At 52.2% G+C, this 57,671-nt stretch carries 63 protein-coding genes and 1 riboswitch (1 of these 64 running past the window's edge); of the genes, 2 read left to right on the top strand and 61 right to left on the bottom strand.

The genetic code is table 11. The annotated features are described in order from the left end of the window. The 46 genes from ACE5LO_RS22450 to ACE5LO_RS22225 form a co-directional block, all read right to left on the bottom strand. Positions 1-93 carry the beginning of a gamma carbonic anhydrase family protein gene (locus ACE5LO_RS22450; protein WP_375522197.1) on the bottom strand. 411 nt of this gene lie to the left of the window's left edge, so the window shows 93 of its 504 coding nt (coding positions 1-93); its start codon is at positions 91-93; its stop codon lies off the left edge, out of view. Positions 94-147: 54 nt separating this feature from the next. Next, a complete protein-coding gene (locus ACE5LO_RS22445) occupies positions 148-1,254 on the bottom strand; it encodes a hypothetical protein (RefSeq protein WP_375522196.1) in 1,107 nt (368 codons plus the stop codon). A gap of 287 nt (positions 1,255-1,541) precedes the next feature. Continuing rightward, the gene (locus ACE5LO_RS22440; protein WP_375522195.1) at positions 1,542-2,117 is read right to left on the bottom strand and encodes a histidine phosphatase family protein; all 576 of its coding nucleotides are present in this window, start codon (positions 2,115-2,117) and stop codon (positions 1,542-1,544) included. Between the two features lie 227 nt (positions 2,118-2,344). Then, positions 2,345-2,935, bottom strand: coding sequence for an anti-sigma factor (locus ACE5LO_RS22435; RefSeq protein WP_375522194.1), 591 nt, complete (start codon positions 2,933-2,935; stop codon positions 2,345-2,347). A gap of 20 nt (positions 2,936-2,955) precedes the next feature. After that, positions 2,956-3,549: an RNA polymerase sigma factor gene (locus ACE5LO_RS22430; RefSeq protein WP_511055479.1), complete on the bottom strand. Its 594-nt coding sequence runs from the start codon at positions 3,547-3,549 to the stop codon at positions 2,956-2,958. A 433-nt stretch (positions 3,550-3,982) separates the two neighbouring features. Next, on the bottom strand, positions 3,983-5,071 hold the full coding sequence (locus ACE5LO_RS22425; RefSeq protein WP_375522193.1) for a prephenate dehydrogenase: 1,089 nt from the start codon (positions 5,069-5,071) through the stop codon (positions 3,983-3,985). Positions 5,072-5,094: 23 nt separating this feature from the next. Further along, on the bottom strand, positions 5,095-6,198 hold the full coding sequence (gene hisC, locus ACE5LO_RS22420; protein ID WP_375522192.1) for a histidinol-phosphate transaminase: 1,104 nt from the start codon (positions 6,196-6,198) through the stop codon (positions 5,095-5,097). Between the two features lie 29 nt (positions 6,199-6,227). Continuing rightward, positions 6,228-7,034 (bottom strand): tryptophan synthase subunit alpha, encoded by an 807-nt coding sequence (gene trpA / locus ACE5LO_RS22415; protein ID WP_375522191.1) that lies wholly within the window; start codon positions 7,032-7,034, stop codon positions 6,228-6,230. Continuing rightward, positions 7,031-8,227 (bottom strand): tryptophan synthase subunit beta, encoded by a 1,197-nt coding sequence (gene trpB, locus ACE5LO_RS22410; RefSeq protein ID WP_375522190.1) that lies wholly within the window; start codon positions 8,225-8,227, stop codon positions 7,031-7,033. Before trpB ends, trpA begins: the two co-directional genes overlap by 4 nt. Continuing rightward, positions 8,211-8,924 (bottom strand): phosphoribosylanthranilate isomerase, encoded by a 714-nt coding sequence (locus ACE5LO_RS22405; RefSeq protein ID WP_375522189.1) that lies wholly within the window; start codon positions 8,922-8,924, stop codon positions 8,211-8,213. Before ACE5LO_RS22405 ends, trpB begins: the two co-directional genes overlap by 17 nt. Positions 8,925-8,945: 21 nt before the next feature. Next, the gene (trpC, locus tag ACE5LO_RS22400; RefSeq protein WP_375522188.1) at positions 8,946-9,728 is read right to left on the bottom strand and encodes an indole-3-glycerol phosphate synthase TrpC; all 783 of its coding nucleotides are present in this window, start codon (positions 9,726-9,728) and stop codon (positions 8,946-8,948) included. Continuing rightward, positions 9,718-10,761: an anthranilate phosphoribosyltransferase gene (gene trpD, locus ACE5LO_RS22395; protein WP_375522187.1), complete on the bottom strand. Its 1,044-nt coding sequence runs from the start codon at positions 10,759-10,761 to the stop codon at positions 9,718-9,720. Before trpD ends, trpC begins: the two co-directional genes overlap by 11 nt. Positions 10,762-10,813: 52 nt before the next feature. Beyond that, on the bottom strand, positions 10,814-12,364 hold the full coding sequence (trpE, locus tag ACE5LO_RS22390) for an anthranilate synthase component I (protein ID WP_375522186.1): 1,551 nt from the start codon (positions 12,362-12,364) through the stop codon (positions 10,814-10,816). Positions 12,365-12,748: 384 nt separating this feature from the next. Then, positions 12,749-13,132: a chorismate mutase gene (aroH, locus tag ACE5LO_RS22385; RefSeq protein ID WP_375522185.1), complete on the bottom strand. Its 384-nt coding sequence runs from the start codon at positions 13,130-13,132 to the stop codon at positions 12,749-12,751. Between the two features lie 3 nt (positions 13,133-13,135). Then, on the bottom strand, positions 13,136-14,227 hold the full coding sequence (gene aroB / locus ACE5LO_RS22380) for a 3-dehydroquinate synthase (protein WP_375522184.1): 1,092 nt from the start codon (positions 14,225-14,227) through the stop codon (positions 13,136-13,138). Between the two features lies 1 nt (position 14,228). Then, complete coding sequence (gene aroC / locus ACE5LO_RS22375; protein ID WP_375522183.1) at positions 14,229-15,398, bottom strand: chorismate synthase; 1,170 nt, start codon at positions 15,396-15,398, stop codon at positions 14,229-14,231. A 169-nt stretch (positions 15,399-15,567) separates the two neighbouring features. Continuing rightward, the gene (locus ACE5LO_RS22370; protein WP_375522182.1) at positions 15,568-16,368 is read right to left on the bottom strand and encodes a CheR family methyltransferase; all 801 of its coding nucleotides are present in this window, start codon (positions 16,366-16,368) and stop codon (positions 15,568-15,570) included. Between the two features lie 30 nt (positions 16,369-16,398). Further along, complete coding sequence (gene ndk, locus ACE5LO_RS22365; protein ID WP_375522181.1) at positions 16,399-16,842, bottom strand: nucleoside-diphosphate kinase; 444 nt, start codon at positions 16,840-16,842, stop codon at positions 16,399-16,401. A gap of 119 nt (positions 16,843-16,961) precedes the next feature. After that, the gene (locus tag ACE5LO_RS22360) at positions 16,962-17,936 is read right to left on the bottom strand and encodes a polyprenyl synthetase family protein (protein ID WP_375522180.1); all 975 of its coding nucleotides are present in this window, start codon (positions 17,934-17,936) and stop codon (positions 16,962-16,964) included. Continuing rightward, entirely contained in the window at positions 17,933-18,799 is an 867-nt protein-coding gene (locus tag ACE5LO_RS22355; protein ID WP_375522179.1) for a menaquinone biosynthesis protein, read from the bottom strand. The genes ACE5LO_RS22360 and ACE5LO_RS22355 overlap by 4 nt, the downstream gene beginning before the upstream one ends. Further along, positions 18,756-19,403, bottom strand: a complete 648-nt coding sequence (locus tag ACE5LO_RS22350) for a UbiX family flavin prenyltransferase (RefSeq protein ID WP_375522178.1) — start codon at positions 19,401-19,403, stop codon at positions 18,756-18,758. Before ACE5LO_RS22350 ends, ACE5LO_RS22355 begins: the two co-directional genes overlap by 44 nt. Continuing rightward, positions 19,400-20,275 carry a UbiA-like polyprenyltransferase gene (locus ACE5LO_RS22345; RefSeq protein ID WP_375522177.1) on the bottom strand — a complete coding sequence of 292 codons (876 nt, stop codon included), beginning with the start codon at positions 20,273-20,275 and terminating at the stop codon, positions 19,400-19,402. The genes ACE5LO_RS22350 and ACE5LO_RS22345 overlap by 4 nt, the downstream gene beginning before the upstream one ends. Next, on the bottom strand, positions 20,268-20,996 hold the full coding sequence (locus tag ACE5LO_RS22340) for a demethylmenaquinone methyltransferase (protein ID WP_375522176.1): 729 nt from the start codon (positions 20,994-20,996) through the stop codon (positions 20,268-20,270). The genes ACE5LO_RS22345 and ACE5LO_RS22340 overlap by 8 nt, the downstream gene beginning before the upstream one ends. Before the next feature lie 9 nt (positions 20,997-21,005). Then, positions 21,006-21,872, bottom strand: coding sequence for a heptaprenyl diphosphate synthase component 1 (locus ACE5LO_RS22335; protein WP_375522175.1), 867 nt, complete (start codon positions 21,870-21,872; stop codon positions 21,006-21,008). Between the two features lie 85 nt (positions 21,873-21,957). Continuing rightward, on the bottom strand, positions 21,958-22,536 hold the full coding sequence (locus ACE5LO_RS22330) for a hypothetical protein (RefSeq protein WP_375522174.1): 579 nt from the start codon (positions 22,534-22,536) through the stop codon (positions 21,958-21,960). Between the two features lie 99 nt (positions 22,537-22,635). Next, positions 22,636-22,863, bottom strand: coding sequence for a trp RNA-binding attenuation protein MtrB (gene mtrB / locus ACE5LO_RS22325; protein ID WP_375353527.1), 228 nt, complete (start codon positions 22,861-22,863; stop codon positions 22,636-22,638). Positions 22,864-23,019: 156 nt separating this feature from the next. Then, positions 23,020-23,292 carry a non-specific DNA-binding protein Hbs gene (gene hbs, locus ACE5LO_RS22320; RefSeq protein WP_375353528.1) on the bottom strand — a complete coding sequence of 91 codons (273 nt, stop codon included), beginning with the start codon at positions 23,290-23,292 and terminating at the stop codon, positions 23,020-23,022. A 174-nt stretch (positions 23,293-23,466) separates the two neighbouring features. Further along, positions 23,467-24,453, bottom strand: coding sequence for an ABC transporter permease (locus ACE5LO_RS22315; protein ID WP_375522173.1), 987 nt, complete (start codon positions 24,451-24,453; stop codon positions 23,467-23,469). Beyond that, positions 24,443-25,966, bottom strand: a complete 1,524-nt coding sequence (locus ACE5LO_RS22310) for a sugar ABC transporter ATP-binding protein (RefSeq protein WP_375522172.1) — start codon at positions 25,964-25,966, stop codon at positions 24,443-24,445. The genes ACE5LO_RS22315 and ACE5LO_RS22310 overlap by 11 nt, the downstream gene beginning before the upstream one ends. A 72-nt stretch (positions 25,967-26,038) precedes the next feature. Then, positions 26,039-27,121 carry a sugar ABC transporter substrate-binding protein gene (locus ACE5LO_RS22305; RefSeq protein WP_375522171.1) on the bottom strand — a complete coding sequence of 361 codons (1,083 nt, stop codon included), beginning with the start codon at positions 27,119-27,121 and terminating at the stop codon, positions 26,039-26,041. 206 nt (positions 27,122-27,327) lie between these two features. Beyond that, entirely contained in the window at positions 27,328-28,806 is a 1,479-nt protein-coding gene (spoIVA, locus tag ACE5LO_RS22300) for a stage IV sporulation protein A (RefSeq protein ID WP_375353532.1), read from the bottom strand. 381 nt (positions 28,807-29,187) lie between these two features. Continuing rightward, on the bottom strand, positions 29,188-29,532 hold the full coding sequence (locus ACE5LO_RS22295; RefSeq protein ID WP_375353533.1) for a 2Fe-2S iron-sulfur cluster-binding protein: 345 nt from the start codon (positions 29,530-29,532) through the stop codon (positions 29,188-29,190). Further along, positions 29,522-30,187 carry a hypothetical protein gene (locus ACE5LO_RS22290; protein WP_375522170.1) on the bottom strand — a complete coding sequence of 222 codons (666 nt, stop codon included), beginning with the start codon at positions 30,185-30,187 and terminating at the stop codon, positions 29,522-29,524. Before ACE5LO_RS22290 ends, ACE5LO_RS22295 begins: the two co-directional genes overlap by 11 nt. 98 nt (positions 30,188-30,285) lie before the next feature. Further along, complete coding sequence (locus ACE5LO_RS22285; protein ID WP_375353535.1) at positions 30,286-30,561, bottom strand: stage VI sporulation protein F; 276 nt, start codon at positions 30,559-30,561, stop codon at positions 30,286-30,288. A gap of 64 nt (positions 30,562-30,625) precedes the next feature. Further along, the gene (locus ACE5LO_RS22280; RefSeq protein WP_375522169.1) at positions 30,626-31,666 is read right to left on the bottom strand and encodes an NAD(P)H-dependent glycerol-3-phosphate dehydrogenase; all 1,041 of its coding nucleotides are present in this window, start codon (positions 31,664-31,666) and stop codon (positions 30,626-30,628) included. A 1-nt stretch (position 31,667) separates the two neighbouring features. Then, positions 31,668-32,270, bottom strand: coding sequence for a glycerol-3-phosphate 1-O-acyltransferase PlsY (plsY, locus tag ACE5LO_RS22275; protein ID WP_375522168.1), 603 nt, complete (start codon positions 32,268-32,270; stop codon positions 31,668-31,670). Positions 32,271-32,281: 11 nt separating this feature from the next. Beyond that, complete coding sequence (gene der / locus ACE5LO_RS22270) at positions 32,282-33,604, bottom strand: ribosome biogenesis GTPase Der (RefSeq protein WP_375522167.1); 1,323 nt, start codon at positions 33,602-33,604, stop codon at positions 32,282-32,284. 129 nt (positions 33,605-33,733) lie between these two features. Then, positions 33,734-34,951, bottom strand: a complete 1,218-nt coding sequence (rpsA, locus tag ACE5LO_RS22265) for a 30S ribosomal protein S1 (RefSeq protein WP_375522166.1) — start codon at positions 34,949-34,951, stop codon at positions 33,734-33,736. An 89-nt stretch (positions 34,952-35,040) separates the two neighbouring features. Then, a complete protein-coding gene (locus ACE5LO_RS22260; protein WP_375522165.1) occupies positions 35,041-35,628 on the bottom strand; it encodes a lysophospholipid acyltransferase family protein in 588 nt (195 codons plus the stop codon). Between the two features lie 3 nt (positions 35,629-35,631). Next, a complete protein-coding gene (cmk, locus tag ACE5LO_RS22255) occupies positions 35,632-36,330 on the bottom strand; it encodes a (d)CMP kinase (RefSeq protein ID WP_375522164.1) in 699 nt (232 codons plus the stop codon). A gap of 145 nt (positions 36,331-36,475) precedes the next feature. After that, positions 36,476-37,129, bottom strand: a complete 654-nt coding sequence (locus ACE5LO_RS22250) for a flagellar brake protein (RefSeq protein WP_375522163.1) — start codon at positions 37,127-37,129, stop codon at positions 36,476-36,478. Between the two features lie 158 nt (positions 37,130-37,287). Next, entirely contained in the window at positions 37,288-38,667 is a 1,380-nt protein-coding gene (gene ypeB / locus ACE5LO_RS22245; protein WP_375522162.1) for a germination protein YpeB, read from the bottom strand. A 79-nt stretch (positions 38,668-38,746) separates the two neighbouring features. Continuing rightward, positions 38,747-38,896: a hypothetical protein gene (locus ACE5LO_RS22240; protein WP_375353544.1), complete on the bottom strand. Its 150-nt coding sequence runs from the start codon at positions 38,894-38,896 to the stop codon at positions 38,747-38,749. A gap of 62 nt (positions 38,897-38,958) precedes the next feature. Further along, complete coding sequence (gene prsW, locus ACE5LO_RS22235; RefSeq protein WP_375522161.1) at positions 38,959-39,654, bottom strand: glutamic-type intramembrane protease PrsW; 696 nt, start codon at positions 39,652-39,654, stop codon at positions 38,959-38,961. A 116-nt stretch (positions 39,655-39,770) separates the two neighbouring features. After that, positions 39,771-40,385 carry a genetic competence negative regulator gene (locus ACE5LO_RS22230; protein ID WP_375522160.1) on the bottom strand — a complete coding sequence of 205 codons (615 nt, stop codon included), beginning with the start codon at positions 40,383-40,385 and terminating at the stop codon, positions 39,771-39,773. A 194-nt stretch (positions 40,386-40,579) separates the two neighbouring features. Further along, positions 40,580-40,948, bottom strand: coding sequence for a hypothetical protein (locus tag ACE5LO_RS22225; RefSeq protein ID WP_375522159.1), 369 nt, complete (start codon positions 40,946-40,948; stop codon positions 40,580-40,582). Positions 40,949-41,041: 93 nt separating this feature from the next. Between ACE5LO_RS22225 and ACE5LO_RS22220 the strand changes: the two genes are divergently transcribed. After that, positions 41,042-41,956 carry a polysaccharide deacetylase family protein gene (locus ACE5LO_RS22220; RefSeq protein WP_375522158.1) on the top strand — a complete coding sequence of 305 codons (915 nt, stop codon included), beginning with the start codon at positions 41,042-41,044 and terminating at the stop codon, positions 41,954-41,956. A gap of 71 nt (positions 41,957-42,027) precedes the next feature. On the opposite strand, the gene ACE5LO_RS22215 is transcribed toward ACE5LO_RS22220, so the two are convergent. Then, complete coding sequence (locus ACE5LO_RS22215) at positions 42,028-42,366, bottom strand: hypothetical protein (protein WP_375522157.1); 339 nt, start codon at positions 42,364-42,366, stop codon at positions 42,028-42,030. Further along, positions 42,363-42,965, bottom strand: a complete 603-nt coding sequence (locus ACE5LO_RS22210) for a CPBP family glutamic-type intramembrane protease (RefSeq protein ID WP_375522156.1) — start codon at positions 42,963-42,965, stop codon at positions 42,363-42,365. The genes ACE5LO_RS22215 and ACE5LO_RS22210 overlap by 4 nt, the downstream gene beginning before the upstream one ends. 591 nt (positions 42,966-43,556) lie before the next feature. Here ACE5LO_RS22210 and serA point away from each other — a divergent pair. Then, positions 43,557-45,149 (top strand): phosphoglycerate dehydrogenase, encoded by a 1,593-nt coding sequence (gene serA, locus ACE5LO_RS22205; protein WP_375522155.1) that lies wholly within the window; start codon positions 43,557-43,559, stop codon positions 45,147-45,149. A 409-nt stretch (positions 45,150-45,558) separates the two neighbouring features. Here serA and ACE5LO_RS22200 read toward each other — a convergent pair whose 3' ends face one another. The 13 genes from ACE5LO_RS22200 to ribE form a co-directional block, all read right to left on the bottom strand. Beyond that, complete coding sequence (locus ACE5LO_RS22200; RefSeq protein ID WP_375522154.1) at positions 45,559-46,980, bottom strand: ATP-binding protein; 1,422 nt, start codon at positions 46,978-46,980, stop codon at positions 45,559-45,561. Position 46,981: 1 nt separating this feature from the next. Then, positions 46,982-47,698: a response regulator transcription factor gene (locus ACE5LO_RS22195; protein ID WP_375522153.1), complete on the bottom strand. Its 717-nt coding sequence runs from the start codon at positions 47,696-47,698 to the stop codon at positions 46,982-46,984. 144 nt (positions 47,699-47,842) lie between these two features. Continuing rightward, positions 47,843-48,589, bottom strand: coding sequence for a pseudouridine synthase (locus ACE5LO_RS22190; protein WP_375522152.1), 747 nt, complete (start codon positions 48,587-48,589; stop codon positions 47,843-47,845). 81 nt (positions 48,590-48,670) lie between these two features. Beyond that, a complete protein-coding gene (locus ACE5LO_RS22185; RefSeq protein WP_375522151.1) occupies positions 48,671-49,201 on the bottom strand; it encodes a spore maturation protein in 531 nt (176 codons plus the stop codon). A 15-nt stretch (positions 49,202-49,216) separates the two neighbouring features. Continuing rightward, complete coding sequence (locus ACE5LO_RS22180) at positions 49,217-49,837, bottom strand: nucleoside recognition domain-containing protein (RefSeq protein ID WP_375522199.1); 621 nt, start codon at positions 49,835-49,837, stop codon at positions 49,217-49,219. A gap of 36 nt (positions 49,838-49,873) precedes the next feature. Next, complete coding sequence (locus ACE5LO_RS22175; protein ID WP_375522150.1) at positions 49,874-51,058, bottom strand: D-alanyl-D-alanine carboxypeptidase family protein; 1,185 nt, start codon at positions 51,056-51,058, stop codon at positions 49,874-49,876. Between the two features lie 155 nt (positions 51,059-51,213). After that, entirely contained in the window at positions 51,214-51,714 is a 501-nt protein-coding gene (gene ytfJ / locus ACE5LO_RS22170) for a GerW family sporulation protein (protein WP_375522149.1), read from the bottom strand. Between the two features lie 191 nt (positions 51,715-51,905). Further along, on the bottom strand, positions 51,906-52,619 hold the full coding sequence (locus tag ACE5LO_RS22165; protein WP_375522148.1) for a DUF2953 domain-containing protein: 714 nt from the start codon (positions 52,617-52,619) through the stop codon (positions 51,906-51,908). A gap of 160 nt (positions 52,620-52,779) precedes the next feature. After that, the gene (gene scpB / locus ACE5LO_RS22160; RefSeq protein ID WP_375522147.1) at positions 52,780-53,394 is read right to left on the bottom strand and encodes an SMC-Scp complex subunit ScpB; all 615 of its coding nucleotides are present in this window, start codon (positions 53,392-53,394) and stop codon (positions 52,780-52,782) included. After that, positions 53,363-54,157: a segregation and condensation protein A gene (locus tag ACE5LO_RS22155; protein ID WP_375522146.1), complete on the bottom strand. Its 795-nt coding sequence runs from the start codon at positions 54,155-54,157 to the stop codon at positions 53,363-53,365. The genes scpB and ACE5LO_RS22155 overlap by 32 nt, the downstream gene beginning before the upstream one ends. Before the next feature lie 68 nt (positions 54,158-54,225). After that, on the bottom strand, positions 54,226-54,690 hold the full coding sequence (ribH, locus tag ACE5LO_RS22150) for a 6,7-dimethyl-8-ribityllumazine synthase (RefSeq protein WP_375522198.1): 465 nt from the start codon (positions 54,688-54,690) through the stop codon (positions 54,226-54,228). 50 nt (positions 54,691-54,740) lie between these two features. Then, positions 54,741-55,973, bottom strand: coding sequence for a bifunctional 3,4-dihydroxy-2-butanone-4-phosphate synthase/GTP cyclohydrolase II (locus tag ACE5LO_RS22145; RefSeq protein WP_375522145.1), 1,233 nt, complete (start codon positions 55,971-55,973; stop codon positions 54,741-54,743). A gap of 45 nt (positions 55,974-56,018) precedes the next feature. Then, positions 56,019-56,681, bottom strand: a complete 663-nt coding sequence (ribE, locus tag ACE5LO_RS22140; protein WP_375522144.1) for a riboflavin synthase — start codon at positions 56,679-56,681, stop codon at positions 56,019-56,021. A 306-nt stretch (positions 56,682-56,987) separates the two neighbouring features. Beyond that, positions 56,988-57,157, bottom strand: a riboswitch (FMN riboswitch). Positions 57,158-57,671 lie beyond the last annotated feature (514 nt).

Here is a 57,671-nt window from a genome sequence, read left to right as displayed (position 1 = left end):
CTGTCCGATCGTAACATCACCAATAATACGTGCTCCTTCAGCGGTATAAACCGACGAATGAAGCGAGGGCCATTTCCCTTGATAAGCGATCATATTGAATCCACCCTTCTGTTTTGGGTGTGATTCTAGCAATACGCCGTACTATTGTCAAACCTTCTTCTTTCCTGCCCCGGTGCCTGGCGGGCTGCAGCAGCCCGCCGTCCTCATGCCCCACGCCGTCATCTGCACAACGGTTCCGGCGGCTTGATGTTCACCCACGCGCAGCAGCCCGAAATGCATGAGCATGCGGATGATTCTTTTATCAAAAACGGCTTCAGGACTGTCGTAGTAAAAAGGCTTGATGAATGGACCGATTTGTTCGAACAAGGATGCCTGCGGTACCCAGCTTTTTGCGCAAATGGAGGTCCAATATATGAGAGAAGATATATTGGGGACCGCCCCCTTATACAGTCTTAACCAAAACCTGAATAACTGTATCAGTTCTTCCTCGGTCGGAATATCAAGCGCTTCCTCCCCCTTTGCTGTCAACACAAGGAGGCCGCCTGCTTCAGCAATCCACTTGCGGTAAAAGGCGTAATCATACAGCAGGGCCAAGCGGTCCGGATAGTGTTTGAAAAATCGCCCGTAACCGAAACGCCAGCCACCTTTACCAAGCAACGGCTCCGCAACATGCAGATGCTCTATCATCTGCTGCTGGGTGCGGCGATACATCACGCCTTCGGGATTCAGCACAATCTCGTGCGAGCCAATGAAGCGCAGCATCAGCTTTAAATCCTCCCCAAGCAAATGCCCCTCGTCTCTGTAAACCGCAGGCTCGTCCGTGCTCTCGATCAGTTCCCGCATATGCTGACTGGTCACTTCGCTCAGACGCTGTTTTAAATCGGCAGGCACCTGAAACAGATACCGGGTATGATTCGTCGAGCCGTTGAACAGCCAGCCTGCACTGCGAAGACGTGTGACCATTTCCCGTGGCGTAATTTCCGCCTCATCATCCAGAGCCTGCCTGGCCGCCGCGATCAGCTCTTCCATGCCGAAATATGGCCGTTCATCAAACAGCAGCGTATTCAGAAACCTGCGGTACGGTAATGGCAGATTTCGTACCTGTTGTTCAAAAAAATCGCGCCGTCCCAGCTTTGTGAGAATGCCTTGAATTAATTCATGTTTGGAGTTCGGTTTGCATTCGCATTCATAGTGGCTGGCAATCCTATTCAATTGGCCGATGTCGGCATAAGTTAGCATTTCCGCCAGATTCATAGGTTCATCGCCCCCGCCGCCCTCCAGATGGTTTCTGCCAAACTCCGGTAATTCTTGAGCTGTCTAGAATCAGCTTTGACTGATTGCGTGCTTTCTAAACCTAAATTTATCCATAAAGTCCGAAGCCGCAGTACGTGAATGCAAAAAGGCCGGGAAATGAGTGCAAGCAGCTCCTTTCCTCAGCCTTTTATTCCAAAAAAGGACGTCCTGCAGCAAGAAAAAATCCGCTTTGAGACATCCCTGATATGTCAAACACCTGTGAAACGAAGTAAAGTTGCTGCTTACTGCTAAAGGAGGTGCTTGGTGCAGTTGTAAAGCACAGGAGACCATTCAATATCCTGTCGTTCCAGAATCGTTAACGAAAGATTGCCGATTCTTTCGGAATGCTTGTCCTCATAGAGCGCTGTGAACAGTTGGGCAAGAAAAGCTCCGTGAGAGACCACCAGCAAGTTGCGGTCACGGTTCTCTTCCCATATGGCCTTCAAAAATGCCAGTCCTCTCCGTCGCATCGCCTCTTCACTTTCCTGCCCCAGCTCCAGCAGATGCCAGTCTGCGCCCCATTTGCTCTCCCGCTCCGCCTGGGTCAGTCCCTCAACCTGACCGAAAGACCTTTCATTCAGACGGACATCCGGCTCCAGCAGCTCGATTCCCAGCATGGAAGCGATAATCTCTCCCGTCTCCCCGGCCCGGGATAAACCGCTCGTCACTACCGCGTCCCATTGATACGGCTCTTTCTGCAGACGCATGCCCAGCAATCTCGCCTGCTCCCGGCCTTCTTCATTCAAGGGAATATCGCTTTGGCCCTGAATTCTTCCAAGCACATTCCAATCCGTCAAACCATGTCTGACCAATCCTAACAGCATGCTCTTCCCTCACGTCCCGTTTCTTGTAGAGGTTGTTCAAAAAGTCATCTTTTGATCACGAAGTAAATCAGGAAGTGGACTCGACATCGAATCTTGAATTCAGCCGGGCCTTCCGGTGCTCACGTACCCTAAGTACGCTCCGCTCCTCAGTCCCTATCTTCATTCAACCTTCTCGGTGCTGAAAACCTGACTTTTTGAACATACACTTATAATCTTTGGTGCGGGCTCTATCTTCTTACCCGGTGCACCCAGCCGATCGACAACAGCGCCAGAGCTACTGCCAGAAAGGACAGCACCATCCAATATTCCGGATAGGCCGGGACAATATTGCCGATCAGCGGCTCCATAATACCGTTTATCGGTTCAGGAATAACCACCTTTATGCTGTCAGACACAGAATCGGCCCCCGCCACTCCAGTCGGCAGTATCCCCGACTGCTGTGCTCCGGTTGAAGCGTGCCCCTGGCCATCCCCCACCGGATGGCTGCTCATCGTCAAAACCAAAAAACTGCACAGAAAGATGGCCAGGAAACCGGCGATCCAAGCCGAAATGGATCTGCGCAACGCCGGACTGATACGGGAACGGCGGTTTTCACCCGGCACGAGCCAGGGCGATTCCGCATAGATCCGATCCATGACCCGGCGGTTGACGTTCTCCGCCTGTTCTTCTGACACCTCATCGGGAATTTGAAGCATAGCCGAGCGGCTTAGCTGCCAGCCCGACCATTCCGCCGAACAGCGCTCGCAGTGCGCATTATGGTCTTCCACCATTCTGCGCCGCGGGTCTTGTTCGGGCAGATCTTTCAAAACACCGAACAATTCCTTAGCCTCCCTGCATTTCATCGGCTGCTCATTCCTTCCCTTTCCTCAAGTAGGGGCTCATAAAGATAAGGCTCCAGTTGATTCTTTACACTTGACCTGGCCCGGAACAAAAGCGACTTGACCGCGCTCACCGTTTGTCCGAGCACCTTGGCAATCTCCTGATAGTCCAACTGGTCATACTCCCGTAATATTAACGCGGAGCGCTGCTTTTCCGGCAGATTTTTAATCGCCTCCCGCACCATTTCAACCTGCTCAGTCCTTAATATCGCCTGCTCGGGAATGGCATCCGGAGGGGCGATCGGAGTATATCCGCTCTCCTCGAGTGGTACGCTGCCGCTGCGCTGCTTGCGCAGTTCGCTGAGCACCGTATTCCGCGCAATGGTATATAACCAGGTTGAGAAAGACGCGTCCACTTCCCGAAAAGAGTGCAGGCTGCGATAAGCCTTATAAAAGGTTTCCGAGCACAAATCCTCGGCCATCATTTCAAGTCCGGAGCTTTTCAGCATATGATACACGAAAGCCAGAATCTTCCGCTGATACCTTCTCATTAAATGTGAATATAATTCAATATTCCCTTGCTTAATTTCCTGAATCAACTGGGAATCCGTCATCATCCGAGTGAGACCCTCCTCGCCCATGTGCCTCCTCCCCGTTCGATCCTCTTACTTATGTATTACCGAACAGGTTTGTAAAAGTTGCGCTCTCTTGTCTCTTCGCGCCCTATAAAGTACAGCTGCCATCTATGTTCCAAATTTTCCTCACCCATTGTACCATATATTAGCTGCAATCTAAAAGTTCCACAATGGGGTTCACCCTTTTGACATGAAAAAAGCAAAAAAAGACCACTCAGGCCAGAACCCAAGTGGTTACTACTATGTTGCAAGTAGTGGAGTTAAAGGATAGGAGTGGAGAGAAACCATACTGTACTTTTAGTATATGTATCCGTTTTCATTTTGTCAACGGTTTTTTAAAAGCGTTTTCTTTTTTTATAAAAAAATAGCCGCACTGCAGTGCCTGCGCTGCGGTCCGGCTATTTTGCTTCGTTTAAACAACCACGTGGTAGCGCTGCTCGCTAAGCAGCTTTTTCGCTTTCTCCCAATCCTCTTCCTGTCTGAACGACAGCCGCAGAATGCCCGGCACATCCTCTCTGCTCTCGATAATCTGCATATTGCTGAGGTTGATGCGGTGATCGCCAAGCTGGGTGGCGATTTGGCCGATAATGCCGGGCGTGTCCGGAACATCAATGTACAGGTCGAATAAAGGAGTGATCATTCCCTTCCGCCGTTCGGGTAATTCACTGCGAAATGCGCCAGCTGTCCTGAATTCGTCCTCAATGCCTTCGCCGTCCCGTTCCAGCAGCAGACGCGTAAAGCGTTCAATCTGCTCATTCCACTCCTGCAACAGATTCAGCAGCACATCACGGTTGCTGAGCAGAATATCACGCCATACAATCGGGTCGCTGGATGCAATACGCGTGATGTCTCTGAAGCCGCCTGCGGCAAGCACGCGGTAGAGCCCGTTCTCTTCATTATGCGTACGCACCTGATTTACCAGGGAAGCAGCGATAATATGCGGGAGATGGCTGATCGCCCCCACAATATCATCATGCATTCCCGGCTCCACTCTTACAATCTGCGCACCGGTAAACTGCAGCAGCTTTTCAAGGGAACTGCATACCTGCTCAGGAACATCCGCTGCCGGGGACAGCACATAATAAGCGTTTTCGAATAAAACGGCCGACGAGGCTGTAATTCCCGAACGCTCCGAGCCCGCCATCGGATGCCCGCCGATAAAATAAACATCGTCCCAAGGAATCTGCTCCGCAAGCGCGGTAATGGACTGCTTGGTACTTCCCACATCGCTGATGATGCAGCCTTTTTTCAGCGGAAGCTTGCTCAGCAGCAGCAGATAATGCTCAAGCTGTCCTACAGGCACGCACAGAAATATAAAATCGGCGTCCAGCGCCGCTTCCTCAACGGACAAGGTCGCGGAGTCAACGACTCCGCGGCTGACCATCGGTTCCAATAATTCTGGAAGATGAGCATGGCCTACGACGGTGATCCCCGGTTTGCCTTTAAAGCAAAGCGCGAGCGATCCTCCGATCAGGCCCACCCCGAATATAGCAATTTTCATGAATATCGTTCCTATCCGCGTTATTAAGGCTGCACCTGCGCCTTTTCCAGGCCCAGCACCTGTTCAAGCACGCTGATGAAAATTTCGTTCTGTGACTGGGAACCGACGGTTACGCGTATGTAGGTCGGATATTTCTCAAATCCTGCGCGGACAATGACCCCTTTTTGCAGAAGCGATTGGAATACTTCTTTGGAAGGTCGACCGGCATCCACCAGAATAAAGTTCCCGTGCGCCGGAAAAGCGGCAAGGCCCAGCCTCTTGAATTCTTTTTGCAAATATTCGATGCCTGCGGCGTTATTGGCCCGGCATTCCTTCACGAAGGCCTGATCGCTAAGCGCTGCAATAGCAGCGGCCTGACCGATCCGCGATGTGTTGAAAGGCTCACGCACCTGGTTAATCAGCCGGATGACCTCCGGCTGGGCGATTCCGTAGCCGACCCGCAAAGACGCGATGCCGTAAATCTTGGAGAAGGTGCGCAGCACAACCAAATTGCTGTATCTTGACAGCAACGGGATACTGTTCGGATACGAGCTGTCTGTAACGTATTCGAAATAGGCTTCATCCAGAACAACCATGACATGCCCGGGAACCCGGTCCAGGAAAAGAGTCAGCTCTTCCGCGGATACGATGGTGCCTGTCGGATTGTTCGGATTGCATACCCAAATGATTTTTGTCCGGTCATTAACATGGGAGAGCATGGCGTTCAGGTCGTGTACCCCATCCACAAGCGGAACCTCGACCGAGAGTGCTCCTTCAATATCCGCATTGCTTTTGTAAACCGAGAAGGTCTGGTCAGCCATAATGTTCTCGTCTCCAGGCAACAGGAAGGCTCTTGCAATCAGCGCGATGATCTCGTCCGAGCCGCAGCCGAAAATAACCTGATTCTCCTGCACGCCTGTATGACGCGCGAGCGCCTTGGTCAGCTCTACAGCACTTCCGTCGGGATAAAGACTCAAATTGGATAGTTCCGCCTGAATGGCCTCCTTGACTGCTGGAGAGCTCCCGTACGGATTTTCGTTGGATGCCAGCTTGATGACTTGATCCAGTCCGAGCTCACGCTTGACCTCCTCGATCGGTTTACCCGGCTGGTACACCGGCAAATTGCCAATTTGCGGTTTAGGCTGCACAGCCCTCGCCTCCTTGTCTGCAAAATAGGTTATGCTCTCAATTGTGCCACAAAGCTGCGAATTTGCAACAGTCCCTTCTTGCGGCGGGAAGGATCGTCCAGCAGCGGGATGGCTTCCTCCACCTGACGCACAATCGCGCTGCCTACGACAACGCCGTCGCAAATCCGCGAGAAACGCTTCACCTGTTCGCCGTTGGAAATTCCGAAGCCAACGGCGACAGGAAGATCCGTATGACGCTTCACGCGCTCAATAAACTGCTCTACACCTTCAAAAAATGACGCTCTTTCCCCCGTTACTCCCAGAGAAGACACGCAATATATAAAACCGCGCGCGTTGCGCACAATTCGCTCGATGCGCGTATCCGAGGTCGGCGCGACGAGTGGCACAAGATTTACATCGGCCTGCTCCGCCTGACGTCCAAGCTCCTCGGCCTCTTCAACCGGCAGGTCAGGGATGATGATACCGCTGATTCCGTGCTCCTGCAAAGCGGCAAAGAACGTCTCCATTCCCATTTGCAGCACTGGGTTGTAGTAAGTAAAGAGAATAAACGGCATCCGCACCCCGGCTTCCCTTGCCTTATCCGCCGCCTCCAGACAAGTGCGGATCGTAATCCGGTTCTGCAAAGCCCGCTCCGAAGCGCGCTGAATGACCGGCCCGTCTGCCAGGGGGTCGGAGTACGGAACGCCGAGCTCCAGCATATCCGCCCCGGCTTCCTCCAGCTCGCGGATAATGTCCACCGTCGTCTCCACATCCGGATCACCAACCGTCAAAAACGGGATCAGCGCCGTCTTTTTTTCCTCACGGAGGCGTTTAAACGTTGCATCCATCAAGTTCATGACTGTCCGCCTCCCGTATGTTTCATAATCGATTCCACGTCCTTGTCTCCCCGTCCGGACAGGCAGATCACGATAATGTCATCCTTGGACATGCCGGGAGCCATTTTAACGACCTCTGCCACCGCATGGGAGGACTCCAGAGCTGGCAGTATTCCTTCCGTTCTGCACAGCAGCTGCAGCGCATCCAGCGCCTCGGCATCGGTAATGGGCACATATTTGGCCCGCTGAATATCCTTCAGATAGGAGTGCTCCGGACCTACGCCCGGATAATCCAGGCCTGCCGAAATGGAGTGGGCCGGCTGCACCTGCCCGTACTCGTCCTGCAGCAGATAGCTCATGGAGCCCTGGAAGACCCCGTGCGTACCCTTGGTCATCGTTGCTGCATGCAGGTCTGTATCCATACCCTTGCCCGCCGCTTCAACACCGACGAGAGCCACCTCCTTATCCTCGATAAAAGGATAGAACATGCCGATGGCGTTGCTGCCGCCGCCAATGGCCGCGACGACGACATCCGGCAGCCGCCCTTCGCTCTCGAGGATTTGTCGCCGGGTTTCGTCCCCGATCACACGCTGGAAATTGCGGACGATCATCGGATACGGATGCGGGCCGACCGCTGAGCCGAGAATGTAGAACGTATCATGCACATGACTGACCCAGTAGCGAAGGGCCTCGTTGCCGGCATCCTTCAATGTTCTGGACCCTGAGGTCACAGGGATGACCTCCGCGCCGAGCAGCTTCATGCGGAATACGTTCAACTGCTGGCGCACCGTATCCTCCTCACCCATGAAGACCTTGCACTCCAGTCCCATCAAGGCGGCAACCGTGGCGGTGGCCACACCGTGCTGGCCTGCGCCTGTCTCGGCGATGACCTTATGCTTGCCCATTCTTTTTGCAAGCAGTCCCTGGCCGAGCGCATTGTTGATTTTGTGCGCTCCCGTATGGTTCAAATCCTCGCGCTTCAAATATATCTTTGCTCCGCCCAGATGCTTCGTGAGCCGTTCCGCATAATATAGCGGGGTCTCCCTGCCGGAATACTGCTTCAGCAGATAGTTCAGTTCTTCATTAAATTCCGGATCGTCCGCATATTTCCGGTAGGATTCCTCCAGCTCGATCAGAGCGTTCATCAGCGTCTCTGGTACGAATCGTCCCCCGAAAACGCCGAAACGGCCGTTAAGATCAGGCAGTTGTGCCATGACGCTTCACCCTTTCCACGAATGCTGTAATTTTTGCTATGTCTTTGACACCGTCCGTCTCCACACCACTGGACACGTCGAGCCCCTCCGGACCATAGGCCGAGATGAGCTCGCCCGCGTTGCCGGGAGTGAGACCGCCGGCAATAAATAAAGGGATGCCGTACATCCCTGCACGCTCGTGATAAGAAGGAATGGCCTCCCAGACAAAGGTGCGGCCCGATCCTCCCTCATAGCAGGGATCATAGGTGTCCAGCAGGAAAGCGTCAACTTGGCCTACGTAGGGGTCCAGCCGTTCAGCACCAACCGCTGCAGCATCGGCACCTCCCTGAACCGGGAACGCCTTGATCACCGATGTTCCAAACCGTTCCTTGACAGAAGCGCAGAAAGCGGGGCTTTCCTTACCGTGAAGCTGGATCACATCCAATTGCGCCATGTCCATAACCTCCTGCAGCTGCTCGATGTCCGGGTTGACAAACACGCCCACGCTACGAGGGCAGCGATCCGTTTTCCAATCCCCCAGCACCTTTATAAGCTCAGCCGCCTGCTCTGGGCCGATGCGGCGCTTGCTGTCCGCAAATACAAATCCGATATAATCGATATTTAAATGTACCATTGATTTTAGCACTTCAACGCTTTGAAGTCCACAAATTTTTACTGCCGTTTCCAACACTGAACTGTCCCTCCTTTCTTTCTTCATGCATCATAAACTCTGCTATATTCAGCCTTCCATCAAAGCATGAACGGCCTGGCCTACGTCCTGCTGCCGCATCAGATATTCGCCGACAAGCACGCCCTTTGCCCCTTTGTTGTACAAATACTCAATATCCTGCGGTCCGGCGATTCCGCTCTCGCTGATCAGGGTGATACCTTCTGTGACCAGCTCGGCCAGCTCCTCCGTCGTCTGCAGACGTGTCTCAAACGTCTTGAGGTCGCGGTTATTGACACCGATCAGGGTTGCCCCAAGCTCAAGCACCATTTCCATTTCCGCTCTGTCATGCACTTCCACCAGCGCATCCAGCCCCGCTTCACGCGCAGTGCCCAGGAAGCGGCGCATACGTTCCTTATCCAGAATGGCAGCAATGAGCAGCACGGCATCCGCTCCAAGGAGGCGGGCTTCGTAAATTTGCATTTCGTCGATGACGAAATCCTTACGCAGCAACGGAAGTCCGACTGCCTGTCTGATTTCCCGCAAATAATCGGGGCTTCCCTGAAAGTGATCCACATCCGTCAGCACCGAAATACAGTCTGCCCCTGCAGCCTCATAGGCGCGGGCGATCTGGACCGGATCGAAGTCAGGCCGGATCAGTCCCTTGGAGGGAGACGCCTTTTTGACCTCGGCAATCAGCCCCAGCCTCCGTTTGAGCCGGTTGGCCAGCGCATCCTCGAAGCCGCGCGCCGGCGGCATGTCCGCAATCGTCCGCTCCGCTTCAAGAATGGAAAAATGCTCCTTCAGCGCCGCTGTTTCCTTTTGCTTGGTAACCACAATTTTATCAAGATACATATTCGTATTCCCCCGTTGCCTGAATTAACTGCTCCAGCTTCTCCAAAGCTCTGCCCGAATCAATCGCTTTGGCCGCTCTGTGAACTCCTTCCTGGAGTGAAGAAACCTTACCTGCCACATAAATGCAGGCTCCCGCGTTGGCAAGCACGACATCCCTGTACGGCCCCTTCTCACCATTCAGAATTGTGCGGATGATGTCCGCGTTGTCCGCGGCATCCCCGCCGAGCACATGCTCAAGCGGATGGCTACGCAGTCCCAAATCAGAAGGGGTGATTTCATAAGTTATCACCGCTCCATCCTTCAGCTCGGACACTGTTGTCGGTCCCGAAATGCTGATTTCGTCCAATCCCTCAGCGCTGCTGACGACCAGCGCGCGCTTGGACCCGAGCTGGTTCAGCACCGATGCGATTACTTCCGTCTTGCTGTTATCATAGATGCCGAGCAGTTGGCGGTCTGCCCCTGCCGGATTCGTGAGCGGTCCCAGCATGTTAAATACGGTACGGACTCCCAATTCACGGCGCGGTGCGGCGGCATACTTCATGGACGGGTGATACACCTGTGCAAACAGGAAGCAGATGCCGATTCTGTCCAGACAGTGTCTTGCCTGCTCGCCGGACAAATGAATATTGACCCCTAAAGCCTCCAGCACATCGGCACTGCCAGCCCGCCCGCTGGCGGAGCGGTTGCCATGCTTCGCTACCCGAACCGATTCCGCAGCCGCAATGATGGCCGACACCGTGGAAATATTGAATTTATGAATGCCTGACCCCCCGGTGCCGCATGTATCCAGCAGCTGCTCGCCGCTGACGGCTATCTTGCCGGCGTGACTGCGCATCGCCTCAGCAAAGCCGGTGATCTCGTCAACCGTCTCTCCTTTCATGCGCAACGCCGCCAACAGTCCTCCGATTTGCGCCGGTGTCGCTTCCCCCGTCATAATCCGTTCCATGATGGCGCGTGCCTCGAAACGTGACAAATCCGACCCCTGCAACACTTGATTTAACCCTGCCTGTATAAGATGCTGCCTTTCCACCATATTTTCCTCCTTATCGTCCATAAAATTACGACTGTCAGCCGAATCCCGCCGATTATCGGGAGTTGTACAGGTAATCCTGGTTCAGGACATCGCTCTGCCGCTTCGGCTGTGCGAACATGGCTTCTGCTGTACGGATCGCCTTCAGCATGGCTTTGGCTTTATTGACCGTCTCCTGATACTCGCTTTCCGCCACCGAATCCCAGACGATACCGGCGCCAGCCTGGACGTAAGCGCGGCCTTTTTTGAAGACAATGGTCCGAATCGTAATGCAGGAGTCCATATTTCCGGAAAAGCCAAGATAACCGATAGCGCCTGCATACGCACCACGCGCTTCCCGTTCAAGCTCGGCGATAATTTCCATCGCCCGCAGCTTCGGTGCTCCCGACACGGTACCCGCAGGCAGACAGGACAGAAAGGCGTCGAAGAAATCCTTATCCTCGGCCAGGCGCCCGGAGACGTTGGAAACGATATGCATCACATGCGAATAACGCTCAATTTCCATGAAGGTATCGCATTTTACTGTTCCAAATTCGGAAACGCGGCCCAAATCATTGCGGCCCAAATCCACGAGCATGAGATGCTCGGCGCGTTCCTTCTCATCCTGAAGCAGTTCCTCGGCAAGCGCCCTGTCTTCTTCTTCACCGCCCCCCCGTGGGCGCGTACCCGCAATCGGTCTCGTCTCGACCCGGCCGTTCTCTACCTTCACCAGAGCCTCGGGAGAAGTGCCTACGATGATCTCTTCGTCCATTTTCAAATAATACATGTAGGGCGATGGGTTCAGCGTACGAAGTGTCCGGTACACCTGCAGCGGCGATACCTCGGTATCAATATGAAAACGCTGGGACAGCACCACCTGAAATATATCCCCTGCCCGGATGTATTCCTTCGCCCGCTCAACATTGCCGATGAACTGCTCCTTCGTCAGGTTGGAATGGATTTCTCCGAGCTCCACATCGCCAGGCACGACGGCCGCACCGCCAAAATCTCCCGCGACCGGCTCCCGCAGCCGCTCTGCCACTGCTTCCAGCTTCCGCTCCACCTCTGCATAGGCAAGCCTGATCTCCTCATCTGAAGCTCCCTGATGAATATGGACATTGCCCACAAGCATCATCTGCTGCTTGACATGGTCAAAAACGATAATCTGATCACAGAACATAAAGCGGATATCGTCCATATTGAGATCGTCGACAGCATGCTCCGGCAGCTTCTCATAATATTGGAGCAGATCGTAACCGAAAAAGCCGATAGCGCCGCCTGTAAAAGGAGGCATATCCTCAAGGCGCGGGCTGCGGTAGCCGCGCAGCAGTGCTTTCAGGGACTCTACTGGCTTTCCTTCCAGCACCCGCTTCTCCCCGTTTTGTTCAAGCGTAATTCGTCCTTTTTTGCCGGAAATCATAAGAAATGGATCTGTCCCTATAAAAGAATAGCGTGCCCACTGCACCCCTCCTTCCACACTCTCGAGCAGAAAGGCCCGGTCTCTGTCCACACAGCGGCGGAAAATCCGGATTGGCGTTTCCATATCGGCCAACACCTTCTTGTATACCGGAATCAGATTGAATTCACCGGACATGGAAATCACTTGTTCAACATTTGGGGTTAACATGGGTTCACTTCCTCTCAAATTTGAAGCAGAATGAACTGAACAGTCAAAAAAAGCCTCTACCGGCCGGTAGAGGCTTGTTCATCATTGAAATTATAAGAATGCTGCCATATGTACGGCATCCCGAACACCGTATTTACACAAAAGAAACTTCTCCCTGCAAGGCAACTACAGCTTCCGCAAGCAGTCTATTCCCCTACACCAAAGAATAATATGCCTGTTCCCCTCTCAAGGGTAAAACAGCATACCGTTCCTTTCGGTTATCATGCATATGGACTCGGCTCTAAACTGCACTCTTCTCAATCTCAACTCAAACTCACTCTACTCTGACTCTGCTACTGACATCACTATATCCTATTTATACGCTTCTGGCAACCTTGATGCTGCTCACATATCCGACCGGGAGGCAACCGCCAAATCGGGACGAAGCACCTGAGCCCCGTTCAAATACACATGTTTTATCTCGCGCTGTGATTTCTCTGTGTTCACCTGTATCAGCAGCCGGATGCATCTGGACAGACCACCTTTGACATCAATTTCAACAGAGCACATCAGAGGCACGAACTCCCAGCCTTCCAGCTGCCGGACCGCCTTGGCGGGGAAGGTCGCATTCAGGTCCTGGGTCATGGTAATCCAGATATTCGATATATATTCCGGGTCCAGATCGTTGCGCTTCACCAGCTCGGACAGCAGCTGCACGGTAGCTTCAAGAATTTCCTGCTCATCATTGTGCGTGACGGTTGTCGCCCCGCGAATTCCTCGGTTGTACAAGGCTTACACCTCCTTCAGCTGTTCCACGATTTCCCTGACAAGGGAGGCAGGAATGTCCTTCCGGATCTCCACCTGTCCGATGGAAAGGGGCACTACAAACGTAATGCTGCCCTCTTTAAACTTTTTATCATGCATCATCGCGCTCATTATGGCATCGGTCTCCAGCTCACGGGGCAGAACGACCGGAAGCCGCAGCGACTGCAGCATGGCTCTCGTCTCTTGCACGAGGGACGGATCTGCGCCAAGCCGCACACCGAGCATAGCGGAGCCCACCATGCCGATGGAAATCGCCTCGCCGTGCAGTAGCGTGCCGTAACCGGCGATCGCCTCAATCGCATGGCCGATAGTATGCCCGAGATTCAAAATCGCGCGTAGCCCGTTCTCCTTCTCATCCTGGGAAACAACCTTCGCTTTGACTGCACAGCCCTTCTCCAAGCCATACTCCAGCGCTTCCGGCTCAAGCGCCAGCAGCCCTTGCGCATGTTCCTGGCACCAGCAGGCAAAATCGGCGTCCCAGATCAAGCCGTGCTTGAGCATTTCCGCAAGGCCCGCGGATACCTCCCGCGGCGGCAGCGTGAGCAGTGTATCCACGTCATACAGGACCAGCTCAGGCTGATGAAAAGCGCCGATCATATTTTTCGCCAGAGGATGATTAATGCCTACTTTGCCGCCGACACTGCTGTCATGGGCCAGAATCGTGGTCGGAATCTGGACGAAGCGAATGCCGCGCATATAGCTTGCCGCGGCAAAGCCCGCAAGATCTCCGACAACCCCGCCGCCCAGCGCCGTGATGGAAGAGCTTCTGTCCAGCCCGCCTTCAATGGCGGCTGTAATGACCTCTTCATAAACGGACAGCGATTTGGACTTTTCCCCTGCTTCCACGACGAAAGTCAGCGTATTGTATCCTGCGTTTGCGAGACTCTCAGTCAATTTATTTAAATAGAGCGGCGCCGTATTGCTATCGCTTATAATCAAATGGGGACTTTTCTTGGACAGTCCGCGCTGTTCAAAATAGGCCCCGGCCTTTTCCAGCAATCCCTGCCCGATATAAATCGGGTAGGATCTTTCTCCCAGCTCAACAGTCAGTGTCCCCATCTTAGTACCTTTCCAGCTGTGCCTGATAGGCTGCCATGTTGGCGCGTATTTCCTCAATGGAATCCCCGCCGAACTTCTCAAGCAACGCCTTTGCAATTTCCCATGCGACCACATGCTCCATGACCACGCTGGCAGCCGGCACGGCGCAGGCGTCCGAACGTTCAACCTGGGCCGTGAACGCTTCCTTGGTGTCAATATCTACGCTCTGAAGCGGTTTGTACAGTGTAGGGATCGGCTTCATGACTCCGCGCACAACCACTGGCATTCCGTTTGTCATGCCGCCTTCAAAGCCGCCGAGGCGGTTCGTTCGGCGGTGATAGCCCTGTTCCTCTGTGTACAGGATCTCGTCATGCACCTGGGAGCCGCGCAGCTTGCCCGCTTCAAATCCGATGCCGATTTCCACACCCTTGAAGGCGTTGATGGACAGGACCCCTTGGGCAATACGGCCATCCAGCTTGCGGTCATACTGCACATGACTGCCAAGACCAATCGGCACACCTTCCACGATGCATTCCACGATGCCGCCGACGGAATCCCCTTCCTTCTTGATCTCGTCAATATAGGCTTCCATCTTCTTCTCGGTCTCCGGGTCGGTTACACGAACGGAGGATGCCTCTGTGACGGCGATCAGCTCGTCAATCGGCAGTTCTTTGTAAGGAGCCTCGATTTCCCCGATACGGATGACCTGGCCGGCCACCTTGATCCCGAATTCGGCCAGCAGCTGGCGAGCCAGCGCACCGCAGGCGACACGAATCGCCGTTTCCCGGGCGCTTGAGCGCTCCAGTACGTTGCGCAGATCCTTCAGATTGTATTTCAACCCGCCGTTCAGATCCGCATGACCGGGACGCGGACGATGCACTCGCCGCTTCTCCTCATCCGTACCCTCGATCGGCTCAATGTTCATAATGTTCCGCCAGTGTGTCCAGTCCTTGTTCTCTACGACAATGGCGACAGGCGCTCCTGTAGTATATCCGTGCCGTACACCGCCAACGATATTGGCCGTATCTGTCTCAATCTGCATCCGGCGTCCGCGGCCGTAGCCTTTCTGGCGTCTTTGCAGCTGAAAATTAATTTCCTCGAAATCCAGGCGCAGGTTGCTTGGCAGACCCTCCACAATAGCCGTCAATTGGGGTCCGTGCGTTTCCCCTGCTGTCAAGTAGCGTAAACCCATGCTGCGTTCCCCCTTTAAACTGTTAAACTGTACATCGCTAAAATCCGTTAACTCATTATAGTACAGGGTATGCGCTTTGACAAGAAATGCACTTGGTATGTAAGAAAAATGTGTAAAAAAATCACCCCTCCCTCCGTTGCAGGAAAAGAGGCGTGATTCACAATCGGCATTACGATTTTTTGCGGTAAAAAAACGTTTCCGTCGCTTCCAGATGATACTGGCCGGGCGAGAAAATCTGCTCTGTGCTGCCTACGAACAACACTCCTCCCGGACGGAGGCTTGCCGCAAACTTATGATACAGCTGATGCTTCGCTTCTTCCGTAAAATAGATCATGACATTTCTGCAGATGATCAGGTCGTACCCTTCCTCAAACTTGTCCAGCAGCAGATTCTGTTTACGGAACCGGATGGCCTGCTTGAGGCGGTCATCGACCCGAAACATCTGACCGTCAGGCTTGAAATACTTGCTGGCCACGTCCTTGGGCACATCCTTCAACGAACGCTCCAGATATTTGCCCTCCTGAGCTTTCGCCAGGGCACCATCATCAATATCCGAAGCCAGAATAGTACAATTCCCCAGAATGCCTTTGCCGTCAAGCACCATCGCCAGACTGTACGGCTCCTCGCCGGTAGAGCAGGCCGCGCTCCACAGCTTCAGCTTACGGTTGTCCGCCAGCAGCCCTGGCAGGATAACATCCCTGAGCACCTCCCAGCGGTTGGGATTGCGCCAGAATTCGGATACATTGATCGTCATGCGATCCAAAAATTCATAAAAAAGCGGCTTTTCCTTCATCATGGCGTTATAAAATGAAACAAAGCTGGTGAATCCGTTCTTGTTGCGAAGTGTCGTAAGCCGGCGCTTCATCTGCGCTTCCTTGTACTGTGCGAGATCAATGCCTGTGCTGTCTTTGATGCTACTGATAAATGCGCTATAGTCAGGGTCTGGCTGACCGTGTTCCAGCTCACTCATGATACCATTCCTTTGTGCAATAAGTTAAGCTTAGATCCAGGCCGCTACGCTTTTATCGTATTGAACCTCTTCCTCAGGACCAAAAAAGTTGGCAATTTCCCGGTCGGCACTTTGAGGCGAGTCGGAACCGTGAATCAGGTTAAAGGGGGTGTGCGCGGCGAAGTCTCCCCGAATCGTGCCGGGAAGCGCTTCAGTGACCGACGTTTTGCCAATCAGAGTGCGCGAAAGGACGATAATGTCGTCCCCCTCCCAAACCATGGCGAGAACCGGTCCGGATGTAATGAAATTGACCAGATTTTCGAAAAAGGGTTTCCCCTTATGCTCCTCATAATGACGTTCGGCCTGTTCCCGGGTCACTTGCACAAGCTTCGCGGCCGTTAATTTGAAGCCCTTGTCTTCCAGGCGGCTGATAATTCTCCCGATCAGCCCGCGCTGAACACCGTCAGGTTTAACCATCAAAAATGTACGATCCATTGGCTCACTCCCTATCGCAAATACAGTTTTGGCTAGATCAACGATATTTTAACAGAAAGTTTGTAAACATTTAAGGAATTTTTGTCACATCAAGCCCTTTCTGGAGCACATAGGTGTCCTCAGTAGGAACGGCGGGTTACAAAATGAGCAAGGTCACGCAGCGTTTTTTTGGTTTTAACCTCAGGTAGAAGATCAAGTGAATCTAAAGCTTTCTTAATATATCGGTCGGCGAGATTTTCTGCTTTAGCAATTCCGTTACTTTTTTTGATCAGCTCGATGGCGGCACGCGGGCTGTGCCTGTCTTCACGCTCGCGGATCAGGTTGATTTCCGCAAGCAAGGCTTCACGCAATTCCGGCTGCTGCAAGGCGTAGATGACAGGGAGCGTAATATTCCCCTGTCTCATATCGCTGCCCGGAGGCTTTCCGATCTGTTTTTCCGTGCCCAGCAAATCCAGAATATCATCATGGATCTGAAAGGCCATTCCAACATTGTAGCCGAAAGAGTAGAGCAAAGAGCTTATGCGTGCCGTGGCATCTGATGCCATCGCTCCGAGCTCGCAGCTGACCGCAATCAGTAATGCTGTCTTGCGGCGAATGCGGAGCAGATAATTGCGGACACCCTGGTCAACGTTAAAAAAGTCGCGGATCTGTTCCATCTCGCCTATGGACATCTGCACCAGTGCTTTGGACAGCACATGATGAATCGCCGGATTCGGAAGCTCCGCCACAATACTCAAGGCCCGTGCATATATGTAATCACCGGTATACATTGCAATCCGGTTGTCCCATTTCGATTTCACAGTCGGCTGTCCGCGCCGCGTCTCGGCATCGTCAATCACATCATCATGAACGAGGGAGGCCGAATGTATCAGTTCAAGCGGGACAGCGACCCGCTTCAGCTTGTGCAGATCATATTCTCCAAACTTCCCGCCGAGCAGGACAAATACAGGCCGCAGCCGTTTCCCGCCTGCCTTGAGCAGGTGCAGCGAGGTATCATTAATCAGTTCTTCCCGGCTGTCGATACTGCGGTACAGCTCTTCCTCTATGAAATTCATATCTTTCTTCAGCAACCCGAATAGTTCCAATCGATTCATTCCTTCACCCGTGTCAGCGTATTGTCACTCCATATTTGCAGTTTAATCTCGTGCTTCAGCAGGCCCAATTCATACGCATATTTAAAATACAACTCCAAACCCTGCTGCTGCCTCATGCCGAAATCATAACATAAATTCGAAAAATATCCGTGCCAATAATGTTCGCTGCCCCCGATTTCCCGCACGGCCTGGTCGATGAGCGGCGTCAAGTTGCTGCGACTGCGCTCCTTGCTTGAATGGAAAGCACGAACAATTTCACTGATCGCTTCCGGATTGGATAGAGCTGCCTCGCGGCGCACAGCCCAGACGGCAAAGGTCATGCTGTGGCCAGTCCATTCTTTCCAGAGCCGGCCCAGATCCGTCACATAATATCCGTTATTCTCCCAGGAAGCCTTGATCGCATGGTCTCCGATCAGCAAACCGGCGTCAGCTCGCTGCAGCATTTCTGTCAAATTCGGCTCGCTTGTGAAATATTCCGGGTTCCCCTTCAAATACTTTTCAACGAGAATTTTGAGCAGGTTGACCGATGTTGCGGATGTGTTGGTCAAGGCAATGGTGCCGTTGACTGCCTTTTCAAGCGGCTCGCGTGAAAACAGCAATATCGATTGCACGGCACCGTCCGCGCTGACCGACAAATCCGGCAGCAGCATAAAGTGATCCGAGCCTTGCGCATAGGCGAAGGAAGACATTGCGCTAACCTCCAGACTTCCCTCCAGCATGCGCCGGTTCAGCAAGGCCGGAACTTCTGACACCAATTCTACAGAATGCTGCAGCAGTTCCGGATTAAAAGAATGAAAGACAGGCCAGGCGTTCGTATATTTAATTTTGCCTACCCGTGTGGTGCGGCTGATCACTGTCTCCATGGTTATCCCCCCATCTCGTAAACAGATGATGTTCAATTCGAAGGCTGTCAAGCACTTTGCCTACGAGAAACAACACGATGTCTTCCAGACTGCGCGGCTTGAAATAGAAAGCCGGCATGGCTGGTATGATTTTAACGCCCAGTCGCGCCAGCTTGAGCATATTTTCCAGATGGATGGCGTGCAGCGGCGTTTCCCGGGGAACCAGCACGAGCGGCCGCCCCTCCTTCAGCATGACATCCGCTGCCCGGGCCAGCAAATTATCCGAGGAACCGTGGGCTACAGCAGACAGTGTTCCCATAGAGCATGGCATGATAATCATGCCATCCGCCAGGTAGGAGCCACTGGCAATCGTAGCCCCGATATCCGTAACCGGATGGTAGACAAGAGGACCGGGACGGTCTCCGAACTTGTCGTTCAGTATGCCTTCCCGGTCAGTAACATTCCATTCCAATTCTTCTTTCAGCACCCTCCACCCGGCATTCGACACAACGAGATGAACTTCGAAGCCCATGGACAGCAAAACCTCTGTAAGCCTCACACCATATATGGAGCCGCTGGCCCCTGTAATTCCGACGACAATACGTTTTCCCGCATAATTAGTCATTCGTAGTGGCGCACCACCAAATCAATAAGAGTGAAAGCAAACACAACGATGCTCAAAATGCTGTTCATATTGAAAAATGCGGTTTGCAAACGGCTAAGGTCATTCGGCGTTACAATATAGTGCTCATAGAAAAGTATAATATATGAAATAATCATGCCAGCCAAATACCACCAGCTCAGATCAGCCGCAAAGAACAGCAGGATAAACCCGATCGCGGTAATGATATGAAACGTGCGGGCAATTTTCAACGCTCTCGCCACGCCAAAGCGGGCCGGAATCGAATACACGCCCTCTTTTTGATCAAAATCAACATCCTGACAGGCGTAAATGATATCAAAGCCGGCTGTCCAGAATACAATCGTAATGTACAGCACCAATGCCGCAGCATCAAATCTTCCCGTTACCGCAACCCAGCCTCCGAGCGGGGCAAGGCCGATGGTCAGGCCCAGCACGATATGGCAGAGCCATGTGAAGCGCTTTGTGTAAGAGTAAAATACAAGCATAAAGAGTGCGACCGGAAACAACTTAAGTGCGAGCGGGCTCAAATGAGAGGCCGCCCAGAAAAGAAGGGCGAGACACACAATTACAAATATAATAACTTCCGACGACTTAAGCAGCCCGGCCGGAATCGCTCTGGAGGCCGTCCGGGGATTTTTGCCGTCGATCACGCGGTCAATCATGCGGTTGAAGCCGAAAGCGGCGCTGCGCGCTCCGAACATGGCCAGCAGGATCCAGCCGATTTCCGCCCAGGTAGGCAACGCGCCATTGACCATGAAAGACCCGAGCATCGCGCCCATAAAGGCAAACGGAAGAGCAAACAAAGTATGCTCGATTTTGATCATTTCCGAAAAAATAGCGATTTTCCTAAACATGCCGACTCTCCTTGACTCCAATATGCAGTGCTGCAATGCCCCCGGTGAGGGAATGGGCCGTTACATTCTGCAGTCCGGTTTCCCGGAAAATGACGGCCAGTTCCTCCCTCCCCGGAAAAAGCGCCAATGAATCCGGGAGCCATTTGTACTGCTCATACCGTTTGGCGAATAATTTGCCAAGTCTTGGCAAAATCTGTTCAAAATAAAAATAGTAAATGCCTTTGAACGGCTGCCAGGTCGGCTTGGACAGCTCCAGACAGACGACCCGCCCACCCGGCTTGACGACCCGCTGCATTTCCTGCAGCACGCGCCGCAAATCCGGCACATTGCGCAAGCCAAAGCCGATGGTTGCATAATCAAACGTATTGTCCGCAAACGGCAGCTCCATGGCATTGCCCTGCACGAGGGTAATCTGATTTCCTTTCCCCTCCTGCTCAATTTTTCTCTTGCCAACTTCAAGCATGTTTTGGCTAAAATCGAGTCCGCGGATGTGCCCCGTTTCACTTGCATGGGCCATCGCCAGCGTCCAGTCGCACGTGCCGCAGCAGAGGTCGATGGCGGTGTCTCCCTTTTGCATGTCCATCTTCTTCATCGTAAAGCTGCGCCACGCCTTATGCCTGCGCAGGCTCAGAATGTCGTTCATCATATCGTACTTGCCTGCAATGCTCTCAAACACCTCATGCACAAACTGTTCCTTCGGCTTGGCTTCACCTGATTTCATTCACTTCACCTAACCTTCCCTTACGGCAGTACCGGGCGTATGGATGAGACGCAGGAAGGGCTCTGTCATTCGTCCGAACTCTTCCCGGTCCTTGTCGTCAGCTTCCGACAGAATTTCCCGAATCCGTCCGAGCACGGCATCCAGCTTGTCCGCCAGCAAATCACCCACCTTGTATTTCAGCAGCAGTTGGCGCCATGACTTGCCGTCAAGCGTTCCGTTCAGCAGCAGCTCCTTCTCCTCCGCCGTTCCTTTCTCCAGCAGTCCCCAGAAGGCAAAGCTGAATCTCGAACGCTCTGCCGCTTCCAGCCTCATTAATTCCTCGGCCAGCGTATCGCACAAACTGAATTCCTGAAGCAGGCTTTCCCACAGCTTCCGGTCAGACTCGCGAATCCAAGGAGTGAAGGAAAGAAAAAGCCTCTTCTTCAAGACCGCCATCCTGTTCAAATATTCCTGAGGCGGCATGAGAAACTTGCACATGCTACGGTACATGCCCGTCTTGCTCTCATTCACATCACAGACTGCTTTGCTCAAGATAGCGACAGCGTCAATGCTTCCGGCCTGGGCGAGCAGCTGGTAAAAACGCCCGCTAAAATAATCTCCGGCAAGCACCTTGAGCTGCCTGGATCTCATTTTGGACGGGCTGGGCATTTCCTTGGCGGTATCGATCATATCATGGGTATCAAGCCCCATTTGTACCAATGATGTAACTAGCGGATACAATTCATCCCGACCGTCCCTCTTGTCATCGCTCCGGTTCAGGAACGCAAACAGCAGGCGGGCGCGGCTTTCAGGAAATGACGGCATGTCCGTGTGCTGCTGTATCATGTCGTATTCCACATATTTTTTTGCCAACTGGGGTACGCGATACGATTTCATCCTTAGCCTCCGAGCCTTTACTAAACTGTCCATTTAACTTATTGCAATACCGTCTATTATAACATAAATCATGGAGACAAGCGACTTAAGGCGTATAAAATGCGGCCGCGTTTTCAGCCTGTGGCTGAACATGGTAGCGGGTGCGCCATAGCTTCGTATCCGAAATACGGAATTCGTTCTTGAGTTCTTCCGGCAATTCAGGCTCTGACCAGCCTTTAAGCGTGTGCAGCGCCTCAGCCGGCCACTCATCCCGCCTGATGTCCGCCGCAATGAGCAGATGTCTTTTCCCCGTCCAAGGATCCTCGGCGACGATTCGGAGCAGCAGTTGCTGCACATTGCTCGTCCCGTAAAAACAGTAGCTGGCGACTTCAGCTATATTTTCGTACACCGTGGCAGGGCTGGTAGCCGTGTCCGGCATTTTCAGGTCAAGAGTAAGCACCGCCCCCTTCCAGCTCGCCTTGGCGATCTGCATCGTCAGCGGAAGCCCGTTCAACTGGTCAACCAGATTATATTCGTTCAGTTCCATCCGCGGCTGCGGCAGCAGCACAGCCCTCGTATTTTCCGCTCTGCCTGCAAAATGATCAAGCTGCTGCAGGGCGGGAAGAAGTGCGGCCGCACCAACCGTCAGCAGCAGCGCCCCGGCGAAAACCGTCAACCGTTTCATGGCTTGTTGCCTCCTCCGCTCCTTGCCGGCTTTATTTTGTCCGAGACAAGGCTTCATACCACATTGTACAACAAAAAAAAGCAGGCTATGCCTGCTTTTTCATTCTTCCGTATCCACAACGCCGTGCTTGGTCATGACAAGAGCCTTGCCACGCACCTTGATGCCTGAGGTATGCTCCGTGAACTGCACGATCAACACCTCGCCCTTGTCCAGCTTCTCGGAGTGGTGCAGCTTGGTATCCTGACCGCGTGTCAGACCAAACACCTGACATCCGCTGCTCTTGGCTTTAATCACGATATAATCGGCAGTGCTTTTTTCTTCATCCATAACGAGTCCCTCCCGTTTTCAATATCTCCATGATGCAGACGCGCCCCTCTTTTGTCAACCTGGTACCGTGAAGACCGTATATTCTCATTTCAAATCGAAAGGCCGTGAATCAGATTCACGGCCTTGTCGTGCAACAATGGAAATATGTAAGAAATCTTATTTAATTCCGTCTTTGAGCGCTTTACCGGGTTTGAAAGCCGGGATTTTGCTCGCAGGGATTTCGATTTCTTCTCCTGTTTGCGGGTTGCGTCCTTTCCGTGCGGAACGTTCACGGACTTCAAAATTGCCGAATCCAACAAGCTGTACCTTGTCTCCGGATTGGAGAGCTTCGGAGATCGCGTCGAAAATCGCGTCAACCGCTTTGGTAGCATCCTTCTTGGACAGCTCCGCCTTCTCGGACACCTGATTGATCAAGTCTGTTTTGTTCATTGCCTGTTCACCTCCTGAACCTAGTATGTGTTTAAAGTAATATTATCTCTTTCCGTTTTGCCATCAAATATACGTATAACCGCTTATTTTTCATCAGCACCGCCGTTCCTGCCCGTTGTACAGGGCATTTCCGACGCGGAACAAGGTTTATAGTAATACATGCCAGCAACAATTTCAAGCCCGCCGGCGGTTCAGTACGTAAAATGTGACGGAAAGCGCCAAAACGAGCACGATTCCTTTAATAATGTCATGCGCGAAATACTGCACGTTCATCATCGTCAGGCCGTTCACAAGCACACCGATCAGGATGGAACCCACAAATGTGCCGATCACGTTCGGCTTGCCCGCCCCAAGCACGGAAAATCCTACAAAAACGGCGGCCACCGCCTCCATCAGCAGCGGAGCGCCCGCATCAATCTGTCCGGAGCCGACACGCGAAGCATACAAAATGCCGGCAATGGCGGCAAACAGCCCTGAAGCGACATAAGCAAGCGTCCGCACCTTCTTCACCTTGATTCCGGACAATCTGGCAGCCTCTTCGTTCCCCCCGGTGACATACATTTGCCGGCCGTACTTGGTATAGGTCAAAAAGACATGCACCAGAATAACCGTGGTGATCAGCAGTACGACGGAGAACGGCAGTCCGAGCCATCTGCCCTGTCCAAGCAGCAGAAACGACAGGGCCATTTCACCCGGGGCCTTGGTCCCATCCGGAAACTGCATATGGTTATAGATCGTGTAGCCCTGCGCATAGGTCTTGTGAACCCCGCTGACGATATACATCACAGCCAAGGTAGCCAGCAGGTCGGGAATTCTGAGCTTGACGATCATAAACGCGTTCAGCAGCCCGATGACCGCACCGATGGCCAGCGATACCAAAATCACGATATAGACCGGCTGTTCATACCAGATCATCAGCGAGGCGGAAGCCACAGTGGTAAGGGAAACCGTCGAGCCTACGGACAGATCAAAGCCGTCCACGATGAGCGACAGGGTCACCCCGATGGCTACAAAGGTAACGATCGCAATCGAACCAAGAATATCAGTCAGATTATCATAAGTAAAAAAGTACGGCAGTGTGAGCGAAAAGTATGCGATTACTCCTATAATCACGACTACAGCCCCATAGCGGAACAGCAAATTCAACAATTTATCCTTCATGCCTTACATCCTCTCCACCACTTGCGTACAGCAGCAGCCTCTCCTGATCGGCTTCCCCGCGTGCAAACTCTTTAACGATAACACCATCGTACATGACCGCGATGCGGTCCCCGATTCCGAGCCCCTCCGCGAACTCGCAGGTCAGGTAGATGACGGCCTTTCCCTCTGCTGCAAGCTTGCCGATCAAGCGGAAAATATCGCTTTTGGCACCGATATCGACGCCCTTCGTAGGCTCATCGAAAACAAACACTTCTGCTCCGGAGTTCAGCCATTTCCCAATGGCGATTTTTTGCTGGTTGCCTCCGCTCAAATATTTGGCCTCCTGCCGGACGGAGGCGGCCTTGATATGCAGCGCCGATACGAGCTGCCCGGCATGGGCGCGCTCCCTTCGGCGGTTGACGAAGCCAAGCGTGCTCAGCTTGTCCAGCAGCGGCAGGCTCAGGTTGTGTTCCACGGACTCCTCGATCAGAATCCCCTGCTTGCGCCGCTCCTCAGGAACAGAGACAATGCCATGGGCCACTCCATCCGCAGGCTGCTTCATATGAACAGTCTTGCCGTGCAGCAGCACAGCCCCTTCTTCCGGCCTGTCCGCTCCGGTCAACAGCCGGGACAGCTCCGTCTTGCCCGCACCCACCATTCCCACGACGGCCAATACCTCGCCGCTCCGGACGTGCAAATCCACCCCGCGCACCTTCGTTCCGCGCCGCAAAGCACTGGTTTCAAGCACGATTTCCCCCTGCTCGGCCTCCACCTTGGGAAATTCCTCCGCGAAGGTTTTGCCAAGCATATATGTCACAATGCCGGCGGCATCCACGGATGCCGCTTCCCCCGTAAATACGCGAGTGCCATCCCGCATCACGGTTACACAGTCGCAATGCTCCGTTACCTCGGGCAGCCGATGTGTGATCAATATGCAGGCAACACCTCCCTGCTTTAATTGATGAATCGTATCGAACAGACGGCCCGTTTCTTCCTGGCTGAGCGGAGCCGTCGGCTCGTCAAAAATGATAACATTCGCCTTTTGAGTCAGAATGCGGGCGATCAACACCATCTGCTTTTCGGCCAGTGTCAGGTCCGCGACCTTTGCGCGGACATCAATGTCCGCTTTCAGACGGACCAACGCCTCCCTTGCCTGCAGGCGCATGCGCGGCCCTCCCGCCCACAGCCCTCCGCCTGGCCTGGAAAGGGTGTCCAGCATAATATTTTCGGCAACAGTCAATTGGGGAACAAGCGCAGAGTCCACCTCCTGGTACACGCAATGGATGCCCGCTTTTTTGGCTTCCGCCGGGGAAGTGATCCGCAGCTCGCTGCCGTTCGCACAGATGCTGCCGCTGTCCGGACTGTATGCGCCTGCTAAAATTTTCATCAGCGTGCTTTTGCCGGCGCCGTTCGCTCCTAGCAAAGCGTGAATTTCCCCGCCGGATACGCTAAAGCTGACTTCATGCAGTGCTGCCACACCCGCAAAGGATTTACAGATGCCGCTCATTTCCAGCTTGTAGCCACCTGAATTCATAGGATTTTCCTCCTTACACCGGAAAGGCGCGCCTTCAGCGCGCCTCCTCTCCATTTTGAATTGTCAGACCGGTTACTTGGACACTTCGTATTCAGCCATCCAGTCCTTTTTGCCCTGCGCGCTCTGTCCCCAACCCTCTACATACTGGGAAAGCTCTGCCGTGGAAATTTGCTGGTCAGGCAGGGAATCGCGATGGACATAAACCGGCTCCAGCACTACGTTAGCCTCAGGTTCATCGCCATGCAGCTTCTGGTAAGCATAACGCACCTGAACACGCCCGATATCCGTTGGATCGACCGCTGCCGAAGCTGCCCACGGGTTGGCTGGATCCTGGATCATCTGCAAATCCTCGTCACTCATATCGATACCATATACTTTGATTTCATCTCTGCCGGCCTGCTGGATCGCCCGTGCCGCACCTTTGGCAAATTCGTCCCAGGCTGCCCATACCGCCGTAATCTCACCCTTCGGATACTGCTTCAGCACGGCTTCCATTTTGGCCTGAGTGTCCAGGGCCGGGTTTTGCGCACTGCCAAAGGAGGCGATCTCCTCGATGCCCGGATTTTCTTCCATAAACTTGGCGTAAGACTGCTGGCGTCTTTCCATTGGGGCAAAACCGGCCACCCATATTTTTACGATCTTGCCCTTGCCATTCAGATCCTTCTTCATCTGCTCCAGCGTAAGTTCGGCCATTTTTTGATCGTCCTGGGAAAGAACCGTCGCTCCAGGCACATTAACCGCTGCGTCAAACACAACGACCGGAATGCCGCGTTCCACCGCTTTCTTCAAGCCCGGCTCAAGCAATGCGTCTCCATGGTCTGTCAAAATGGCATCAAAATGTTGGTTAACCGCGCTTTCGACCAGGGAAGCCATTTTCGCTTTATCGTTATCTGCCACGAATTTCGTAAGCGTACCGCCAAACTTTTTGACTTCCTCTTCAACACCCTGCACATATTGCTGCGAGAAAGTTCCGGTATTGAATTCCATGATCAGGGCAATCCGTTTGCCGCGCAAGTCACCACCGGCCGCAGCGGTGCTCTGCTGGCCGTCCGCCGCCTCTTGCTCCGGAAGCTGAACGCCGCATGCACCAAGAAATAGGGCCATGACCGCCAACGCGGATACCAGCCACATCGTTTTGGATACTTTCGATTTCATTCTCTCTGTTCCCCCTCAAGTATGTACAACACCATTTAAATTTGAATATTAATATAACGCGTTAAACCGACTATGTAAATAGGTTTTATGTTTTTTCTTGTTCCGCTTGTTCGACTGGATACCCATAAACAAAAAACCGCAAAGAGTTCAACTCTTCACGGTTTTTCGTACCAGACACATTTTTATAGAAGAACATCTTCCATACATCATAAAATGATAGCGATCAGACCGCCGGAGCCCTCATTGATGATACGGCCCAGAGTTTCCTGCAGCTTGTAGCGGGCATTGTCCGGCATCATCGCAATTTTGCCCTGAATGCCTTCCCTTACGATAGAATGGAGCGATCTTCCGAAGATGTCAGATTCCCAAATCTTGATCGGATCATTCTCGAAATCCTGCATCAGGTAACGGACCAGCTCTTCGCTTTGCTTCTCCGTGCCGATGATCGGAGCGAATTCGGACTCAACATCCACCCGGATCATATGGATCGATGGAGCCGTCGCTTTCAGGCGAACCCCGAACCGTGATCCCTGACGGATCAGCTGCGGTTCATCCAGCGCCATTTCGGCCAGCGAAGGGGCGGCTATGCCGTAGCCGGTCGTCTTCACCATTTCCAGCGCTTCCGCAAACCGGTCGTACTCCCGCTTCGCATGGGTGAATTCCTGCATCAGCTGCAGCAGATGATCTTTCCCGCGGATTTCCTCCCCGACTACTTCCACAAGAATCTGGTCGTACAGTTCGTCAGGCGCATACAGATCAATTTCAGCCACTCCCTGGCCCATATTCATACCGCTGAGCCCGGCTCGTTCGATAAATTCATACTCCATGAACTGGCCAACCACCCTGTCCACATCACGTAGTCTACGAATATCCTTGACTGTATCTCTAACTGAACTTTCATAGTTCGTACGCAGCCAATGCCGCTCATTCAGCACCATAACCCAGCTGGGCAGATTGACATTGACTTCATGAACAGGGAATTCGTACAGCACTTCTCTCAGCACACCAGTGACATCCTCTTCCGTCATCGTCGAAGCGCTTAACGTCATCACCGGAATATCATATTTGGCAGCAAGCTCATTGCGCAGTTCCAGCGCTTCCTCACTGCGCGGACGGGTCGAGTTAATCACGATGACAAATGGCTTTCCGACCTCCTTGAGCTCCTCTATGACCCGCTCTTCCGCCTCTATATACGAGCTGCGTGGTATTTCCGCAATCGTGCCGTCTGTCGTCACCACTACCCCCAGTGTGGAATGCTCCTGGATCACTTTGCGGGTGCCGATCTCAGCCGCTTCCTGGAAAGGGATCGGCTCTTCGAACCATGGAGTCGAAATCATGCGGGGACCGTTTTCATCCTCATACCCCTTGGCGCCATCCACAGCATAACCGACACAGTCCACCAGTCGGACATTTACGTCAAGCCCCTCGGCCACCTTGATTTGCACCGCATTGTTTGGTACAAATTTCGGTTCTGTCGTCATAATCGTTTTACCGGCCGCACTTTGCGGCAGTTCATCGGTGGCCCGCAGCCGATCTGCTTCACTCGCAATGTTGGGAAGTACAATAGTTTCCATAAATCGCTTGATGAATGTGGATTTTCCCGTGCGGACTGCACCGACGACCCCCAGATAAATATCTCCTCCGGTGCGCTCGGCAATGTCTTTAAAAATGTCTACTTTCTCCAATGAAATCCCCTCCTCAAAAGTCTCCGAAGGAACAATGCTGCAAGAGCATACGCTTCGTGTTCAATCAGAAGATTTGATCCCCTGCTGCGGCAGAGCAAGCACGGAAGTCGTCCGCCACCGAGCATTCCGGCACGGTTCATGTGCTGATCGAATCGGCGTGAGCGGTCTGCACGCGTACATGAATTTGGACTGGTATCATATTATGTATGTGTCCTCATAAATATGACTGCATCTATTCTATTGCAGCCGGAATGAAAGAATCCCGGTTCAATTTCCTGGGCCGCTATCACAATATATATGCAGTTTTACGGCTGACCATGCCCGTCGTACAGCAAAAAAACCGCCCTTGGCGGTTTTGCATGGTTCAACATTTTTCATTGCTTACCACAGGTCGTCCTCAGCCTGCCGTTCCAATTGCCGCCGTACAGCCGCCTTCAAGGGGTCTTCAGGCACAGTTACTTCCGTCTTGCCTGTAACCCTGGCTTGACAGGACAGACGTACTCCCTTACTCAACAGAAGCCCAAGTTTGCGCTCCTCCGCAGCCGTCGGCAGAGTGATTTCCCCATCTGCAGGAATCACCGTAATTTTGCACATCAGGCAGGAAGCCTTGCCGGCACAACGGGTCGGGATATGAATACCCGCTTTGCGGGCGGCTTCAAGCACGGTCATGCCGGTGCGGACAACCGTTTTCTTTCCGGCAGGAAGAAAAGTCACTTCATGATTCACACTGTTTTCCTCCCTTGTCACGGGTTTGCTGTCCGGCAATCAAGTCTGCGGTCCACGGCAGCAGAGCGGACATCCGGCTTAAAAGACTGTCTGCCCAGACGTTGGCCTGCAGCAGCCTGCTCACAAGCAGGGCGTGAAGGTCCGGCCGCACATTCATTACCTTCGCAATAGCTTCATACCGGTCAGCCCTATCCCGCAGCAGATTGAACATGAACTCATGGCTTAACGGGGTAAGGTACAGCGGATTATTGTTCAGCCTTATCTGCGGGGCGTACTCCTGCAGAACACGCTCAACCTCAAGCCTGTACCATGAACCCCCAGCCATGATTTCAAAGCCGCCGACAAGCTCAAGCCGCAGCCCGTTTACACGGTAATGGCTGAGCAGCGATGTATACAGGCCGCTGCGGTTTAACTCCTGCTCATCCTCTGATATGCCCGGCGCAGCTGTATGCAGCAGCTTAGCGGCAGCAAGGTCAGCATATACATCAATATCGTTCGGCTGCCGCCCCAATTCCACCTGCTGCAGCAGCAACGAGCAGCTCCCTCCCAGCAGCCATACGGCTGGATAGTCCGCCCAGGCCTCGGATGCATCATGCAGCGCTGCAGCAAGCACCGGTACATTGCGGAGCATGTCCGACCCTTTTATGTTGTTCAATGCCGCCTGCTCCTTTCACCCGCTTGTGCTCTTCGCCTTGGAAAAAAGCCCACAAACCTGTCCGGTTTGCGGGCTTGACGAAAAAACAAAACGGCCGTTTATTTCTTGATCATCATTTTCATCAACGCTTCCAGGTTGGAAGGATTCATGCCGCTCTTACTAACCGCGCCCACAATGTCCTTCACTGTATCTTCCGATACCGGGATATTCGCCATGGCGGATACTTGTTTGATCAGTTGGCGAAGCTTTGCCTCACTTTGCAAAGTCTCCGGTTTAACCGTACTTGCCAGTTTTTTGACGGCATTTTCGGATATCGTCTTACCGCTTTTTTTGTTGATTGCGTTCAGCGCGTCCTTAGGAAAATTCTTGCTCACTGTCTCCCCTCCTCCGGCATTGCTACATTCAGTGTATGAATGCCGGGAGTAAAAGGTGAGTATTCTAAGAGTGCCATTGCTCCCATGTTTTTAAAGGCATGACTTCCATCTCCGTTTTCGGGTCACGCCCCATGAGCGCTTCCACCGCGCTGCGTACATCCTTCTGTTCAAACAATACTTTGTATAGCTGCTCCGTGATGGGCATTTGCACATTCAGTTTGCTGGAGATAGCATAAGCGGCCTTCGTGGTCCGGATTCCTTCAACCACCATGCCCATTGTGCTTAGCACCTGATCCAATGGCTGTCCCTGACCGAGCAGCGAGCCTGCGCGCCAATTTCTGCTGTGCTTGCTTGTGGCCGTTACGACCAGGTCTCCAATGCCGGCCAGTCCGGCAAACGTCAGCGGGTTGGCCCCCATGTCTATGCCTGCTCTTGTAATCTCGGCCAACCCGCGTGTCAGCAAGGCCGCTTTGGCATTATCGCCAAAGCCCAGACCGTCCGACATGCCGGCTCCGAGCGCAATAATGTTCTTTAACGCTCCCGCCAGCTCCACGCCAACCTGGTCACGGTTCGTATATACCCTGAAGTAGGAATTCATAAACAGATCCTGGGCAGCCTGCGCGCCGCGCTCATCCTGGGACGCAACGACAACGGTCGTTGGGCATTTGCGGACAACCTCCTCCGCATGGCTGGGACCGGACAGCACTACGATTCGACCTTCCGGGTAACCCAGCTCCTCCGCGATCACGGTCGACATCCGCTTCAGGCTCTCGGTCTCAAACCCCTTCGTCGCATGCACAATGAGCATATCTTCCCTGTAGTATGGCTTGAAATCGGCGCATACCTGCCGCATGGCCGCAGAAGGAGCGACAATAATGACCGCTTTGGCATTCTCGGCGGCCACACTCATGTCGGTCACCGCCGCAATGCGGGAAGACAGCTCGACATCCGGCAGGTAACGGCTGTTCGTGTGACGAGTGTTGATTTCTTCGGCCTGCCCTTCATTGCGGGTCCAAATCATCACTTCATGCCCGTTGTTCGCCAGCACCGAAGCCAGCGCCGTTCCCCAGCTCCCTGCGACCAGTACAGCAACCTTGTCAGCCAAGTCAATCTCCCCCCTTGGAGCCCAGTCTGTTCTCCTTGCCCTGAAGCAGCTTGCGGATATTCGTTCTGTGTCTCCATACAGCAAAAACGCAAATAATGAGACTGCTCCAGAATAACGGCCAGGAATAACCCATGACGAGAATCATCCATGGCGTCAGGATGACGAAGATTAAGGAACCAAGCGACACGTAACGGGTAATTACAATAGATAAAATAGCGATAACTCCCGCGATAAGCGCCGGGAAGAAGCAGAGTGTGGCGAGCACACCGATGGCCGTAGCAATGCCCTTTCCGCCGCGGAAATGAAAATAAAGCGGCCAGTTATGACCCGCGATGGCGGCAATACCGGACAGAGCAGCGGTCCATTGCGAACCGCCCCCCAGCCAGTAGCCGAGCCATACGGCGGCAATGCCTTTGCACACATCAAGCAGCAGCACCATAATGGCGGGACCTTTGCCCAAAACGCGCAGCGTATTGGTCGCCCCCGCATTGCCGCTTCCGTGCTGCCTTACATCTACACCTTTCAGAAAACGTCCGATCAAAACACTAAAGCTGACCGAGCCCAAAAGATAGCTGACCACTACGGCTGCAATCTGTAAAATCAAGCTGCTCTCCCCTAACCTTCATCAGACTTGTGCCGGGTAAATATGCGAATCGGTGTTCCTTCAAAATTGAAAGCGGCACGGATTTTATTCTCCAAGTATCTCTCATAGGAGAAGTGCATCAATTCCGGATCATTGACAAACACCACCATCGTCGGAGGTTTCACGGCCACCTGTGTCGCATAATTGATGCGCAGTCTGCGCCCTTTATCCGTAGGCGGAGGATTGATGGCTACTGCATCGGACACGACATCATTCAACAGATGTGTCTGCACTCTCATCGCATGCTGCTGCGATACATGCTGAACGACGGGAAGCAGCTTGTGCAGGCGCTGTTTCGTTTTGGCAGAAAGGAATACTACAGGGGCATAGGTCATAAAGAGAAAATGATCACGGATTTTCGTTTCGAACTGCCGCATCGTCTTGTCATCCTTCTCTACGACATCCCATTTGTTTACGACAAACAAGGAAGCCTTGCCCGCTTCATAAGCATAACCGGCAATGTGTTTATCCTGCTCGATAATGCCTTCTTCGCCGTTGATCACGATCAGCACTACATCAGCGCGCTCGATAGCGCGCATTGCGCGCATAACGCTGTATTTCTCGGTCGTTTCATACACCTTGCCGCGCTTGCGCATGCCCGCCGTATCGATCAGCACATAGCGCTGCCCATCCCGTTCAAACGGTGTATCAATCGCATCACGTGTCGTACCCGCAACATCACTGACGATGACCCGTTCTTCACCCAGGATCGCGTTGACAAGTGAAGACTTGCCGACATTCGGGCGTCCGATCAGGGCTACACGAATCACATCTTCGTCATATTCGTCATCCTCCAGCTCAGGCAGGCTGTCTGTGATAGCATCCAGCAGATCGCCAACGCCGGTCCCGTGACTGCCCGAAACACCGATCGGATCACCGAAACCGAAAGTGTAAAATTCATAGATCAGATCGCTGCGTTCAATATTGTCGACCTTGTTCACAGCGATAACGACCGGCTTGCCGGAACGGTACAAAATCTGCGCAACCTCCTCGTCCGCCTGTGTGACCCCGGTCTTGGCATCACACATAAATACGATGACGTCTGCCTCTTCAATCGCGAGCTCGGCCTGCATACGGATGGATTTCAGAATGACATCCTCTCCGTCAATCTCGATGCCGCCGGTATCAATGATGCTGAAAGGTTTACCGTTCCATTCGGCCACACCGTAAATCCGGTCACGGGTAATTCCGGGTTTATCCTCCACTATAGCCAAACGATCGCCAATAATCCGGTTGAATATCGTTGACTTCCCGACATTCGGACGACCTACAATCGCCACGACGGGTCTTGCCATATTGCCATTCCTCCTGTCCATTTTTCGCTATCTAATCATAGCAAAAAAATGATGTTTGCAACAACAATCGGCGAACCCTCTGGGTCCGCCGATGGTGTACGTTCATGCGTAATATTGCCGTTTGCTCAATCACTTGAATTTGCTAAGCTTGTCGCCAAAGCGCTCTCCAAGAGTAACGCTCATGCCTTCATTGTTCAAGGATACATTCGGGTTGTTCAACTGCTCTCTAGGGGCACGGTCACGCGATCTTTCAGGTCTTTCAGCTCTAGGCGATGGTGCCGGAGCTTCTTCCGTTTCCTTGATGCTCAGGCTGACACGCTTCTCTGCCGGATTCATTTCCAGAATTTTCGCTTTCACTTCTTGACCCTCTTCAAGCACTTCCTGAGGAGTTCCGATGTGCTTGTGCGAAATCTGTGAAATGTGCACCAGACCTTCTACGCCAGGAGCGATTTCAACGAATGCTCCAAAGTTAACGAGACGTTTTACTACGCCTGTCACAATATCACCATTGTTGAATTGTCCTGCAGCGGATTCCCATGGACCCGGTTGAGCTGCTTTCATACTCAGGCTGATTTTTCCTTTTTCAGGATCTACCTTGAGCACTTTTACCTTCACCTGCTGTCCTTCGGATACGACGTCGGACGGCTTGTCAACATGATTCCAGGCAATTTCGGAAACGTGAACCAGCCCATCTACACCACCCACATCAACAAAAGCTCCAAACTGGGTCAGGCGCTGAACTGTACCCACAATCTCCTGGCCTTCCTGCAGCTCGGACATCAATTTTTGCTTATTCGCTTCGAATTCGGATTCGAGCACATCTTTTTGGGAAAGAATGACCTTGTTATTTTCACGGTCCAGTTCTTTTACTTTAACGCGCAATGTACGTCCCTTGTAATCGCTGAAATCCTCGACAAAATGACGCTCCACCATGGAAGCCGGAATAAATCCGCGCACACCAACATCTGCTACAACGCCGCCTTTTACTACATCGGTTACGGTAACCTCGAATACATCCTGGTTATCGAAATGCTGCTGCAGCTTCTCCCATGCATTCTCGCTGTCAATAGCACGCTTGGACAAAACCAGCTGCTCTTTGTTGTCGTTGATGCTTGTAACCCTGGCTTCGATTTCTTGTCCGACCTGTGGCTCCTCTCCATCGAAAGACAGCTCGCGAAGTGGAATTACGCCATCGTATTTATATCCAATGCTTACTACCGCTTGGTTATCTTCCAGCTTCACGATTGTTCCTTTGACAGTATCCCCTTTTTTGAGCGATACCATCTGGTCAAGCTCGTCTTGAGTTGCCGCCTCAACAGCTTCTTGGTTTCTTGTTTCTTCCGACATGTCAATACCCTCCTCAATTCAAAAACACCTTTATTCAAACCTGCGTATAGCAGAGTTCAAAACATTCATGTATGCCCAGCCTGTCAAGCTCAGCTCTGTGTCGGCTGACCGGTCTCTTTCATCGTGCGGATTCTGGACATAATGCCTTCGGTTGCGAGTTCCAAAGGATCGCCTTCCACGGCCGCCTTGTACTGCTCGAGATCAACCGGCTTCCCGTAAATGACCTTCGTCTTCCGGAACAGCTTGTAGTCGCCCACAATCGCTACAGGCACGGCGGCGGCCCCGCTGCGAAGCGCAAAGCTTGCAGCCCCTTTCTTGCCCATTCCCTGAGCGTTCCGCGATCCTTCCGGAAATATACCCATAACCTCTCCATCACGTAAAATCGTGAGGGCCAACTTGATCGATTCCTTGCTCACTCCGCCCCGCTTTACCGGAAAAGCTCCAAGCTTCGCGATCAGCGGTCCAAGGACAGGAATATCAAATAGCTCGGCTTTGGCCATAAAGCGAACCTTTCGGTTCAGCAAGATACCAACGGTAGGCGGATCCAGGTTGCTGATATGATTGGAACAAAGCAGTACACCGCCTTCGGCCGGCACGTTCTCGGTGCCGATCGCCTCCAATCTGAACAGGAACCGATACAGGATGCGCAGAATTCCACTGCACAATTCATAAATCATTGCTCAATCTCTCCATCCTATCGCCGTTTTGCAGTAGGATACGATCGTATCGACAACCTCGTCGATATCCATATACGTCGTATCCAGCATCATGGCATCTTCGCTGCGGCGAAGCGGGGAAACTTCCCTTTCTTCGTCCAATTTGTCCCGAGCCGCAATATCGCGTTCGAGCTGCTCCAGCGTGATGCCCACCTCCCGCAATTCTTTGAATCGGCGAAGAGCACGCTCCTTGACGCTGGCAGTCATGAATACTTTCAACTCTGCGTCCGGCAGCACGGTCGTACCGATATCACGGCCGTCCATGACTACGCCTTTGCATTCCGCCATCCGGCGCTGGCCTGACGTTAAATGTTCCCGCAAACCCGCGATACTGGCATACCTGGATACGTTGCCGGTTACGTCCAGCGAACGAATTTCCACGGTGACATCCACTCCGTTGCAGATGACCTTCTGCCCGGACGGGTCCGGTTTTAATTCAATCACCATTTTGGGTACATGTTGAAGCACTTCCTGGACATCTTCCGGTAAAACCTCATGTTTCATCAAATACCAGGTCGCTGCCCGGTACATGGCGCCAGTGTCCACATATACATAAGATAATGCTTCAGCCACCCTGCGGGCAACCGTACTTTTGCCTGCCCCGGCAGGCCCATCAATGGCGATGTTGATTTTCCCGTTCGATGCCGTACTCTGCCTTGCCAACGGGGCACCCTCCTCAACCGAAAGCCTCAATAAAAAAACAGGCATTGCCTGCGACGTGAAAATTATACCACACCTAGCACGATGATGCAAAAACAGGCCTTTTTGCTCCATACCGGAAATTTACTCTCCCCATCCGTTCATTTCTTTATTGCCGGTGCTCCAGCTGCTGTTCAAAGCAGTATCTGATAACCTTCTGCCGTTCCAGATCAGGAATTTTTTTATAGGCTGCCATAACCTGGCTTGTACTGTTCTCCTGCACAACAATCCTCACAATTTCCGCATCAAAGCTGACATGCTCCCTGGTCCCGTTCTTGTAAGGCACCAGCAGCCAGCATTTAAGGCTCCAGCCTGACTGCAGTACAGCCTCGGGTCTGGCGTTAAAAGACACACCGCCCCCGCCTACGTCAATCGTATGGGTTATAAAATGAATGGCATGCTCCTGCGACTGCACTGCAATTTCCAGCGATGCAGGAACCCGCAAATAGCTGCGCCGCTGAACCTTTGTGATTTCATGTTCCAGCGGCTTGCGAATATGGATCAGCTGTACCCTGTCTTTTTCAAATCCGGTAACATGCGAGTTAAAATAATGCCTTAGTCCGTTTTCATTTACAAACACAACGGAAAGCTCGTCACCGAGATGCAGCATCTTCATTTTGCCGGTGTCCACATTGATCGGTATTTCGACCAGATAGTTGTCTTCTTTCATATCCATAATTCTGGCTCTATAATCAAACGTATCCGTCTTGTCGTCCGAAGCAGCCAACTGAAAAAATAGCATATCTGTTATTTTGGGCAACATCCCTGCCACCATCCTCATCCTGCGGTAATCTGCATCGTTGTATAACCCCGCCATTATACCATGACTTTTTACCTGAAAGATGAAGTTTTTGCGAAAAGGACGTGTACAAAAAACAGCCTCCTGAATGATCAGAGGGCTGTCGGAAATCAATGAAAAGCCTAGCTTACAAACGGTTTATTATGCTGTTCCTTCTTAAAATGTTCGTCCGCATCCTTGACTTCCTCGATCTTCTCTTCTTCCCCCGTATTCGCATTCATGTAAATCCGATAGACCGAGCCGTTGATTCGTCCCCCAAATTCATAGCAGAGCACATGCTTTGACAGCTCATTTTCAATGACGGCCTTCCGGTGGTACATTTCCTTGAATTCGGGATTGAGAAATTTGCGCGCTTGAGCGGCACTCAGCTTGGCCTTCTGCAGCTTCCGGGTATTTTGATGCTCATAGATATAATCGCTTGCCTGCAAACCGATGACCTCTCCGTTGTCCAAAGCCGAGCGGACGGTGACCTTTTCCGGATAAATGAGCACATCCCCTTCGGACGGCACAAAAGTGAGGTTGGCCATATTATCGTATTCATCATAAGCTACCGCCTTCATCCCCTTGTAGCCCTTATGACTGAGGAAGGAATTCGCCTTGGCAATCGCCTGGCTGCGGTTCACCGCTTTTTTGCCCACCGGCCGTTGATCGCTGTAGGAAATGAGCATACCGCCGTTGTGAGTAAAATCCATACTTTTTCCGCTGCCGTTTCTGGCATTAATAACTGCGGTGTATGAAGGCCATTCTGTATTTTTGCCATTTTCAAGAATCTTCACATCCTCCGGTCTGGTCGCGGCAAACTTGGCTGCTTTAGCCCGGATATCCTGCGGAGTAGTAGGCCGCAAATTCAGCTTTTTCACAGACCGCTTATCATACATACTGGCAATGGAGGGCCCCCAGTCGAGCTCGGAATACTGCTCCACTTTTTTATCCACCGTCTTGAAGCCGTCAATAATCGTATTGTCTGCAGGCTGCTTCTCTGTTGCGATGGCCGACTCCACATCCATCCAGCGCAGGTTGTGAGCCAGCACCTTGCTTTGCATTTCATGAAGATCCTTCGAAATATCCTTCGAATTTTCATAGAGAACCTTGAGGTTTTTCACCTCCTTGTCGCTGAGCGGTTCCTTATTCAAATCCCGGACAGAGGTCTGGTATGCAAAATTGGACATCCGGGAAAGCAGGTCCTCCGCATGATTGAAGGAAGCCAGCGACAGCGGGAGCTGGTTGACCTCATTCTGCGCTTCACTGGTCAGCCTCCATACATTAACCAGGCTTTTACGGTGCATTCCATTCGAGGCTGTATTGACCGCGATGGCATTGCCAAGCTGGGAGTGCAGCTGGTCCATATGGTAGGACAAATCATGAAATGCCCGCTGATACTGGTTCTCCGCCTTGATCAGAAGCGAATTCTTCTCCTGATTCTCCTGATATCCCCATACTAAAGCTCCGACCAGCAAAATAGCTGCAACAGGAAACAAAAAAGCGCTTATTCGCTTATACATCGTGAGAGTCTCCTTTCATCAGGTACGCTAACCATAGTGTGACAAGATGAAAGGACTCTTATGCATAAGCTTCAGGAGTCTACAAGGCCTCCTCCTCGATGATGAATTCGTCCGCATTATCGCACAGACAGCGCTTGAATCCGGTTTCAATCCGGTCCATCTCTCTGCGGCCGCGCAGCACAAATTTTTCCCCACACTGTTTGCAGTAAATTCTTACTTTAACACGCATAAAAAACACACCTCCGTCATCAGGCACGAAGCCCGTATGTCAGACAAGTGTGTCCAATTTGCTTACAAGTTAACCTCTTCCTCCGGTTTAACCACGCGGAACGGGGAGCGGCTGTTCGCTCTTGCGAGTTTGCCCATACCCATAAACCAGAGCAGCAGCATCAAAGGCACGATGAACCAGATCCAGTCCTGGGTCAGCGTATTCAGGATAATATCGTAAAGACCGTGCCAAAACCATGGGAACAGCAGCGAGAGCGCAAGAAAGAGCTTGCTGCTTCGGCCTTCCGAGAACTTGGCCCGGCCGAGATAATAACCCATAATGATACCGAACATGGCATGCCCCGACACAGGCAGCAACGAACGAATGACCAGTGACCCGATAGATGAATAACCAGCCCACGCATACAGCAGATTCTCTACGGTCGCAAATCCAAGCGAGACGGCTGCGGCATATACGATCCCGTCATAAGGCTCATCAAATTCCGTATGATTATAAATGACATGGTACACAACAAACCACTTTAGAAACTCTTCGACTCCGGCCGATACGCCAAAGGAGGTAAGCAGCGTATGATCGCCGAGCCAGAGCGTCAGCCCCCGTTGAAAGATCATGACTGGCAGCACGACAAGAAAACCAAGCAAAAACACCCTGATTACCATATGCAACGGCTCGGAGTCATATTTATCCTTGAGATAAATATACGTCAGTAAAGCGATACCCGGCGCTATCGCTGCCGCAAGTACCGAAAACAGGAGCACCGTCATCCCTCCAAAAAACTGCAGCCGGCCCGTGTGTCTGCAGGGCCGGCTGTCGTTCAAAATGCTGCAGCAGCCAGACCGTCAGGTCTTCCTGCTACGGCTTCCAGAGCACCGGATTAGCCGCGGCTGTCAAAATGCGAGCAAATGGTTGCCACCGCATTCTCGGCCATGACCAGCTTGCCATACTCTTCAAGCACCGCCGGAGTAAGGGAAGATCCTTCCCCGAATTCAGCCAGCACCGCAATGAGCGCGGCATGCCGGTCTTCATCCACTTCCTCCGGCTCCAGATATAGAATCCATTTTCCTCTATAGTGATACAGCTTACCTGCCTCCGTAATATTGCTGCGGAGCATGTGAGCCGCTTCAATTAGCACCTCGAAATCGCTGAAGGCGTAAATAATGGAATCACTTTGTTCAAGGGTGACCTCCATCTCATATACTTCTTCAGGCAGCTCATCATCAGAACCCGAAACGTACTGCTGGTGGTCGTATTTCCCCCGGGTTACGATAACGACCATTCCTTGAGCAGGAAGCGCAAATACTTCGACGGCTAACGGACCGGTGGCGTCAAAACCGAGCTCGCTGTATGCCTGATCCATCATTTCAGTAAACAGCTCATGCACCTTCGGAATTTCCTGCCACATGTCCTCTCTTTGTATGCCGCGCTCGCTCAGATCGTCAAATGTAAGGAAAATCCGTATCTTGTCCTGACTTAATCTTTCTATTTTCATACTGGATCCTCCTCTGCAACCGAGTATTATAAACAGAATATGATGCAACAAAGACACCTGTGATGAAAATGGTTCTATGTAGATATGTTATCATTTTATACCCTCAAATGCACGCAATAAAAAAGACAAAAAAAGAATCATTTGCACAGCCCGAAAAAAAGCCGCGAAAATGATTCTCTACAAAACAATGCGGTTTATATTCCAGGTACCGCCGTATGGGTTTCTTTAAGGATCTGCTCAACCTCGCGCTTGACATCGGGACTGTTGCGGATAAACTCCTTCAGCATTTTAATATTCTCTGCTTTTTCGCTGCTGGAGTAAGTTTTTTTTCTGGCTTTGTCCCCATCATGCTTTTCCTGCCTGGTCATCGCAGCGTTCAGGTCGCTTCCCATCATGCCGGGAAAAGTCGCATCCATTAGTCTGTGTTTTGCCTTTTCCATCATGCCGCCTACATTGCCGCCATTACGGTTCATGCCCATCATAGCGGAACCGCCGTTTTTGGACATCAGCGAGGTGGCAGCTGCTCCCAGAAGCACACCCAGAAAAAATGAAGAAGTTTTCACAATATGGACCTCCTTTTGTGATAAGATCGTCCATAGTGTTCTCTGGAGCCAGGGAACTCATGCGGTATAAATACAGGAAAGAGTGATGCACACATGAGCACTAAAGCGGCAGCCATACTGCTGACCTCAAGCCTTCTGCTCGGGGCTTGCGCTTCCGCCACGGAATCCGCTGTCCCGGCTGATTCCTCACCGCAATCCGGCCAGAATGACACGGGCAAATCCGGTACGGCAGAGCAGACACCCCCCTCAACCGGAACAGATACCGCTGCCGGCGGCAAAGCCCCCGGTGCAGGGAAAAATGAGTCATCAGAAACAGGCAGCGAAAGCGAGGACGTTCGGAGCGCTGAGGAGCAGCCCCAGAAGCTGTACCGCATGAACAGCGCCTATAATATTGTCCCCATCAAGGAAGGTGGCGCAGAGAAAAAGATCGTGCTTCTGACCTTCGATGACGGCCCGAAAGACCGGGTGATGGTTGATTCCTTGCTGAATACCCTGGATAAGCATGGGGCGAAGGCTGTATTTTTTGTGAACGGGTACAGGGTCAAGGAGCATCCTGAGCTGCTGAAACAGATTAATGAACAGGGTCATATGATCGGAAATCACAGCTATGACCACATCATTCTTAAAAATGAGCCGATAGCCAAAGTGCGGAAACAGATTAAAGACGTGCAGGAGCTGGTAAAGGATACGATTGGGACGGCACCGGTCTTTTTCCGTCCCCCTAACGGAGCCGGCGGGGATGTCGGACAGCAAGTGGCCAAGGAAGAGAACCTTCTATACATGACCTGGTCCAACGGCTCTCTGGACTGGACCATGAAAAAAAGCGATCCGAACAAAAAACAGGCTCTGATCCAAAATGTGATGGACCAGCTCCATCCAGGGAGCAATATTCTGATGCATGAGCTGCCCTGGACCGTTGAGGCACTGGATGAGCTGCTGACCAAGCTTGAGCAGAAAGGGTATTCCTTCGTGGACCCCGGCAGCATCGACACGGAGGCTTCAAAATAGCGCTTGTTCGTATCGGCAAAGAAGAACCCCGCTTTGGATGAGTCGGGGTTCTTCCGCAATATATTCAGGCATCAGGGCTTGCTCGACAGGGATGACATAATGACACGCAATGGAGGTGCGCCCTCGATGCCCCACCAAAGAAGGGCTGCCGTGATAAGGATGAATAAAGTGCTCAAAAAGTTCATAAACCACTTGCTTACACGAATGCGCCGTGACGGAAACAGCTCTGTGCGGGAAACATACACTTCCCCCCCGGCTGCTTCCTCTTCGGTCAGAGGCACCGTATCCGTATAAGCGGCAGTGTAAGCTTCTGCCTTGGCAGGCTGCTGTTTTTTTTCTTTTTTATCTTTTTTCGGCCTCCTGCTGCGGCGTCCCCTGTATTTTTCTACTCTGCTCAGTTCCTTGTTCATGGTTCCCTCCGAAAACGCAGCGCCAGGCCGGAAATAAGGTCAATCACAAAATGGCACAGGATCGGCGCCCACAGGCTTCCGGTCTGTATATAGATGTAACCCAGGCCATAGCTGCTTAAAAACACCCACCCGGTCGGAATCCAATGCTTCAGGTAGCGGATGTGAATCAGGGCAAATATGATGCTCGTCCAGTATGGACCAAATGCGTATTGAACGGCTCCCCTGAAGAGAAGCTCCTCACAAACGGCAACAACAGCTGCAATACATACGATATGCCAGACCGGCCGATGGCGAAACAGCATGCGGTTGATTCCCCCGTCATCCATGGCGTCCTCCGGCATCACAGACGAAATCAGCAAATCAACCAGCAGCATCAGCGCGGCAAGGCCCAGACCCCACCAAAGAAAGCTCATGCCTTGAGGTACAGCCAGCACAGCAGGAACGCTGCGTCCCTGTAAAAAAATCCACACCGCTCCAATCACAAGGGTCAGCAATTGGGTGAGATAAAGATTGAACAACAGCAGACGGTCGGTAAGCTCCTGCGTTTCCGCTTTTCTGAGCTTCAGCTTCTTGATGTTCTTCAGGTTTAGTTTTTTCATTATTTCCTTCCCGGTCCTCTGCTATTTATTCATTTAGCATCATAGCCAATTTTCCATGATGATTCAAGGCGTCGCAACTCCCGATCTGCCGAGCATGGCGTGCAGTCCGCCACACTTCTCCGGCAAGTCTTTTTGCCTATTGACACACTTATGTCAGGCATGATACATTATGAAAAAATTTATTGTAACACAAACTTCGACGGAGAGAAGACGCTGCAGGTTCTATCAGAGAGCCGGTGAATTGGTGTAAACCGGTGGCAGGCGGCATCCCTTTAGCGCTCCTGAGTTATTGTCCCGAAATTTACGGCTTTTGCCGTTCATGTAGGTGCAGTCGGCGGAAGACCGTTATCCTTCAGGTCATTCAGACCGTTAAGGCTGTCCGTTGCGAAACGGCTGCGAATTAGGGTGGTACCACGATAACTCTCGTCCCTTACTATGGATATAGTATGCGGATCGGGAGTTTTTTTGTTGTCTTGGCATCCCCGCACCACATCTGCAGCGCCGTCAGCCGGCTTAAATGCCCTTGGACCCTTTGGCACTGCAATGCGCCAATGTATCTCACAGCAATATCATTTGAGGAGGAAACGCGAAATGTACAAAGTGCTAGTATCGGATCCGATCAGCGACATGGGGATTCAGCAGTTAATGGACGCAAGTGATGTGACCGTGGACAAAAACACAGGCCTGACCGAAGATGAGCTTGTTGCCATCATCGGGGAGTACGACGCGCTGCTCGTCCGCAGCCAGACAAAGGTCACTGAGCGGATCATGTCCGCAGGCACCAGACTTAAAGTAATCGGCAGAGCCGGCGTCGGGGTCGATAACATTGACCTGGAAGCCGCCACACAGCGCGGCATTATCGTCATTAACGCCCCGGACGGAAATACCATTACGACATGTGAGCATACCTTTGCCATGATGATGGCCCTGGCCCGCCACATTCCGCAGGCCTATGCGAAGACGATTGGCGGCACCTGGGACCGCAAAAGCTTCCTCGGGGTAGAACTGCGCAACAAAACGCTGGGTGTTCTGGGCATGGGCCGGATCGGCAGCGAGGTGGCCAAACGTGCCAAAGCGTTCGGAATGAACATTCTCGGCTATGATCCTTTTCTGACCGAAGAGCGTGCTGAGAAGCAAGGAGTCAAGCTGGCGAGTGTTGATGATATTGTTCGCAATGCCGACTTCATTACCGTGCACACGCCATTGACACCGGAAACACGCCATATGATCTCCAGACCGCAGTTTGAGGTCATGAAAAAAGGAATGCGGATCATCAACTGTGCCCGCGGCGGAGTGATCGACGAGTTCGCGCTTGTGGAAGCCATTAATGAAGGCATCGTCGCTGGTGCGGCGTTCGACGTATTTGAATCCGAGCCGCCGGCTCAGGATCATCCGTTCCTGAATCATCCGAACATCATCGTGACACCTCACTTGGGCGCATCAACGGTGGAGGCCCAGGAAAATGTGGCCATTGACGTGTCCGAACAGGTTCTTCATATTCTGCGCGATGAGCCGTTTAAAAATGCGGTCAACATGCCGCCTGTAGCACCTGGCGTGATGAACAAGCTCCAGCCTTATTTCAGCCTTGGCGAAAAGCTTGGCAGCTTTGCCGCCCAAATCACCGCACAGGCTGTGCGTGAAATTCATATCGAGTATGCCGGCGACCTGTCCGAGGACGATACCCAGCCATTGACACGTTATATCCTCAAAGGCGTGCTGCGCCGCCATCTGGGCAGCGATGTGAATATCGTCAACTCGATGCATTTGGCGAAATCGCGTGATGTCGGCTTTGTCGTGACCAAAGCCCCGGCAACCAAAGGCTTTACGAATTTGATCAGCGTCACCCTGAAAACCAAGCCAGGTGAAGAGCGCCGTGTGGCAGGCACGCTGCTTGCCGGTTATGGCGAGCGTATCGTCAGACTGGATCAGTTCCCGGTCGACGTCGCGCCGGAAGCGCATCAGGTGCTGATTTCCCACAATGACAAACCCGGCATTATCGGACGCGTCGGAACCCTGCTCGGACAAAACGATGTCAATATCGCATCGATGCAAGTCGGCCGGAAAGTGATCGGCGGCGAAGCCATCATGATGCTGACCGTGGACAAGGCCGTCCCTAAGCAAGTGCTCATCGAGCTCGCCGGCTTGTCTGATGTGAATTCCGCTCAGGAGATTGTGCTGGAGTAGCTATTCGTCTTCACTTGCACCAGCACCAGTCTGTTCGCCTGATACTATGCGTTTACGATGTGAGTTACTAGCAAAAGGTCGAGAACCGGAGCTTTTCGGTTCTCGACCTTTTTACTACCCCAAACAAATGGCAAATTGAATAGCCATTTGACCCTAATGCGCGAATATGCACGACAGTCAGCGGAGAGGACGAAGCAATTCCGGAAAAGCGAAGCGTTCGCCTTTGGCCCGAAGGGTCAACAGCGATTGTAGGAATGCTTCGTTCTCGGAGCGCCTCCCAAGTGCAAAATAAGCACAACAGGTCAACGGCCGATTCATTTGCCATGTTCCACGATGAACAATTTTTTATTGTAATTTTCAACAAAAAAAACGGATTTCGGGCATTTTCAGATCTATTTTCGCGTCTATCTTACTTCACAGGCAGCGTAATCGTAAATTCAGAGCCCTGTCCGATGATGCTCTCGGCAGTAATGGTTCCATGATGCGCCTCCACGATATTGCGGACAATCGCAAGCCCAAGCCCTGTTCCGCTCTCCTCGCCACGTACCCGCGCTTTATCCGCTTTATAGAAGCGCTCGAAGATATAAGGCAGATCCTCACTCGGTATGCCAACCCCCTCATCCCGAATCCGGATGATGATGGATTCTCCCTGTTCATCAGCAGTCCGCCCGGCATGCATAGAGATGTGCTTGCCACCCGGTGTATGCCTGAACGCATTATCAAGCAGATTGGTCAACACCTGCTCCAGCCTGTCTTCGTCCGCGGCAGGCAGCATAAGGGGAGCGCCTGTGATCCGGCATTCAAGCGCCAGACCCCGCTCTTTGGAACGGACGGCAAATTTGCGATGAACACGCTCCACCAGCTCATCCACCTGTACCGGGCTGCGGTCAATGTCGACGTGTCCAGCCTCCATTCTCGTTAAATCCAGCAAATCCTTGACAAGCCTGCCCATCCGCAGCGACTCATCATGGATGACCTGGATCAATTCCTCCGTCTCTTCCGGCGAACCGGCCATACCGTCCAGCAAAGCCTCGCTATAACCCTGCATCATGGACAGCGGCGTCCGGATTTCATGGGAGACGTTGGCGACGAAATCAGCGCGTACTTTTTCCAGCCGTTCCTCTTCGGTTACATCGCGCAGAACGGCCACCGCTCCCCGGATCATATCATCCGTATAGAGAGGAGCCATCTGAACGGACCACACTCCTTGCTTCACATGCACCTTCGCCCCCGCATCCTCTCCGCTCTCCATCACCTGTTCAAAAAGAGGCTGCAGCGGTTTCGGGACGCCAAAGCGCCCTTCTTCATGCCCGCTGTCCTCCCATTTCACCCCCCGCCAGCTTGCAACCGTCTGCTGTCCGGGAGGATTGGTCAATATAATTTCACCATCACGGTTAAAGGTAAGCACAGCATCGGTCATGCTGCGCAGCACACTGGACAAGTGGTTCTTCTCGACATTCAGGCTGCGGATGGTCGACTCCATTTCGGCGGCCATATGATTAAACGTAGTAGCGAGAGCGCCTATTTCATCGCTGCTGACCACCGATACCCGTCTATCATACCGGCCCTTGCGGATTGCGTCTGCCGCTTGAATGAGCTGCTGCATGGGCTGCGTAATTTTGGTAAACAAAAACAGGGCGAAAAACGTCGTCAACAAAAAACCGACGATACAGGTGTATGTGAATAACCGTTTAATATCCGATGATTCCGCAGCGGCGAAATTGGTATCTATATAAGGAAGCAAAAATAATCCCAGAAAAATAAGCACACAGCCGACCAGGCATATGATTGTGATCCATAATTTGCCGACGAGCGATCTCCAGAAGCTCAATTTATTTCGGGACCTCCAGTTTATAGCCTACTCCCCATACGGTTGTGATCATGCCTGCCGCCTCCGGCGATACTTTGTTCAATTTTTCACGCAAACGTTTGACATGGGTATCTACAGTTCGCAAATCACCGAAAAACTCATAATTCCACACATCCTTCAGCAGCTCTTCCCGGGAAAACACCTTATCTGGTGATATGGCCAAATAATGAAGCAGCTCATACTCCTTGGGTGTAAGACTGACTTCCTTCCCTCCGGCCGTCACGCGATGGGCGTCATTCTCAATCACGAGGTTAGGGAATACAATGCTGTTGCTTGGCGTCGTCTCCTTGGTTAAAAAAGCCGTTTCCGAAGATCTTCGCAGGATCGCCTTCACCCGGAAGATGACTTCACGCGGGCTAAAAGGCTTAACGACATAATCATCGGCTCCTACCTCAAAGCCCTGTACACGGTTGGTCTCTTCTCCCTTCGCTGTCAGCATAAGGACAGGAGTAGCCTTTACCTGCCGCAATCGGCTGCATACCTCTACCCCATCCATGCCTGGCAGCATAACATCAAGCAAAATGATGCTGTAATCGCTCGCTGTCGCTTTGCGCAGTGCGGTCTCGCCATCTTCCGCCTCATCAATAGAGTAGCCTTCTTTTTCGAGATACATGCGCAGCAGCCTTCTGATACGCTCCTCATCATCGACAACCAAAATGCGGTTATTTCCTTCCGACACATCCAACAACCCCTTATTATGGAAATCCTCTTCAAACCATACAAAGCCACTTTCTCTATTTTACTATTTTCCGGGATTAGGTCAAATTAAAAGGAAAACAGAGGCTGTTCGCCTCTGTTCCGCTTTTTTAAATCCCAAAATAGTTTACTTCGTTCCCTTGCGCTTTTTCTCGGATTTAGCCAGCTGAATGAGCCGATTCACCTCGTCTTTGGTCAGCGACCTCATTAGCCCCCGCTTCAGATTTTGCAAAAGAAGATCCCCGAAGGCAATGCGCTTCAGGCGAATCACCGGATGGGAAATCGCTTCAAACATCCGTCTGACCTGACGGTTGCGACCTTCATAGATGGTGATCGCAATCACGGATTCCTTGCCGTCCGGATCCACATCCTTGTATTCCACCTCAGCCGGTGCGGTCATGCCGTCCTCAAGCTGAATCCCCTTCCTCAGCTTGTCCAGCTCCGTTCCGTGCGGCACGCCCTTGACGGTTGCCAAATACGTTTTGGGCACATGGTGCCGCGGATGTGTAAGCAGGTTGGCAAACTCACCGTCATTCGTTAGCAGCAGCAGCCCTTCGGTGTCATAATCCAGCCTGCCTACAGGGTAGACGCGCTCTTTGACGCCCTTAAAGTAATCGGACACAATTTTGCGTCCTTCCGGATCGGAAGCGCTGGTAATCACACCCTTGGGCTTATTCATCATCAGGTATACTTTCTTTTCCGTTTTAATCGGTTTGCCGTTTACCGTTATGATATCCTGAGCGGGGTCCGCTTTCGTGCCAAGCTCCGTAACGGTCACCCCGTTAACCTCCACTTTGCCAGCAAGAATGAGCTCTTCGCATTTGCGCCTGGACGCCACGCCTGCCTGGGCAATAATTTTCTGTAATCTCTCCATGTTCGTGATTTCACCTCATGCTAATGATACCCAGCGAAGCCCAAAATCACAAGCTGAAATCCGGTAAATCTTCTACAACGTTCAAAATACGAGCAGACACACAGCAATCGCCGCCGCAAAACCCACGAAATCCGAAAAGAGTCCGACCTTTAGCGCATACCGCCCGTTGCGGATGCCGACCGCCCCAAAATAAACAGCGATAACATATAAAGTCGTATCCGTGCTGCCCTGAATGGTGGAGGCCATGCGGCCGATCATGGAGTCGGGGCCATATGTGCGGATCAAGTCGGTCGTGTAAGCAAGGGAACCAGAGCCGGTCAGCGGCCGCAGCAGACCCAGCGGCAGCACCTCAGGCGGAATATCCCATAAGCGGAACAGCGGCGCGATCCAGCCCAATATAAAATCTAGCGCCCCCGATGCCCGAAAAATGCTGATGGCCACCATCATACCGACGAGGGGCGGAATAATGCCAACCGCAGTCGAGAAGCCGTCTTTGGCTCCTTCTACAAAGGATTCATACACCGGCACCTTTCTCGTATATGCATAAAGGGGGATAAACGCCAGAATGACAGGAATAGCCCAGGTAGAAATGAGATTTATAAATGCAAGCAATGGAAGGCCCCTCCTTTACATGGACTTGCCTGCCGGCTGTTTTGGAACAGGCGGACGCCGTCGCAGTCGTTTGCGGAACCAGCGGTCGGCGGCAATTGCCGCGCAGGTGGCAATTGCCGTAGCCATCAGCGTGGTGCCGACAATTTCAGCAGGCTGTGCGGAATGGTAATTCATCCGGATTGCGATCAGGGTCGTCGGGATGAGTGTAATACTGGCCGTGTTCAAGGCAAGCAGGGTACACATGGCAGGAGTGGCTGTATGCTTGTCAGGGTTAAGCTTCTGCAGCTCCTGCATCGCTTTAAGCCCCATCGGAGTAGCCGCATTCCCCAGCCCCAGCAGATTGGCGCTCATATTGGATAAAATATAACCCATCGCCGCATGATTCCGCGGCACATCCGGAAACAGAAAACCTATGAAAGGCGCAAGCAGCCTGGACAGCTTCTCCATAAGCCCCGCGTCCTCCGCAATCTTCATCATCCCCATCCAGAATACAAGAACACTGATCAGGCCAAAGCACACGGTGACAGCAGCAGCAGCCCCGTCAAAGGCTGCCTTGGTTACAACGTCCATCTTTCCCTGCACAGCTGCAAACCCGACGCCAATAACAATCATGGCCATCCATATCACATTAACGATGGGATTCACCGCCTTTCTGTTCTACCGCAGTTCGCATTATGCGGTAAATAACCGCTGCATCACTTCATTCCAGGCATCTCTCCATGAGCTCTCCTGCACATCACCAGACGCGGGGGAGGGAACCGCCTCTTTGGCGCGGGGAATATAGCTGCCCTTTTCATATACAGGCACAGACCCGATCGGTCTCCCGTCAAGCAGCATGTCAATCCTGCCGCGAAGCCCGAAGGAGGCGCGGTCTGATGTGGAATTTACAGTTGTTGTTTTGGTTAGTACCAGTTTTTTGGTCAACAGGCGTTCTTCCCCCTCAGCAAGCGGATAGGAAAAAGAAGCGCCTGTGACGAAATTATATCCGCTCAAGGGCATGTTTCTCCGTGCGACTTCCACCACCGGATAATAGCGGAAGCCGTAATCCAGCATCCGGCCATGGTCATTCCAGTCGTCTCCATCGTTCAAAGTAACGGCGACAAGCTGGCGTCCGTCCCGGGTGGCTGAGCTGACCAGACAGCGGAAAGCTTTTTTTGTATAACCCGTTTTAACCCCATCCGCACCCTCGTAAAGCCGCAGCATCTTATTTTTGTTATGCCAGGAATAGTCCCACTGCTCGTTAGGATTGGGGGCCTTCCTGGTTTCTGTTTTGACAATTTCCCGGAACACCGGATTCCGGAGCGCATACGCTGTAAGCTTCGCCATATCATTGGCTGTGGAATAATGCCCTTCTACATCCAAACCGTGCGGGTTGGCAAAATGGGAATGCTCAAGCCCCAACTGTTCAGCTTTGGCGTTCATCAGAAAGACAAAACCCTCTTCAGAGCCGCCGACATGCTCGGCGATGGCCGTAGCGGCATCGTTGCCGGAACGGAGCATCAGTCCGTACAGCATGTCTTCCAGTTTCATCTGCTCGCCCAGCTTCAGAAACAGGGAGGAGCCTTCTTTGCCAAAAGCGTTCCGCGATACAGTAACCTTGTCTTTAAGGTTGCCATGCTCTATAGCCACGATGGCGGTCATGATTTTGGTCAGACTGGCAATCCTCATCTGGTTGTCGCCCTCTTTTTCATACAATATACGTCCTGAGGAAACATCGATCAGTGCTGCGGCTTGGGCATGGTTGGCCGGCTCAGGCGGAAGCCCGGTTTCAGGAGCTGCCATGGCCGCTGCGGACTCGAATAGAAGGACGATGGATATGAGCAGGCTTATTGAGACAATCCTGTGGTGTGTTAACATGGCAATCCTCCGGTTCGGATATGGTCTTGTACCATTTTATGTACTTGCTGTCGAAAGTATGTCCTTTCCAAAGGCCAAAAATCCTTTCCGACAGACATTCACCGGCCTGACCCGGAGAAATCTGGTACGGAAAGGATTAAGATTAGCTGTATGGCTTACAGGTAGGATGTAGTGGTATGATCCGTACTGCTGACCGGAACTTGCGGTGCCATTTGGCCTTCGGGCATTCCGGCTGTCGCGGTCGATCCCGAAACGCCGGTTCGTCCGATCATGGACTGGATTCTATCGATCAGATGTGGCGTAGAGTCGATAATCTTCTCAAACAGATGAGTCTGGTTATCCAGCGGTACAATCTGAACACCTTGCCGGCCTACAACGAGAAATGCAATCGGCTGGATGGATACGCCTCCCCCGCTTCCGCCACCAAACGGGTGCCCGGCCTTCACACCTGAAGATGCTGAATGGTCTGCCACGTCGTCCATCACGTTAAAATCACTGCCCCCTGCCGCAAATCCGAAGCCCACCCTGCTGATGGGCAAAATGACGGTTCCGTCCGGCGTTTCCACCGCATCCCCTACAATGGTGTTGACATCCACCATGCCCTTGATGTTTTCCATTGCTGTTTGCATGAGTCCCTGAATCGGATGATCTGACATAGAAGCTCCCTCCAGTTCATTAAGCTAGGTTTTTTCTTCACTTATCATCCCCAATTGCATTTGAGTTATGTAACACAATTATGGGTTGATTACCGTGCTTCTCTGGAGGGGGAGCCAGCTGATTTTTAACAAGACCAGCCTGAATCCGTTTTTGCTCTGTATCAAAAATATGTAATATTTAATTGTGCACTCTAATGCTCCGATATATGACCGGACGATTCCCTGGTGAACACTTTTTTCCATGCTTTAAAACCTCCGGGCACTTTGAAAATGCCGGCCAGCAGCCTGATCAGCGAAATCATCACGTAAGCCATGGATATGGAGGCACTGCATACCACATTCATGGAAAAATAATTCCGTTCATCCCATGACGGAATGACGGATAAGGCCGGTGCGCAATCATACCGCACATGCCCGGTTGTCCAGCCCACGACAGAGCTCTTCAGGGCCCAGACCACCCCGATCAGAACAGCTGTCTGCGAGCAATCCTTTACACCGAGCTTGGTTGTCCATTCCAGATGGGAAAGGGAGATATGGGCGACCGTTTTATTGATCCACTGCTTCAAGGAGACTGTATTTGCGAGAAGAAGGCGGATATTGTGCAACATCTCCTCGATCATGCCTTTGTCGACTACAGCATCCTCCTTGTCCGCTTTATCCTCCCCCACATTCACGTACCTGTCAAGCCTTACCCATATCCCCTTGCGAAATCGGTCGATCACGACAGAAGGCAATTCATACTGGAAACGAACGAGCCCATAAAGCATGTGAACCTGCAAACGGGCATAATCATTATTAGCCTGTTTAAGCACCTCGGCGTGAATCTTCACTCTGGAGAGCAGCACGGCCAGAATAATTATAATCAAAGCTGCAATGACGATCCATATCCACACAGCCGGCTTCACAGCTTACCTCCTTCCCGTCCATACACCTGAGTTGTACATTATGTCGTTTAGTATAGCCCTGGAAAAGGAAAACATTCGTTGCGCCCCGCTGTACAGGCAAACAAAACAGGGATTCCGCACAGCCTAAAGCTGCTGGGGCATCCCTGTTTTGAGTGGATTTTTACTCTTCTTTATATTCGATATCTTCTATGGTCAGCTGCTGCTGCTCGTCCAGCTTGCTGAACAGAAGCTGCGTCTCTTCCTCCAGCTGATCCGTATCCTCAAACAGCTCAGGCTGTGGCAGCTCGTCGAGGCTTCCCAGGCCAAAGTACTCCATAAATGCTTTGGTCGTTCCGTAAAGAATCGGCCTGCCAATGGCGTCTGCCCGCCCTGTCTCTTCGATCAATTCTTTATTGACAAGCGTATGAATGGCACGCTCTGATTTCACTCCACGTATTTCTTCAATCTCGACCCTGGTGATGGGCTGCCTGTAGGCGATGATCGCCAACGTTTCCAGAGCAGCCTGGGAAAGGGACACACGTGCCGGGGAATATGCCAGCTTTTCGAAATAAGGGGCATGGTCGGAAAGTGTGGCAAGCTGGTATCTGCCGGCCAACTTCAGCATCTGCAGCCCTCTTCCTTCCTTTTGCATATCGTTCTTCATGTCTTCAAGACAATCCGTGACCAGTTCAGGGCGCTGCTCTGTAATTTCGGCAATTTGCTTCACGGTCAAGCCTTCTTCGCCCGCGAGAAACAGCAGCCCCTCAATAATCGATTTCAGTGTCGGATAATCCATCAGCACGTAAATCCCCTCTCCACTCCATCACAATATCATCAAAAACTTTCTCCTGATAACATACAATCTGCTTCATCTTCATCAGCTCAAGAATAGCGAGAAACGTCACCACGATCTCATTCCGCTGCATGTCATCATGCATCAGCCGCGAGAACAGCAGCCTGCTGCCCGGGCCCGCCTTTTCGAGCACGGTCAGGACCTGCCGTATCCGGTCCTTTACAGAGATTTCATCCCGGTGAATCCGGGCCACCGTCGTTCTCCGCTCGGCTCTGCGCAGCGCACGCTTAAAGGCCGCGATCAAATCAGCCGTATGCAAACCAAGCACCGGGTTGGCCGGCTCGCTTGGAACGTAAGAACTCAAGTCTTCAGGCTCCTTGCTGAACATGAGGCTGCGTTCCCATTCCTTTTCGCTGAGATGGCGGGCAATTCCTTTATACTTGCGGTATTCTATCAGCTTCTGTACCAGCTCTTCGCGCGGATCATAATCCTCATCCTCGTACATGTCATATTCGTCCATGTCGATGACCGGCGGTTTCGGAAGCAGCAGCTTGCTTTTAATCGACAAAAGCGTCGCCGCCATGACCAGAAATTCGCTTGTAACGTCCAGCTCAAGCTCCTGCATCGTATGAATGTAGTCCATATATTGATCCGTGATTTCACTGATCGGTATATCCTGAATGTCAATCTCGGCTTTCTCGATCAGATGCAGAAGCAAATCAAGCGGCCCCTCAAACGTTTCCAGTTTATAAGTTACTACCGTCAAAGCATTTTTCCTCCCGCCAAATTCACAAACTGCAGTGTATCAGAATGTCAGAGCATTCGATAACCGAGTTAAAACTGTTTTGTCAGATTCGCCATTTCAATCGCGGCTAACGCCGAATCCCAGCCTTTGTTGCCGGCCTTCGTGCCTGCGCGTTCGATAGCTTGCTCAATGTTCTCCGTGGTGACGATACCGAAAATAACCGGCACGCCTGTTTTAAGGTTTAAAGCCGCTACACCTTTGGCTACTTCGTTGCACACGTAGTCATAATGGGTTGTGGAACCGCGGATAACCGTTCCGAGCGTAATGACGGCATCAAACTTTCCGCTTTCCGCCATTTTTTGGGCAATCAGTGGAATTTCAAAAGCTCCCGGTACCCATGCTACGGAAACCTCATCATCAGCAGCACCGTGCCGCTTCAAAGCATCAAGTGCTCCGCTCAGCAGCTTGTTTGTAATAAATTCATTGAATCTTCCAACTACAATACCATATTTTAATCCGGAGGATACAAGATTTCCTTCAAAGTAATTCGCCATTCTGATCATCAGCCTTCCCGAGTTTGGTTTTTAAGTATAATACTGCTTTATTAAAGCTCATTCTGCTCCAGCGTTTCGAACGTAAGAAGATGTCCCAGCTTCACCTGCTTTGTATGAAGATAATTGGAGTTATCCTCATTCTCCGGAATTTGAATAGGCACACGTTCGACCACTTCAAGACCATAACCCTCCAGGCCTTTAATTTTTCTTGGGTTATTGGTCAGCAGCCGAATCTGGCGCACCCCCAAATCCCTGAGCATTTGGGCACCGATGCCGTAATCGCGCAGGTCAGCCGAAAAACCAAGCTTCAGATTGGCGTCTACCGTATCAAGACCTTCTTCCTGAAGTTTATAGGCTTTCAGCTTATTTATCAACCCGATGCCCCTGCCTTCCTGTCTCATATAAAGGAGAATACCGGCGCCCTCTTCCTCGATTTGGTTTAAAGCAGCCGCGAATTGCGGCCCGCAGTCACAGCGGTGCGAATGGAACACATCCCCTGTCAGACATTCGGAGTGGACCCGCACCAGAACCGGCTTCGTGGGATCAATCTCGCCTTTGACCAGCGCTACATGCTCCTTGTTGTCCACCTCATTGGAATAGGCCACCGCCTGGAACTCTCCAAAGTCGGTCGGCATGCGCACAGCCACCTCCCGCTCCACAAGCTGCTCGCTGGCAATCCGGTAGCTGATCAGATTTTTAATACTGATCAACTTCAGACCGTGCTGGGCGGCAATGTTCGCCAGATCTGGCAGCCGAGCCATCGTCCCGTCCTCCTTGATCACTTCGCAGATCACACCAGCCGGCGCGGCGGCGCTCAGCTTGGCGAGGTCCACGGCAGCTTCGGTATGGCCTGCCCGCCTTAACACGCCGCCTTTCTTGGCGATCAGCGGAAACATATGGCCAGGTCTGCGAAAATCACCCGCCGCCGCCGCCGGATCGACGAGCGCCTTGGCGGTCATGGAACGCTCTACAGCGGAAATTCCTGTCGTTGTTTGAGCATGGTCCACCGACACGGTAAACGCTGTGCCGTGATAATCCGTATTTTGCGACACCATCGGCTTAAGCTCAAGTTCATCAGCCCGTTCCTGCGTAATGGCCACACATACGAGACCGCGTCCCTGCGTGATCATAAAGTTGATCGCCTCCGGGCTGGCCTTGTCGGCGAGCACCACAAAATCCCCTTCATTCTCACGATCCTCGTCATCCACCACGATGACAACCTTGCCCTGCTTGAGATCGGTTATGGCATCCTCAATCGAATCAAAAACGATATTCTGTTCCATGTATTTCTCCCTCCTTGTTCATGTTGAATGGATACCGGGCTTGCCTCAGGAGAACCCGTGCTCAGCCAGGAAATCGAGATCCAGCTGTTTAGGGGCTTGCGGCTCCTGATTGTTCCTGTTGAAGAACAGCAAATGCTCCACATACTTGCCGAGAATATCGCATTCGATATTGACAGTATTCCCCGCCCGCTTGCCGCGCAAAGCTGTCGCTTCCAGCGTGTGCGGGATAATGGATACGACGAAGGACGACTCCTGCAGCAGGGCCACCGTCAGGCTGATCCCGTCGATGGTCACAGAACCTCTCGGCACCAGATATTTGAACAGCGCATCATCATCCGGTATGATCTCGTACACGACCGCATTCTGGTCCCGGGTGATACGGGCAATCCGGCCGGTCCCATCCACATGGCCTTGCACGATATGGCCGCCAAACCGGCCACCCGCCGCCATGGCCCGCTCCAGATTGAGAGGGCTGCCGGACTGAAGCTCGCTTAAATTGCTGTGCCGGTACGTTTGGGGCATGACATCCACCGTGAAGCTTCGTTCACCGATTTTGGTTGCGGTCAGACATACCCCGTTCACGGACACACTGTCGCCAATTTTCAGATCCCCAAGCACCACTGCAGCGGAAATCTCCAGTTCCATCGCTTCCCCGCTGCGTGCAGCTTTGCGGAGAATGCCCACTTCTTCAATAAGACCTGTAAACAACGGCTCCTGCCTCCTTTCTTGTTACGCAAGGCCTTATCAGCCTGTATTCCTACAACCGGAATGCTCAGAACAGTACGAAAAACCGTCTATCGATTAAAAAGCCCCCGGCGGATATCGCCAGGGGCAGGGATTAAGTAGTGAATCAGCTTTCATTAGATATACACAAACAAACCCCAAAAGCTCAAATCTATGTACAAGGCTGCAAGAAATAAGCCTCCGCACTGGTGCAAACCGCACCGGCCAGACTGAACATTTTGAAAAAGTGTACATGAAAGCTAGCGCTCTACACATAGATGCGCTGCGTCCACCATCCTTCTCCCATCCAGACTATACTGTCGGTCCCGGATTCGCACCAGGTCCACCTTCAGCCGCTCTTGACAAGCAGCATCCGGGTCACGGACTGAGCCGCCTGAAATTATGCTTATTCAAGCGTCATCACCGCCGGTAGGGAATTTCACCCTGCCCCGAAGGATAGCTATTCGATTAGGACTGCCTAAACTCCAAAAGGCAGGAATTTCTTCAGTCGGTTGTAATTGAGCAAATCGTAACACTTTGAAACACAAAAAGCAAGCAGGTGTTCTTTTGTACGGTAAGAGGGGCTCCGAGAACGAAGCTGCTGTGTGCATCTCCCCGTCAAAACCAAAATTCAAGCGATTCAGACTGATGCGGATAGTAGATGTTATTTTTGTTTAGTTTTAAAAACTTCAACTATATTCATTAAGAAAAAAATTAAGATAATGATAATGAGTAAAAATTTTAAAGTTAATAGGAATGTATTGCTTGTTACTATCCAAGTGTATCCAAATGCAATACCCAACACCGATATTACAATATTCTCTATGTGTTTACTTTGAAACCTTGTCATAATAAATTTCATGACCATTATAACCTCACATTTCGCACCCTGCTAAGATGAACTTGGATTGATTTTCCTCGTGTTTTGGGATAGCCATCAGCGAACAGCACAAATCAAACCTGACCGAACAAGCA

Source organism: Paenibacillus medicaginis (assembly GCF_042138635.1).
Lineage (GTDB): Bacteria > Bacillota > Bacilli > Paenibacillales > Paenibacillaceae > Paenibacillus > Paenibacillus medicaginis.
Note: the sequence above shows the minus strand (reverse complement) of the source record. Positions and strands in the feature narration are given on the sequence as shown.

Excerpts from the sequence above, each read along its gene's own strand:
- ACE5LO_RS22445 (WP_375522196.1), bottom strand. The coding sequence starts at position 1,254 with ATGAATCTGGCGGAAATGCTAACTTATGCCGACATCGGCCAATTGAAT.
- ACE5LO_RS22440 (WP_375522195.1), bottom strand. The coding sequence starts at position 2,117 with ATGCTGTTAGGATTGGTCAGACATGGTTTGACGGATTGGAATGTGCTT.
- ACE5LO_RS22430 (WP_511055479.1), bottom strand. The coding sequence starts at position 3,549 with ATGACGGATTCCCAGTTGATTCAGGAAATTAAGCAAGGGAATATTGAA.
- ACE5LO_RS22425 (WP_375522193.1), bottom strand. The coding sequence starts at position 5,071 with ATGAAAATTGCTATATTCGGGGTGGGCCTGATCGGAGGATCGCTCGCG.
- trpA (WP_375522191.1), bottom strand. The coding sequence starts at position 7,034 with ATGAACTTGATGGATGCAACGTTTAAACGCCTCCGTGAGGAAAAAAAG.
- trpB (WP_375522190.1), bottom strand. The coding sequence starts at position 8,227 with ATGGCACAACTGCCTGATCTTAACGGCCGTTTCGGCGTTTTCGGGGGA.
- ACE5LO_RS22405 (WP_375522189.1), bottom strand. The coding sequence starts at position 8,924 with ATGAAGAAAGAAAGGAGGGACAGTTCAGTGTTGGAAACGGCAGTAAAA.
- trpC (WP_375522188.1), bottom strand. The coding sequence starts at position 9,728 with ATGTATCTTGATAAAATTGTGGTTACCAAGCAAAAGGAAACAGCGGCG.
- trpD (WP_375522187.1), bottom strand. The coding sequence starts at position 10,761 with ATGGTGGAAAGGCAGCATCTTATACAGGCAGGGTTAAATCAAGTGTTG.
- trpE (WP_375522186.1), bottom strand. The coding sequence starts at position 12,364 with ATGTTAACCCCAAATGTTGAACAAGTGATTTCCATGTCCGGTGAATTC.
- aroB (WP_375522184.1), bottom strand. The coding sequence starts at position 14,227 with ATGGGGACACTGACTGTTGAGCTGGGAGAAAGATCCTACCCGATTTAT.
- aroC (WP_375522183.1), bottom strand. The coding sequence starts at position 15,398 with ATGGGTTTACGCTACTTGACAGCAGGGGAAACGCACGGACCCCAATTG.
- ACE5LO_RS22370 (WP_375522182.1), bottom strand. The coding sequence starts at position 16,368 with ATGAGTGAGCTGGAACACGGTCAGCCAGACCCTGACTATAGCGCATTT.
- ndk (WP_375522181.1), bottom strand. The coding sequence starts at position 16,842 with ATGGATCGTACATTTTTGATGGTTAAACCTGACGGTGTTCAGCGCGGG.
- ACE5LO_RS22360 (WP_375522180.1), bottom strand. The coding sequence starts at position 17,936 with ATGAATCGATTGGAACTATTCGGGTTGCTGAAGAAAGATATGAATTTC.
- ACE5LO_RS22355 (WP_375522179.1), bottom strand. The coding sequence starts at position 18,799 with ATGGAGACAGTGATCAGCCGCACCACACGGGTAGGCAAAATTAAATAT.
- ACE5LO_RS22350 (WP_375522178.1), bottom strand. The coding sequence starts at position 19,403 with ATGACTAATTATGCGGGAAAACGTATTGTCGTCGGAATTACAGGGGCC.
- ACE5LO_RS22345 (WP_375522177.1), bottom strand. The coding sequence starts at position 20,275 with ATGTTTAGGAAAATCGCTATTTTTTCGGAAATGATCAAAATCGAGCAT.
- ACE5LO_RS22340 (WP_375522176.1), bottom strand. The coding sequence starts at position 20,996 with ATGAAATCAGGTGAAGCCAAGCCGAAGGAACAGTTTGTGCATGAGGTG.
- ACE5LO_RS22335 (WP_375522175.1), bottom strand. The coding sequence starts at position 21,872 with ATGAAATCGTATCGCGTACCCCAGTTGGCAAAAAAATATGTGGAATAC.
- ACE5LO_RS22330 (WP_375522174.1), bottom strand. The coding sequence starts at position 22,536 with ATGAAACGGTTGACGGTTTTCGCCGGGGCGCTGCTGCTGACGGTTGGT.
- mtrB (WP_375353527.1), bottom strand. The coding sequence starts at position 22,863 with ATGGATGAAGAAAAAAGCACTGCCGATTATATCGTGATTAAAGCCAAG.
- hbs (WP_375353528.1), bottom strand. The coding sequence starts at position 23,292 with ATGAACAAAACAGACTTGATCAATCAGGTGTCCGAGAAGGCGGAGCTG.
- ACE5LO_RS22315 (WP_375522173.1), bottom strand. The coding sequence starts at position 24,453 with ATGAAGGATAAATTGTTGAATTTGCTGTTCCGCTATGGGGCTGTAGTC.
- ACE5LO_RS22310 (WP_375522172.1), bottom strand. The coding sequence starts at position 25,966 with ATGAATTCAGGTGGCTACAAGCTGGAAATGAGCGGCATCTGTAAATCC.
- ACE5LO_RS22305 (WP_375522171.1), bottom strand. The coding sequence starts at position 27,121 with ATGAAATCGAAAGTATCCAAAACGATGTGGCTGGTATCCGCGTTGGCG.
- der (WP_375522167.1), bottom strand. The coding sequence starts at position 33,604 with ATGGCAAGACCCGTCGTGGCGATTGTAGGTCGTCCGAATGTCGGGAAG.
- rpsA (WP_375522166.1), bottom strand. The coding sequence starts at position 34,951 with ATGTCGGAAGAAACAAGAAACCAAGAAGCTGTTGAGGCGGCAACTCAA.
- ACE5LO_RS22260 (WP_375522165.1), bottom strand. The coding sequence starts at position 35,628 with ATGATTTATGAATTGTGCAGTGGAATTCTGCGCATCCTGTATCGGTTC.
- ACE5LO_RS22250 (WP_375522163.1), bottom strand. The coding sequence starts at position 37,129 with ATGTTGCCCAAAATAACAGATATGCTATTTTTTCAGTTGGCTGCTTCG.
- ypeB (WP_375522162.1), bottom strand. The coding sequence starts at position 38,667 with ATGTATAAGCGAATAAGCGCTTTTTTGTTTCCTGTTGCAGCTATTTTG.
- ACE5LO_RS22240 (WP_375353544.1), bottom strand. The coding sequence starts at position 38,896 with ATGCGTGTTAAAGTAAGAATTTACTGCAAACAGTGTGGGGAAAAATTT.
- ACE5LO_RS22230 (WP_375522160.1), bottom strand. The coding sequence starts at position 40,385 with ATGAAAATAGAAAGATTAAGTCAGGACAAGATACGGATTTTCCTTACA.
- ACE5LO_RS22220 (WP_375522158.1), top strand. The coding sequence starts at position 41,042 with ATGAGCACTAAAGCGGCAGCCATACTGCTGACCTCAAGCCTTCTGCTC.
- ACE5LO_RS22215 (WP_375522157.1), bottom strand. The coding sequence starts at position 42,366 with ATGAACAAGGAACTGAGCAGAGTAGAAAAATACAGGGGACGCCGCAGC.
- ACE5LO_RS22210 (WP_375522156.1), bottom strand. The coding sequence starts at position 42,965 with ATGAAAAAACTAAACCTGAAGAACATCAAGAAGCTGAAGCTCAGAAAA.
- serA (WP_375522155.1), top strand. The coding sequence starts at position 43,557 with ATGTACAAAGTGCTAGTATCGGATCCGATCAGCGACATGGGGATTCAG.
- ACE5LO_RS22190 (WP_375522152.1), bottom strand. The coding sequence starts at position 48,589 with ATGGAGAGATTACAGAAAATTATTGCCCAGGCAGGCGTGGCGTCCAGG.
- ACE5LO_RS22175 (WP_375522150.1), bottom strand. The coding sequence starts at position 51,058 with ATGTTAACACACCACAGGATTGTCTCAATAAGCCTGCTCATATCCATC.
- ytfJ (WP_375522149.1), bottom strand. The coding sequence starts at position 51,714 with ATGTCAGATCATCCGATTCAGGGACTCATGCAAACAGCAATGGAAAAC.
- scpB (WP_375522147.1), bottom strand. The coding sequence starts at position 53,394 with ATGGATTATCCGACACTGAAATCGATTATTGAGGGGCTGCTGTTTCTC.
- ribH (WP_375522198.1), bottom strand. The coding sequence starts at position 54,690 with ATGGCGAATTACTTTGAAGGAAATCTTGTATCCTCCGGATTAAAATAT.
- ACE5LO_RS22145 (WP_375522145.1), bottom strand. The coding sequence starts at position 55,973 with ATGGAACAGAATATCGTTTTTGATTCGATTGAGGATGCCATAACCGAT.